We start from the raw sequence: 55,330 nt of genomic DNA on the forward strand, positions 1-55,330 counted from the left end.
TCCAGCCAGCTTTCGCAGTTCATGGACCAGAACAATCCGCTCTCCGAGATCACCCACAAGCGCCGTGTTTCTGCACTGGGCCCGGGCGGTCTGACCCGTGAGCGTGCTGGCTTTGAAGTCCGTGACGTACACCCGACGCATTACGGTCGTGTATGCCCGATCGAAACGCCGGAAGGTCCGAACATCGGTCTGATCAACTCCCTGGCTGCCTATGCGCGCACCAACCAGTACGGCTTCCTCGAAAGCCCATACCGTGTGGTGAAAGACGCCCTGGTCACCGACGAGATCGTATTCCTGTCCGCCATCGAAGAAGCTGATCACGTGATCGCTCAGGCTTCGGCCACGATGAACGACAAGAAAGTCCTGGTCGACGAGCTGGTAGCTGTTCGTCACTTGAACGAGTTCACCGTCAAGGCGCCGGAAGACGTCACCTTGATGGACGTTTCTCCGAAGCAGGTAGTTTCGGTTGCAGCGTCGCTGATCCCGTTCCTGGAACACGATGACGCCAACCGTGCGTTGATGGGGTCCAACATGCAGCGTCAAGCTGTACCGACCCTGCGTGCTGACAAGCCGCTGGTAGGTACCGGCATGGAGCGCAACGTAGCACGTGACTCCGGCGTTTGCGTCGTGGCTCGTCGTGGCGGCGTGATCGACTCCGTTGATGCCAGCCGTATCGTGGTTCGTGTTGCCGATGACGAAGTAGAAACTGGCGAAGCCGGTGTCGACATCTACAACCTGACCAAATACACCCGCTCGAACCAGAACACCTGCATCAACCAGCGTCCGCTGGTGAGCAAGGGTGATCGCGTTCAGCGTAGCGACATCATGGCCGACGGCCCGTCCACCGACATGGGTGAACTGGCTCTCGGCCAGAACATGCGCATCGCGTTCATGGCATGGAACGGCTTCAACTTCGAAGACTCCATCTGCCTGTCCGAGCGTGTGGTTCAAGAAGACCGCTTCACCACGATCCACATCCAGGAACTGACCTGTGTGGCGCGTGATACCAAGCTTGGGCCTGAGGAAATCACTGCAGACATCCCGAACGTGGGTGAAGCTGCACTGAACAAGCTGGACGAAGCCGGTATCGTTTATGTTGGTGCTGAAGTTGGCGCTGGCGACATCCTGGTCGGTAAGGTCACTCCGAAAGGCGAGACCCAACTGACGCCGGAAGAGAAGCTGCTGCGCGCCATCTTCGGTGAAAAAGCCAGCGACGTTAAAGACACCTCCCTGCGTGTACCTACCGGTACCAAGGGTACGGTCATCGACGTACAGGTCTTCACCCGTGACGGCGTTGAGCGTGATGCTCGTGCACTGTCCATCGAGAAGACTCAGCTCGACGAGATCCGCAAGGACCTGAACGAAGAGTTCCGTATCGTTGAAGGCGCGACCTTCGAACGTCTGCGTTCCGCTCTGGTAGGCCACAAGGCTGAAGGCGGCGCAGGCCTGAAGAAAGGTCAGGACATCACCGACGAAATCCTCGACGGTCTTGAGCACGGGCAGTGGTTCAAACTGCGCATGGCTGAAGATGCTCTGAACGAGCAGCTCGAGAAGGCCCAGGCCTATATCGTTGATCGCCGCCGTCTGCTGGACGACAAGTTCGAAGACAAGAAGCGCAAACTGCAGCAGGGCGATGACCTGGCTCCAGGCGTGCTGAAAATCGTCAAGGTTTACCTGGCAATCCGTCGCCGCATCCAACCGGGCGACAAGATGGCCGGTCGTCACGGTAACAAGGGTGTGGTCTCTGTGATCATGCCGGTTGAAGACATGCCGCACGATGCCAATGGCACCCCGGTCGACGTCGTCCTCAACCCGTTGGGCGTACCTTCGCGTATGAACGTTGGTCAGATCCTTGAAACCCACCTGGGCCTCGCGGCCAAAGGTCTGGGCGAGAAGATCAACCGCATGATCGAAGAGCAGCGCAAAGTCGCAGACCTGCGTAAGTTCCTGCACGAGATCTACAACGAGATCGGCGGTCGCAACGAAGAGCTGGACACCTTCTCCGACCAGGAAATCCTGGATCTGGCGAAGAACCTGCGCGGCGGCGTTCCAATGGCTACCCCGGTGTTCGACGGTGCCAAGGAAAGCGAAATCAAGGCCATGCTGAAACTGGCAGACCTGCCAGAAAGCGGCCAGATGCAGCTGTTCGACGGCCGTACCGGCAACAAGTTCGAGCGCCCGGTTACTGTTGGCTACATGTACATGCTGAAGCTGAACCACTTGGTAGACGACAAGATGCACGCTCGTTCTACCGGTTCGTACAGCCTGGTTACCCAGCAGCCGCTGGGTGGTAAGGCTCAGTTCGGTGGTCAGCGTTTCGGGGAGATGGAGGTCTGGGCACTGGAAGCATACGGTGCTGCATACACTCTGCAAGAAATGCTCACAGTGAAGTCGGACGATGTGAACGGTCGTACCAAGATGTACAAAAACATCGTGGACGGCGATCACCGTATGGAGCCGGGCATGCCCGAGTCCTTCAACGTGTTGATCAAAGAAATTCGTTCCCTCGGCATCGATATCGATCTGGAAACCGAATAACACGTGACGCGAATCGAGAGCGGGGCTGTTTAGCCCGCTCTCTGCTCCGCCAGGAGGAAAGGCCTTGAAAGACCTACTGAATTTGCTGAAAAACCAGGGTCAAGTCGAAGAGTTCGACGCCATCCGTATTGGATTGGCATCGCCTGAGATGATCCGTTCGTGGTCGTTCGGTGAAGTTAAAAAGCCGGAAACCATCAACTACCGTACGTTCAAACCTGAGCGTGACGGCCTGTTCTGCGCCAAGATCTTTGGCCCGGTAAAGGATTACGAGTGCCTGTGCGGTAAGTACAAGCGCTTGAAGCACCGGGGTGTGATCTGTGAGAAGTGTGGCGTTGAAGTCGCACTGGCCAAGGTTCGTCGTGAGCGCATGGCGCACATCGAACTGGCTTCGCCGGTTGCCCACATCTGGTTCCTGAAATCGCTGCCGTCCCGTATCGGCTTGCTGATGGACATGACCCTGCGTGATATCGAACGTGTTCTCTACTTCGAGAGCTATGTCGTTATCGACCCAGGCATGACCACCCTTGAAAAAGGTCAGCTGCTGAACGACGAGCAGTACTTCGAAGCGCTGGAAGAGTTCGGCGACGATTTCGATGCCCGCATGGGTGCCGAAGCTGTCCGCGAACTGCTGCACGCTATCGACCTGGAGCACGAGATTGGTCGTCTGCGCGAAGAGATTCCGCAAACCAACTCCGAAACCAAGATCAAGAAACTGTCCAAGCGTCTGAAGTTGATGGAAGCCTTCCAGGGTTCCGGCAACTTGCCAGAGTGGATGGTGCTGACCGTTCTGCCGGTTCTGCCGCCAGACCTGCGTCCGCTGGTACCGTTGGACGGTGGTCGTTTCGCGACGTCCGACCTCAACGACCTGTACCGCCGCGTGATCAACCGTAACAACCGCTTGAAGCGCCTGCTTGATCTGTCCGCTCCGGACATCATCGTGCGCAACGAAAAGCGTATGTTGCAAGAAGCGGTTGATGCCCTGCTCGACAACGGTCGTCGTGGCCGCGCTATCACCGGTTCGAACAAGCGTCCTCTGAAATCCTTGGCTGACATGATCAAGGGTAAGCAAGGCCGTTTCCGTCAGAACTTGCTCGGTAAGCGTGTTGACTACTCCGGTCGTTCGGTAATTACCGTAGGCCCGACCCTGCGTCTGCACCAGTGCGGTCTGCCTAAGAAGATGGCACTCGAGCTGTTCAAGCCGTTCATCTTCGGCAAGCTTGAAATGCGCGGTCTTGCGACCACCATCAAAGCGGCCAAGAAAATGGTCGAGCGCGAACTGCCAGAGGTTTGGGACGTTCTCGCTGAAGTGATCCGCGAACACCCGGTTCTCCTCAACCGTGCACCGACCCTTCACCGTCTGGGTATCCAGGCGTTTGAACCTGTACTGATCGAAGGTAAGGCTATCCAGCTGCACCCTCTGGTCTGTGCTGCGTACAACGCCGACTTCGACGGCGACCAAATGGCCGTGCACGTACCGCTGACACTGGAAGCCCAGTTGGAAGCGCGTGCGTTGATGATGTCGACCAACAACATCCTGTCGCCAGCCAACGGTGAGCCAATCATCGTTCCGTCGCAGGACGTTGTATTGGGTCTGTACTACATGACTCGTGAAGCGATCAACGCCAAAGGCGAAGGTCGTGTGTTCGCTGACCTGCAAGAAGTTGACCGTGTGTTCCGTGCTGGCGAAGCCGCACTGCACGCCAAGGTCAAGGTGCGGATCCACGAAACCGTCAACGACCGTGACGGCGGCAGCGTGAGCAACACCCGTATCGTCGACACTACTGTCGGCCGTGCGCTGTTGTATCAGGTTGTGCCAAAAGGCCTGTCGTACGACGTCGTCAACCTGCCGATGAAGAAAAAGGCGATCTCCAAGCTGATCAACCAGTGCTACCGCGTGGTTGGTTTGAAAGAGACCGTTATCTTCGCTGACCAGTTGATGTACACAGGTTTCGCTTACTCGACTATCTCCGGCGTTTCCATCGGTGTTAACGACTTCGTTATCCCGGATGAAAAAGCTCGCATCATCAGTGCTGCCACTGACGAAGTGAAAGAGATCGAGAGCCAGTACGCCTCCGGCCTGGTAACCCAGGGCGAGAAGTACAACAAAGTGATCGACCTTTGGTCCAAGGCCAACGACGAAGTGTCCAAGGCGATGATGGCCAACCTCTCGAAAGAGAAAGTCATCGACCGTCACGGCGACGAAGTTGACCAAGAGTCCTTCAACTCGATGTACATGATGGCCGACTCGGGCGCACGGGGTTCTGCTGCGCAGATACGTCAGCTCGCCGGTATGCGTGGCCTGATGGCCAAGCCGGACGGTTCCATCATCGAAACGCCGATCACTGCGAACTTCCGTGAAGGTTTGAGCGTACTTCAGTACTTCATCTCCACTCACGGTGCTCGTAAGGGTCTTGCGGATACCGCGTTGAAAACCGCTAACTCCGGTTACCTGACTCGTCGTCTGGTAGACGTTGCACAAGATCTGGTTGTAACCGAGATCGATTGCGGCACCGAGCACGGCCTGCTGATGACGCCGCACATTGAAGGCGGTGACGTTGTAGAGCCGCTGGGTGAGCGCGTATTGGGTCGTGTTATTGCCCGTGACGTATTCAAGCCAGGTACCGAGGAAGTTATCGTTCCTGCCGGCACCCTGGTTGACGAGAAGTGGGTCGAGTTCATCGAACTCAACAGCATCGACGAAGTGATCGTTCGCTCGCCGATCAGCTGCGAAACCCGCTACGGCATCTGCGCCAAGTGCTATGGCCGTGACTTGGCTCGTGGTCACCAGGTGAACATCGGTGAAGCGGTCGGCGTTATCGCTGCCCAGTCCATCGGTGAGCCGGGTACCCAGCTGACCATGCGTACGTTCCACATCGGTGGTGCGGCAAGCCGGACCTCCGCAGCCGACAGCGTTCAGGTGAAGAATGGCGGTACCGTCCGCCTGCATAACCTCAAGCACGTTGAGCGAGTGGATGGTCACCTGGTTGCTGTGTCCCGTTCCGGTGAGCTGGCCATCGCTGATGACTACGGTCGTGAGCGTGAGCGTTACAAGCTGCCGTACGGTGCTGTGATTTCGGTTAAAGAAGGTGACAAGGTCGACGCTGGCGCAATCGTGGCCAAGTGGGATCCGCACACTCACCCAATCGTTACCGAAATGAAAGGTACCGTGACCTACGTGGGCATGGAAGAAGGCATCACGATCAAGCGTCAGACTGACGAATTGACCGGTATGACCAACATTGAAGTACTCGACGCCAAAGATCGTCCAGCTGCTGGTAAGGACATCCGTCCTGCCGTGAAGATGGTCGATGACAACGGCAAGGATCTGTTGCTGCCAGGCACTGACGTAATCGCTCAGTACTTCCTGCCAGCCAACGCCCTGGTCGGTGTAGCGGATGGTGCGAAGATCGCGATCGGTGATGTTATCGCGCGTATCCCGCAAGAAACTTCGAAGACCCGTGACATCACCGGTGGTCTGCCGCGTGTTGCCGACTTGTTCGAAGCTCGTCGTCCGAAAGAAGCGTCGATTCTGGCTGAAGTCAGCGGCACCATCGCGTTCGGTAAAGAAACCAAAGGCAAGCGCCGTCTGGTTATTACCCCGAACGACGGTAGCGATCCGTATGAAGAGCTGATTCCGAAGTGGCGTCACCTGAACGTGTTCGAAGGCGAACAGGTAAACCGCGGCGAAGTTATCTCCGACGGTCCGAGCGATCCACACGACATCCTGCGTCTGCTGGGTGTGAGTGCGCTGGCCAAGTACATCGTTAACGAGATCCAGGACGTTTACCGTCTGCAAGGCGTGAAGATCAACGACAAGCACATCGAGACCATCCTGCGTCAGATGCTGCGTAAAGTTGAAATCGCTGAATCCGGCGATTCCAGTTTCATCAAGGGCGACCAGATGGAACTGACTCACGTACTGGTAGAAAACGAGCGCCTGGCGAACGAAGAGAAGTTTGTCTCCAAGTTCACTCGCGTGCTGCTGGGTATCACCAAGGCGTCGTTGTCCACTGAGTCGTTCATCTCGGCGGCCTCCTTCCAAGAGACCACTCGCGTACTGACCGAAGCAGCGGTAACCGGCAAGCGCGATTACCTGCGCGGCCTGAAAGAAAACGTAGTCGTGGGTCGTCTGATCCCGGCAGGTACCGGTTTGGCTTACCACAGCGAGCGTAAGCGTCGCCGTGATGCTGACAAGCCGCTGCGCGTAAGCGCCAGTGAAGTGGAAGCTGCACTGACCGAAGCGCTGAACTCAAGCGGTAACTGAGTTCTGCGATAGATGAGTCTGGGCCCTGGCACTCCCGTTCGTCGGATCGAGGCATTTTTGCCCCGGTTCGACGCGAGGGGAGGTCGGGGCCTTGCCTTGACTGGGGACAAGATCCTCTTTAGACTCTTGTACCCCTAAATTTGGCGGGAATTCGTTCCTGCCATTTTGCTTTTCTTGCAAGACAATAGCGTCGCAAGACAACAGTGGAGCTAGTAGATGGCAACTATCAACCAGCTGGTACGTCAGCCGCGTAAGCGTATCGTCGAGAAATCCGACGTACCTGCGCTGCAGAACTGCCCGCAACGTCGTGGCGTATGCACCCGTGTGTATACCACCACGCCGAAAAAACCTAACTCGGCACTGCGTAAAGTATGCCGTGTGCGTCTGACCAACGGTTTCGAGGTTTCCTCGTACATCGGCGGTGAAGGCCACAACCTGCAAGAGCACAGCGTGGTACTGATCCGCGGCGGTCGTGTAAAAGACTTGCCAGGTGTTCGTTATCACACCGTACGCGGTTCCTTGGATACTTCCGGCGTTAAAGGTCGTAACCAGGGTCGTTCGAAGTACGGTACCAAGAAGCCTAAGTAGTAGCGGCTTTTTGTAAACCTGAATCATCTTATTTTCTGAGTCGATAAGAGTAAGGTCGGAGGCGTCCCGAAAGGGCACCGATTCCGAGCGAACCTGAAGACCGTTTGAGGGCTTATCCATGCCAAGAAGACGCGTAGCAGCCAAGCGCGAAGTGCTTGACGATCCAAAATACGGAAGCCAAATCCTGGCCAAGTTCATGAACCACGTGATGGAAAGCGGCAAGAAAGCCGTTGCCGAGCGTATCGTTTATGGCGCGCTGGAAAAGGTTAAAGAACGCAAGAACAGCGACCCCCTGGAAATCTTCGAGAAAGCTCTCGACGCCATCGCTCCGCTGGTCGAAGTGAAGTCGCGCCGTGTAGGCGGTGCTACTTACCAGGTTCCGGTTGAAGTTCGCCCGTCCCGTCGTAACGCTCTGGCAATGCGCTGGTTGGTAGACTTCGCCCGTAAGCGCGGCGAGAAGTCTATGGCTCTGCGTTTGGCCGGCGAACTGTTGGACGCTGCTGAAGGTAAAGGTGCTGCTGTTAAGAAGCGTGAAGACGTGCACCGTATGGCTGAAGCCAACAAAGCTTTCTCGCACTACCGCTTCTAATTTTAGCTTCACTAATTTTGCGAGGGCTTTATGGCTCGTACTACTCCGATTAGCCGCTACCGTAACATCGGTATCGTCGCTCACGTGGATGCTGGTAAAACCACCACCACCGAGCGCGTACTGTTTTACACCGGCAAAAGTCACAAAATGGGCGAGGTGCATGACGGCGCCGCGACCACAGACTGGATGGTTCAGGAGCAGGAGCGTGGTATTACCATTACTTCTGCTGCTATTACCGCCTTCTGGAAAGGTTCCGAGAAGCAGTACAAAGACGAGCATCGCTTCAACGTAATCGATACCCCGGGCCACGTAGACTTCACCATTGAAGTTGAACGTTCCCTGCGCGTACTCGACGGCGCTGTCGTTGTGTTCTGCGGCACCTCGGGTGTTGAGCCTCAGTCGGAAACCGTATGGCGTCAAGCCAACAAGTACGGTGTTCCACGTCTTGTTTATGTAAACAAGATGGACCGTGCTGGTGCCAACTTCCTGCGCGTGATCGGTCAGATCAAGCAGCGTCTGGGTCACACTCCGGTGCCTATCCAGTTGGCTATCGGTTCCGAAGACAACTTCCAGGGTCAGATCGATCTGATCAACATGGAAGCTGTTTACTGGAATGATTCCGACAAGGGTATGGTTCCTGTTCGTAAGCCTATCCCTGAAGAACTTCAGGAACTGGCTGACGAGTGGCGCAACAATATGGTTGAGGCTGCTGCCGAAGCCAGCGAAGAGCTGATGAACAAATACCTCGAAGGTGAAGAGCTCACCAACGTGGAAATCAAGGCCGCTCTGCGTCAGCGTACTATCGCTGGTGAGATCGTCTTGGCTGTTTGCGGTTCCTCGTTCAAGAACAAGGGTGTTCCCCTGGTTCTCGACGCCGTTATCGACTACCTGCCTGCTCCAACCGACATTCCTGCTATCAAGGGTTCCAACCCTGATAACGAGGAAGAAGAAATGGAGCGTCACGCCGATGACAACGAGCCGTTCTCGGCTCTGGCGTTCAAGATCGCTACCGACCCATTCGTGGGTACTTTGACCTTCGTTCGCGTTTACTCGGGCGTGTTGGCCTCCGGCGACGGCGTGATCAACTCGGTTAAAGGCAAGAAAGAGCGCGTGGGTCGTATGGTGCAAATGCACGCAAACGCCCGTGAAGAGATCAAGGAAGTACGCGCTGGTGACATCGCGGCCCTGATCGGCATGAAGGACGTCACCACTGGTGAGACTTTGTGCGACGCTGCCAAGCCAATCATCCTGGTTCGCATGGACTTCCCGGAGCCGGTTATTTCGGTTGCCGTAGAGCCTAAGACCAAGGATGACCAGGAAAAAATGGGTATCGCTCTGGGCAAGCTTGCTCAGGAAGATCCATCTTTCCGCGTCAAGACTGATGAAGAGACTGGTCAAACGATCATCTCCGGCATGGGCGAGCTGCACTTGGACATCCTGGTTGACCGGATGCGCCGTGAGTTCAACGTCGAAGCCAACATCGGTAAGCCTCAGGTTTCCTATCGTGAGCGCATCACGAAGAACTGTGAAATCGAAGGCAAGTTCGTTCGTCAATCCGGCGGTCGTGGTCAGTTCGGTCACTGCTGGATCCGTTTTGCTCCTGCTGACGAAGGTCAGGAAGGTCTGCAATTCGTGAACGAAGTAGTAGGTGGTGTTGTTCCTAAGGAATACATCCCTGCTATCCAGAAGGGTATCGAAGAGCAGATGAAGAACGGTGTTGTTGCCGGCTATCCGCTGATCGGCCTGAAAGCAACCGTTTTTGACGGTTCTTACCACGACGTCGACTCCAACGAGATGGCGTTTAAGGTGGCTGCTTCCATGGCAACCAAGCAACTGGCCCAGAAGGGCGGTGGTGAGTTGCTTGAGCCAATCATGGCGGTAGAAGTTGTTACACCTGAAGACTATATGGGTGATGTCATGGGCGACCTTAACCGTCGTCGCGGCATGATCTTGGGTATGGAAGACACGGTTTCCGGCAAAGTGATTCGCGCCGAGGTTCCGTTGGGTGAGATGTTCGGTTATGCGACCGACGTTCGCTCCATGTCCCAGGGTCGCGCAAGCTACTCTATGGAATTCAAAAAATACAACACAGCTCCGGCGCACATCGCTGAAACTGTATCCAAAAAACAAGGCTGATTCAGTCCTTTAGGCAAGGAGTTAATTGTCGTGGCTAAAGAAAAATTTGATCGTTCCCTACCGCACGTAAACGTTGGCACCATCGGCCACGTTGACCACGGTAAAACCACTCTGACCGCTGCTCTGACTCGCGTCTGCTCCGAAGTTTTCGGTTCGGCTCGTGTTGACTTCGACAAGATCGACAGCGCACCAGAAGAAAAAGCTCGTGGTATCACCATCAACACCGCGCACGTTGAGTACAACTCGACTATTCGTCACTACGCTCACGTTGACTGCCCAGGTCACGCTGACTACGTGAAGAACATGATCACTGGTGCTGCCCAGATGGACGGCGCTATCCTGGTTTGCTCGGCCGCTGATGGTCCGATGCCACAAACCCGTGAGCACATCCTGCTGTCCCGCCAGGTTGGCGTTCCGTACATCGTGGTTTTCCTGAACAAGGCTGACCTGGTAGACGACGCTGAGCTGCTGGAACTGGTTGAGATGGAAGTGCGCGATCTGCTGAGCACTTACGACTTCCCGGGCGACGACACTCCGATCATCATCGGTTCTGCTCGTATGGCTCTGGAAGGCAACGACGAAAACGAAATGGGCACCACTGCCGTTCGTAAACTGGTTGAAACTCTGGACAGCTACATCCCAGAACCAGTTCGTCTGACCGACAAGCCGTTCCTGATGCCAATCGAAGACGTATTCTCGATCTCCGGTCGCGGTACTGTTGTGACTGGTCGTATCGAGCGCGGTATCGTTCGCGTTCAGGATCCACTGGAAATCGTTGGTCTGCGTGACACTACTGTCACCACCTGCACCGGTGTTGAAATGTTCCGCAAACTGCTCGACGAAGGTCGTGCTGGCGAGAACTGCGGCGTTCTGCTGCGTGGTACCAAGCGTGACGACGTTGAGCGTGGCCAGGTTCTGGTTAAGCCGGGTTCGGTCAAGCCGCACACCAAGTTCACCGCAGAAGTTTATGTTCTGAGCAAAGAAGAAGGCGGCCGTCATACTCCGTTCTTCAAAGGCTACCGTCCACAGTTCTACTTCCGTACTACTGACGTGACCGGTAACTGCGAATTGCCAGAAGGCGTTGAAATGGTAATGCCAGGCGATAACATTCAAATGACTGTTACCCTGATCAAAACCATCGCAATGGAAGACGGTCTGCGCTTCGCTATCCGTGAAGGCGGCCGTACCGTTGGTGCTGGCGTTGTAGCTAAAATCATCGAGTAATCTCTCTTTTGAGTGAGCTCTGATGTTTTGAAAAGGCCCCCGCTTAGCGGGGGCCTTTTTTATTGGGTTGACACCTATCTAGGGCGTCTATAGAATTGCGCCTCCTTTTAACGGGCGTATTGCGCCCGGTGGGAATAGCAGCCGGAGTCTGAAATCCAATGCAAAATCAGCAAATCCGTATCAGGTTGAAGGCTTTTGACCATCGCCTGATCGACCAATCCACCCAGGAAATCGTGGAAACCGCGAAACGTACTGGTGCTCAAGTGCGTGGTCCAATTCCACTGCCTACCCGTAAAGAGCGGTTCACCGTTCTGGTCTCCCCGCACGTCAACAAAGACGCGCGTGACCAGTACGAGATCCGTACTCATAAGCGCGTACTGGACATCGTCCAGCCAACGGATAAAACCGTTGATGCACTTATGAAGCTCGATCTGGCGGCCGGTGTGGAAGTACAGATCAGCCTCGGCTAAGACTTGGGTCTTAGTCGTGTAACGCTCTGAAATGGGCGGCCATAGCGGGTGAAAGCCCCGTACACTCATGAGGTTTACAACATGACTATTGGTGTAGTCGGTCGTAAATGCGGTATGACCCGTATTTTCACCGAAGAAGGTGTCTCCATTCCGGTCACGGTCATTGAGATCGAACCGAATCGCGTCACCCAGTTCAAAACTGAAGAAACCGATGGCTATCGTGCAGTGCAAGTCACTGTCGGCGAGCGTCGTGCTTCGCGCGTGACTGCTGCTCAAGCAGGTCACTTCGCTAAAGCAAACGTTGCAGCTGGTCGTACTGTCATGGAGTTCCGTCTTGAAGACGGCGACTACCAGGCTGGCGATCTGATCAACGCTGAAATCTTCGCCGCTGGTCAACTGGTTGATGTAACCGGTCAGTCCAAGGGTAAAGGCTTCCAGGGTACGATCAAGCGTTGGAATTTCCGTGGTCAAGACAACACTCACGGTAACTCCGTTTCCCACCGCGTCCCGGGCTCTATTGGCCAGTGCCAGACTCCTGGTCGTGTATTCAAGGGCAAAAAAATGTCCGGTCATATGGGCGCTGAGCGCGTGACCGTGCAGTCCCTCGAAGTAGTGCGCGTCGACGCTGAACGCAATCTGTTGTTGGTCAAGGGTGCTGTTCCTGGCGCTACTGGCGGCAACCTGGTTGTACGTCCAGCGGCCAAGGCTCGCGGTTAAGGGGAAGCTGACATGCAATTAAATGTAAATGACGCTCAAGCGATCGAAGTTTCCGAACTGACATTTGGCGGCGAATTCAACGAGACGCTCGTTCACCAAGCAGTCGTGGCCTACATGGCCGGCGGCCGTCAAGGTAGCAAGCAGCAAAAGACCCGTTCCGACGTACGTGGTGGCGGTAAGCGCCCTTGGCGTCAGAAAGGCACTGGCCGTGCTCGTGCCGGTACTATCCGTAGCCCAATCTGGCGTGGCGGCGGTACCACTTTCGCAGCTCGTCCACAGGATCACTCTCAGAAGCTCAACAAGAAGATGTACCGCGCAGCACTGCGCTCCATCCTTGCTGAACTCGTGCGTACTGATCGTCTGGTCGTGGTTCAGGACTTCGCTGTTGAAAGTCCAAAAACCAAAGATCTGCTGGGCAAACTGAACAACATGAGCCTGACCGACGTTTTGATCGTGTCCGAAGCTGTTGATCAGAACCTGTACCTGGCTGCTCGCAACCTGCCACACGTTGATGTACGTGACGTGCAAGGTTCCGATCCAGTTAGTCTGATCGCATACGACAAGGTGTTGATCACCGTGTCGGCCGTGAAGAAATTCGAGGAGCTGCTGGGATGAACCAGGAACGCGTATTTAAAGTTCTGCTTGGCCCGCACGTTTCCGAAAAGGCTACGGTTCTGGCTGACAAGAAAGGCCAGTTCGTTTTCAAGGTTGCAACTGACGCAACCAAGCTGGAAATCAAGAAGGCCGTCGAAAGCCTGTTCAGCGTGAAAGTAGAGCGTGTTACTACCCTGAATGTTCTGGGTAAGAGCAAGCGCACTGCTCGCGGTCTGGGCAAGCGTAATGACTGGAAGAAGGCGGTTATCTCCCTTCAGCCAGGCCAAGATCTCGATTTCAGCAGCAGTGCTGAGTAAGGAAGGGGTGCATCATGGCAATCGTTAAATGCAAACCGACTTCCCCTGGCCGCCGTTTTGTGGTCAAGGTGGTCAACCAGGAGCTGCATAAAGGCGCTCCTCACGCACCGCTGCTCGAGAAAAAATCGAAGTCTGGTGGTCGTAACAACAATGGTCGTATTACCACTCGTCACATCGGTGGTGGCCATAAGCAGCATTATCGTCTGGTCGACTTCCGTCGCAACGACAAAGATGGCATCGCTGCCACTGTCGAGCGTATCGAATACGATCCAAACCGTACTGCTCACATCGCTCTGCTGCTGTACGCAGATGGCGAGCGTCGCTACATCATCGCCCCTAAAGGCGTGAGTGCTGGCGACCAGCTGATCGCAGGTGCTCTGGCACCGATCAAGCCGGGCAACGCTCTGCAACTGCGTAACATTCCAGTTGGTAGCACCGTACACGGCATCGAATTGAAGCCAGGTAAAGGCGCACAGATCGCTCGTTCCGCTGGTGCTTCGGCTCAGTTGATCGCTCGTGAAGGTGTCTACGTGACCCTGCGTCTGCGTTCTGGTGAGATGCGTAAAGTACTGGCTGAATGCCGTGCGACCCTGGGCGAAGTCTCGAACTCCGAGCACAGCCTGCGTTCGTTGGGTAAAGCTGGTGCCAAACGCTGGCGTGGCGTTCGCCCAACCGTTCGTGGTGTTGCCATGAACCCGGTTGACCACCCACACGGTGGTGGTGAAGGTCGTACCTCTGGTGGTCGTCATCCGGTATCGCCATGGGGCTTCCCGACTAAGGGCGCGAAGACTCGTGGTAATAAGCGTACCGACAAAATGATCGTCCGTCGTCGCAAGTAAATAGAGGGATACGACAGTGCCACGTTCTCTGAAAAAAGGTCCTTTTATTGATCTTCACCTACTGAAGAAGATCGAAGTGGCGGCGGAAAAGAACGATCGCAAACCAGTTAAGACCTGGTCGCGTCGTTCGATGATCCTGCCACAAATGGTCGGTCTGACCATCGCAGTACACAACGGTCGTCAACACGTCCCAGTTCTCGTTAACGAAGACATGGTCGGCCACAAACTGGGCGAGTTTGCCGGTACCCGCACTTATCGTGGGCACGTGGCAGACAAGAAAGCCAAGCGTTAAGGGGTTAGGAAATGGAAGTAGCCGCTAAGTTGTCGGGCGCTCGAATCTCCGCCCAGAAAGCCCGCTTGGTCGCCGACCAGATCCGCGGGAAGAAGGTGGGCGAAGCGCTCAACCTGTTGGCTTTCAGCAGTAAGAAAGCCGCCGAGATCATGAAGAAAGTGCTGGAGTCGGCCGTAGCCAACGCCGAGCATAACGAAGGCGCAGACGTTGATGACCTGAAGGTCAGCACCGTTTTCGTCAACGAAGGGCGTTCGCTGAAGCGCATCATGCCACGTGCCAAAGGCCGTGCTGATCGCATCGTCAAGCGGTCTTGCCATATCACTGTCAAGGTTGCTGACAAGTAACGGAGTCGAAGAGATGGGTCAGAAAGTACATCCCATTGGCATTCGCCTGGGAATCGTCAAGGAGCACACCTCCGTCTGGTACGCAGACGGTCGGACTTATGCGGACTATTTGTTCGCTGATCTGAAGGTGCGTGAGTATCTCCAAGACAAACTAAAAAGCGCGTCCGTAAGCCGTATCGATATCCATCGTCCGGCGCAAACTGCACGTATCACCATCCACACCGCTCGTCCAGGTATCGTTATCGGGAAGAAAGGTGAAGATGTTGAGAAACTGCGTCAGGACCTGACCAAGCAAATGGGTGTGCCTGTGCACATCAATATCGAAGAGATCCGCAAGCCGGAGCTCGACGGTATGCTGGTTGCGCAGAGCGTAGCTCAGCAGCTGGAGCGTCGCGTAATGTTCCGTCGCGCTATGAAGCGCGCCGTACAGAACGCCATGCGCATTGGTGCCAAAGGCATCAAAATCCAAGTGAGCGGTCGTCTCGGCGGTGCTGAAATCGCACGTACTGAATGGTATCGCGAAGGTCGTGTGCCACTGCACACCCTGCGTGCCGACATCGACTATGCCAACTACGAAGCTCACACCACTTACGGTGTGATCGGTGTAAAGGTTTGGATCTTCAAAGGCGAAGTAATTGGTGGTCGCCAAGAAGAACTGAAACCACAAGCACCAGCGCCTCGTAAAAAAGCTGCTAAGTAAGGGGTACGCCAAATGTTGCAACCTAAGCGTACGAAGTTCCGCAAGCAGATGACAGGCCACAACCGTGGTCTGGCTCAGCGCGGTAGCAAAGTCAGCTTCGGCGAGTTCGCGCTGAAGTCTGTAGCTCGTGGTCGTCTCACCGCTCGTCAGATCGAGTCAGCGCGTCGTGCTCTGACCCGTCACGTAAAACGTGGCGGCAAGATCTGGATCCGTGTATTCCCGGACAAGCCGATCTCCAAAAAACCTCTCGAGGTTCGGATGGGTAAAGGTAAGGGTAACGTGGAGTACTGGGTAGCCCAGATTCAGCCAGGCAAAGTCCTGTATGAAATCGAGGGTGTTTCTGAAGAGCTGGCGCGTGAGGCTTTCGCCCTGGCTGCTGCAAAGCTGCCGCTCGCCACCTCCTTTGTTAAACGGACGGTGATGTGATGAAAGCGAATGAACTTCGTGAAAAATCCGCACAGCAGCTGAACGAGCAACTGCTCGGCCTGCTGCGCGACCAGTTCAATCTGCGTATGCAGAAAGCAACTGGCCAGTTGGGGCAGTCTCATCTGCTCTCGCAAGTTAAGCGTGACATCGCTCGCGTGAAGACTGTGCTCAACCAGCAGGCAGGTAAGTGATCATGGCTGAAGCCGAAAAGACTGTCCGTACGCTGACTGGCCGTGTTGTCAGCGACAAGATGGACAAAACCATCACCGTTTTGATCGAGCGTCGCGTTAAGCACCCGATCTACGGTAAATATGTTAAGCGTTCGACTAAGCTGCACGCGCACGACGAAACCAATCAGTGCCACATCGGCGACAAAGTCACTATTCGTGAAACTCGTCCGATGGCCAAGACCAAGTCTTGGGCACTGGTTGATGTTCTCGAACGCGCTGTGGAAGTCTAAGGACTAGGGGTCGGAGAAATTATATGATTCAGACTCAATCCATGCTCGATGTGGCCGATAACAGCGGCGCTCGCCGTGTTATGTGCATCAAGGTGCTGGGTGGCTCCCATCGTCGTTACGCTGGTATCGGTGACATCATCAAGGTTACCGTGAAGGAAGCAATTCCTCGCGGTAAGGTGAAAAAAGGCCAAGTGATGACTGCTGTTGTAGTCCGCACTCGTCACGGCGTACGTCGTGCTGATGGCTCCATTATCCGCTTTGATGGCAACGCTGCTGTTCTTCTGAACAACAAGCAAGAGCCGATCGGCACCCGTATCTTTGGGCCAGTGACCCGTGAACTTCGTACTGAGAAGTTCATGAAGATCGTCTCGCTCGCCCCAGAAGTGCTGTAAGGAGATCCGACATGCAAAAGATTCGTCGTGACGACGAGATCATCGTGATCGCCGGCAAAGACAAAGGTAAGCGCGGTAAGGTGCTTAAGGTTCTCGCCAATAACCGTCTGGTTATCGGTGGTCTGAACCTGGTCAAGCGTCATACCAAGCCTAACCCGATGTCGGGCGTGCAGGGCGGTATCGTCGAGAAAGAAGCTCCGCTGGACGCTTCTAACGTCGCCATCTTCAACGGCGAAACCAACAAGGCTGACCGCGTTGGTTTCAAAGTAGAAGACGGTAAGAAAATTCGTGTCTTCAAGTCGACCCAAAAAGCGGTTGATGCTTGAACACTGCTAGGTAGATTAGACCATGGCACGACTACAAGAGATTTACCGGAAGGAAATCGCCCCTAAGCTTAAGGAAGAACTTAAGCTCGGGAATGTGATGGAAGTTCCGCGCGTCACCAAAATCACCCTGAACATGGGGCTGGGCGAAGCGATCGGCGACAAAAAAGTCATCGAGCACGCTGTTGCTGACCTGGAAAAGATCACCGGTCAAAAAGTCGTTGTGACTTACGCTCGGAAATCCATCGCTGGCTTTAAAGTCCGTGAAGGTTGGCCGATCGGCGTCAAAGTGACTCTGCGCCGTGAGCGTATGTACGAATTCCTGGATCGTCTGCTGTCGATCTCCCTGCCTCGGGTCCGCGACTTCCGCGGCCTGAATGCCAAGTCCTTCGATGGTCGTGGTAACTACAGCATGGGCGTTAAAGAGCAGATCATCTTCCCGGAAATCGACTACGACAAGATCGATGCTCTCCGCGGTCTGGACATCACCCTGACCACCACTGCCAAGAACGATGATGAAGGCCGCGCTCTGCTGCGTGCGTTCAAATTCCCGTTCCGCAACTGATTGGAGTAGGACCATGGCCAAGATGAGCATGAAAAACCGCGAGCTGAAGCGTCAGCTCACGGTTGCCAAGTACGCCAAGAAGCGTGCAGCACTGAAAGCAATCATCGTTGATCTGAACGCAAGTCCAGAAGCGCGTTGGGAAGCTACAGTTGCTCTGCAGAAGCAGCCACGTGACGCAAGCGCTTCGCGCATGCGTAACCGCTGCCGCCTGACCGGTCGTCCACACGGCGTTTACCGCAAGTTCGGCCTCGGCCGTAACAAACTGCGTGAAGCGGCAATGCGTGGTGACGTACCAGGTCTGGTTAAAGCCAGCTGGTAAGTACTTTCAACGTCCAGGTGGTCGGAATCGCAAGATACTGACCGCCGGTGACCTTGAATCTGGATCAAGCCCCTTTTGGGGCTTGTTTCATTTCTGGAGTATGTCTAAAATACGCGGCTCGCCTGAGCCCGTGTTTTTTGTGCTCGGAGATTCTCGGCGACATATGTAGCCGCAAGGCTAATTTTTTTGTATTAGGAGCGTCTAGCCCATGAGTATGCAGGACCCGTTAGCGGACATGCTAACTCGTATCCGTAATGCCCAGATGGCTGAAAAGTCCGTCGTAAGCATGCCATCTTCCAAGTTGAAGGTAGCTGTTGCCAAAGTCCTGAAAGACGAAGGCTACATTGCGGGTTATCAGATCAGCAGCGAAATCAAACCACTGCTGTCCATCGAGCTGAAGTACTTCGAAGGCCGTTCGGTCATCGAGGAAGTGAAGCGCGTTAGCCGTCCAGGCCTGCGTCAGTACAAGTCCGCTGAAGATCTGCCGAAAGTTCGTGGCGGTCTGGGCGTGTCTATCGTCTCCACCAACAAAGGTGTGATGACGGATCGTGCTGCGCGCGCTGCCGGTGTCGGCGGCGAAGTTCTTTGCACTGTGTTCTAAGGGGGGATAAGCATGTCTCGCGTCGCTAAGAACCCCGTTAAGCTGCCAGCCGGTGTCGAAGTCAAATTCGCAGGCCAACAGCTTTCGGTGAAGGGTGCCAAGGGTACTCTTGAACTGAACATCCATTCGTCCGTTGAGATCGTTGAAGAAGCTGGTGAGCTGCGTTTCGCTGCTCGCAATGGCGATCAACAAACTCGCGCAATGGCCGGTACCACGCGTGCGTTGGTAAACAACATGGTCCAAGGCGTAAGCCAAGGCTTCGAGCGCAAGCTCCAGCTGGTCGGTGTTGGTTACAAAGCGCAAGCAAAAGGCACGGTTTTGAACCTTGCCCTTGGCTTCTCGCACCCAGTGGATTACGAACTGCCAGCGGGCATCACTGCTGAGACTCCTAGCCAGACCGATATCCTGATCAAGGGCATCGACAAGCAGCTGGTAGGTCAAGTGGCCGCTGAGATCCGCGACTTCCGTCCACCAGAGCCGTACAAAGGCAAAGGTGTGCGCTACGCGGACGAAGTCGTCCGTCGTAAAGAAGCCAAGAAGAAGTAGGGCATAGCAAATGACCGACAAAAAAGTTACTCGACTGCGTCGCGCTCGCAAAGCACGCCTGAAAATGCACGAACTCGAAGTCGTGCGTCTCTGCGTGTTCCGCTCGTCGCAGCACATCTACGCCCAGGTCATCTCGGCCGACGGCAACAAAGTCCTGGCAAGCGCCTCGACTTTGGATAAAGAACTGCGTGATGGTGCCACTGGCAACATCGACGCGGCCACAAAGGTTGGCCAGCTGGTCGCTACGCGTGCTAAGGCCGCTGGCGTCTCGCAAGTGGCTTTCGACCGCTCTGGCTTCAAGTACCACGGCCGCGTGAAAGCGCTGGCTGATGCTGCTCGTGAAGCTGGGCTGGAGTTCTAAGTTATGTCAAATAACGACCAAAAGCGCGACGAAGGCTACATTGAGAAGCTGGTTCAAGTTAACCGCGTAGCCAAAACCGTTAAAGGCGGCCGTATCTTCACTTTCACCGCGTTGACCGTGGTGGGTGATGGTAAAGGGCGTGTTGGCTTCGGCCGTGGCAAGTCACGTGAAGTGCCTGCCGCGATCCAGAAGGCAATGGAAGCTGCTCGCCGCAACATGATCCAAGTTGATCTGAACGGCACCACTCTGCAGTACGCAATGAAGTCCGCTCACGGCGCTTCGAAGGTGTACATGCAGCCTGCTTCTGAAGGTACCGGTATCATCGCTGGCGGCGCTATGCGTGCTGTCCTCGAAGTTGCTGGCGTTCAGAACGTTCTGGCCAAGTGCTACGGCTCGACTAACCCGGTAAACGTGGTTCACGCCACTTTCAAGGGTCTGAAGGCTATGCAATCTCCTGAGTCCATCGCTGCCAAGCGTGGTCTGACTGTCAAGGAGATCTTCTGATCATGGCTACCGTTAAAGTAACGCTGATCAAAAGCATGACCGGCCGCATCCCTAACCACAAATTGTGCGTTAAAGGTTTGGGTCTGCGTCGCATCGGTCACACTGTAGAAGTCCAGGATACTCCCGAGAATCGCGGGATGATCAACAAGGCTTACTACATGCTGCGTGTAGAGGGTTAATCGATGAAACTCAATGATCTGAGTCCAGCGCCGGGTTCCCGTCGCGAAAAGCATCGTCCGGGCCGTGGTATCGGTAGCGGTTTGGGTAAGACTGGTGGCCGTGGCCACAAAGGTCAAACCTCCCGTTCCGGTGGCACCATCGCTCCAGGCTTTGAAGGCGGTCAACAGCCGCTGCATCGTCGCCTGCCTAAGTTCGGTTTCGTATCCCTGAAAGCCATGGACCGCGCAGAAGTGCGTCTGTCCGAGCTGGCTAAAGTGGAAGGCGACATCGTTACTGTGCAGACCCTGAAAGATGCCAACGTGATCAACGTCAACGTACAGCGTGTGAAAATCATGCTGTCCGGTGAAGTGACTCGCGCTGTCACTATCGGCAAGGGAATCGGCGCCACCAAAGGTGCGCGTTCGGCTATCGAAGCAGCTGGCGGCAAGTTCGAGGAATAAATGGCTAAGCAAGGTGCTCTCTCAGCGCTCGGCAAAGGCGGTATGTCTGAACTTTGGGCTCGTCTGCGTTTTCTGTTCCTGGCGATTATCGTCTACCGAATAGGCGCACACATCCCGGTTCCAGGTATCAACCCGGACCGACTCGCAGACCTGTTTCGACAGAATGAGGGGACCATTCTTAGCTTGTTCAACATGTTTTCCGGCGGCGCGCTGGAGCGGATGAGCATCTTTGCACTGGGGATCATGCCGTATATCTCGGCATCGATCATCATGCAGCTGATGACAGCCGTCAGCCCGCAGCTGGAGCAGTTGAAGAAGGAAGGTGAAGCTGGCCGTCGCAAGATTAGCCAGTACACCCGCTACGGCACTGTCGTCCTCGCCCTGGTTCAAGCTATCGGCATGTCCGTTGGCCTGGCAGGGCAGGGCGTTGCGTTCACTGGTGACTTTGGCTTCCATTTCGTCGCGGTATCCACGTTTGTGGCTGGTGCGATGTTCATGATGTGGCTGGGTGAGCAGATTACTGAGCGTGGTGTTGGTAACGGTATCTCGATGTTGATTTTCGCAGGTATCGTCGCCGGTCTTCCGAGAGCAATCGGGCAGTCTTTCGAGTCTGCGCGTCAGGGTGATATCAATATCTTCGCCTTGGTTGCCATCGGTTTGCTGGCAGTAGCGATTATCGGTTTTGTGGTGTTCATTGAGCGTGGCCAGCGTCGTATTGCTGTTCACTACGCCAAGCGTCAGCAGGGCCGTAAGGTCTTTGCTGCGCAGACCAGCCACTTGCCGCTGAAAGTGAATATGGCCGGTGTTATTCCGGCAATTTTCGCGAGCAGCATCTTGCTGTTTCCGGCTTCGTTGGGTACCTGGTTTGGTCAGTCTGAAAATATGGGCTGGCTGCAGGACCTCTCTCAGTCGATCGCTCCTGGTCAGCCGTTGAATATTCTGCTGTTTAGTGCAGGGATTATTTTCTTCTGCTTCTTCTATACGGCGTTGATGTTCAATCCGAAAGACGTAGCGGAAAACCTGAAGAAGTCCGGTGCCTTTATTCCGGGTATCCGTCCAGGTGAGCAGTCGGCACGCTACATTGATGGCGTTCTGACCCGTTTGACCCTGTTCGGTGCTCTATATATGACGGCCGTGTGCTTGTTGCCCCAGTTCCTGGTGGTTGCAGCAAACGTTCCGTTCTACCTTGGCGGGACCTCGTTGCTGATCGTGGTCGTGGTTGTGATGGACTTCATGTCCCAAGTACAATCGCACCTCGTTTCGCACCAGTACGAATCCCTGATGAAGAAAGCCAACCTGAAGGGCTACGGCAGCGGCATGTTGCGCTGAGTACCCCATAAGGTTCGAGGAGTTGGTGATGAAAGTTCGTGCATCGGTGAAAAAGCTGTGCCGTAACTGCAAGATTATTCGCCGCGAAGGTGTTGTTCGAGTAATTTGCAGCGCGGAACCGCGTCACAAACAGCGCCAAGGCTGAGTGTGATCCGCTTGAAGCCCGGCAGCTAGTGCGCTGCCGGGTTGATTATTTGTTATTACAGCGATATTATCTCGCGCCCTATTTCTTGGCTTCCGGGGCGTAGGTAGCTGTCAATTGGAGTCCCACTGAATGGCCCGTATTGCAGGCGTTAACATTCCAGATAACAAGCACACTGTTATCTCGCTGACCTACATCTATGGTGTTGGTCGCACTACTGCGCAGAAAATTTGCGCAGTTGCTGGGGTAAACCCAGCCGCTAAGATCAAGGATCTGAGCGACGAGCAGATTGAACAGCTGCGTGGCGAAGTGGCGAAGTTCACCACTGAAGGTGACCTGCGTCGCGAAATCAACATGAAAATCAAGCGTTTGATGGACCTCGGTTGCTATCGCGGTCTGCGTCATCGTCGTGGTCTTCCAGTACGCGGTCAGCGTACCAAGACTAACGCGCGTACCCGTAAAGGTCCGCGTAAGCCGATCCGCAAGTAATCGCCCCAGCGAATCGACAGGAAAATTATCATGGCAAAACCTGCTGCTCGTCCTCGTAAAAAAGTTAAAAAGACAGTGGTTGATGGCATCGCCCACATCCATGCATCTTTTAACAACACCATCGTGACCATCACCGACCGTCAAGGTAACGCGCTTTCTTGGGCTACCTCCGGTGGTTCGGGTTTCCGCGGTTCCCGCAAGTCCACCCCGTTTGCTGCTCAAGTAGCTGCTGAACGTGCTGGTCAAGCTGCGCTGGAATATGGCCTGAAAAACCTCGACGTTAACGTCAAAGGTCCAGGTCCAGGTCGTGAGTCTGCTGTCCGTGCTTTGAACGGCTGTGGCTATAAGATCGCCAGCATCACCGACGTGACGCCAATCCCGCACAACGGGTGCCGTCCGCCGAAGAAGCGCCGCGTGTAATCCAGGAGATTGTAAAGAATGGCTCGTTACATTGGTCCAAAATGCAAACTCGCTCGTCGCGAAGGCACCGATCTCTTCCTGAAGAGCGGCGTGCGCGCGATCGAATCGAAGTGCAACATTGAAGCAGCACCTGGTATCCACGGCCAACGCCGCGGTCGCCAGTCCGACTATGGCACCCAACTGCGTGAAAAGCAGAAGGTCCGTCGTATCTACGGCGTTCTCGAGCGTCAGTTCAGCGGCTACTACAAAGAAGCTGCTGGCAAGAAAGGTGCAACCGGTGAAAACCTGCTGCAACTGCTCGAATGCCGTTTGGACAACGTTGTATACCGTATGGGCTTTGGTTCGACTCGTGCCGAATCCCGTCAGCTGGTATCGCACAAGTCGATCAGCGTTAACGGTCAGACCGTAAACGTTCCGTCCTACCAGGTTCGTGCTGGTGACGTGGTCGCAGTTCGCGAGAAAGCAAAAAACCAACTTCGCATTGTCCAAGCTCTCGATCTGTGTGCCCAACGTGGCCGCGTAGAATGGGTAGAAGTAGACACTGAGAAGAAGTCGGGCGTTTTCAAGAACGTTCCTGCTCGCAGTGATCTGTCCGCCGACATCAACGAAAGCCTGATTGTCGAGCTCTACTCCAAGTAAGGGCTAGAAAATAGGTGCATCCATGCAGATTTCGGTAAATGAGTTCCTGACACCCCGCCACATTGATGTGCAGGTTGTCAGTCCAACCCGCGCCAAAATTACTCTCGAGCCTCTCGAGCGTGGTTTTGGCCACACCCTGGGCAACGCGCTGCGCCGCATCCTGTTGTCCTCAATGCCCGGCTGTGCAGTAGTCGAGGCCGAGATTGACGGTGTGCTCCACGAGTACAGCGCCATCGAAGGTGTACAGGAAGACGTAATTGAAATCCTGTTGAACCTTAAAGGTCTGGCTATCAAGCTGCACGGCCGTGACGAAGTTACGCTGACCTTGTCGAAGAAGGGTTCGGGGGTGGTTACCGCTGCCGATATTCAGCTGGATCATGATGTCGAGATCGTTAACCCCGATCACGTAATCGCTAACCTGGCGTCTAACGGCGCCCTGAACATGAAGCTCACTGTAGCTCGTGGTCGTGGTTATGAACCGGCCGACTCGCGTCAGAGCGATGAAGACGAAAGCCGCAGCATTGGTCGCTTGCAGCTTGACTCTTCGTTCAGCCCGGTTCGCCGTATCGCATACGTGGTGGAAAACGCCCGTGTCGAGCAGCGTACTAACCTGGACAAGCTGGTTATTGATCTGGAAACCAACGGTACCCTGGATCCTGAAGAGGCTATCCGCCGCGCTGCAACCATTCTGCAACAGCAGTTGGCTGCGTTCGTCGACCTCAAAGGTGACAGCGAACCAGTGGTAATCGAGCAGGAAGACGAGATCGATCCGATCCTGCTTCGCCCGGTTGACGATCTGGAACTGACTGTACGTTCGGCTAACTGCCTTAAGGCGGAAAACATTTACTACATCGGTGACCTGATCCAGCGCACCGAAGTAGAACTGTTGAAGACTCCGAACCTGGGCAAGAAATCCTTGACTGAAATCAAGGACGTTCTGGCCTCCCGCGGTCTGTCCCTCGGCATGCGCCTCGACAACTGGCCGCCTGCAAGTCTTAAGAAGGACGACAAGGCGACTGCCTGATCGTCGTAATCACCGAACGTGAGTTTGGTAAGGAATGAACCATGCGTCATCGTAAAAGTGGTCGTCACCTGAGCCGTACCAGCTCGCACCGCAAGGCCATGTTCCAAAACATGGCGGTGTCGCTGTTCGAGCACGAGCTGATCAAAACTACACTGCCGAAAGCTAAAGAACTGCGTCGCGTTGCTGAGCCGCTGATCACATTGGCCAAGACAGACAGCCTGGCTAACCGCCGTCTGGCTTTCGACCGTACTCGTTCGAAAGCTATCGTTGGTAAGCTCTTCAACGACCTGGGCAAGCGTTACGCTACCCGTGAGGGCGGCTACCTGCGCATCCTCAAGTGCGGTTTCCGCGCTGGCGACAACGCGCCTATGGCGTACGTCGAGTTGGTTGATCGTGCTACTGCCGGCGAAGCTGTAAGCGCCGAGTAATACGACAAGCTGCAACGAAGAACCGGGCCTAGTGCCCGGTTTTTTGTGCGCGTAACACAAGCGCGTTACGTACAAGAATCTTCAGGCGGCACGCTTCACTATGAGCGTCGGGCATGTTGGTAGTTATTTTCTATTGAAGCCTACAATTTAATGAATTTGTAGGTGTCATGTGGATGGTCAATACTCCCTCCAAGCCGATTAGCCGGCAGTTTCAAGCCCGACCTGAGGAAGATGCGCATGAGCCAGAATAAAGTCCTTACCACCGCCAGCGGCGCGCCCGTTGCGGACAATCAGAACTCACGTTCCGCCGGCCCTCGTGGCCCCTTGCTGCTCGACGATTTTCACCTGATCGAGAAGCTCGCTCACTTCAACCGTGAAAATATCCCTGAGCGTCGCGTGCACGCCAAAGGTTCGGGTGCCTTCGGGACCTTCACGGTGACAAAAGACATTACCCAATACACCAGCGCCAAATTGTTCGAGTCCGTTGGAAAGCAGACCCCTACGTTCCTGCGTTTCTCCACGGTAGGTGGAGAGCGCGGTTCGGCCGACACAGAGCGCGATCCACGTGGCTTCGCCTTGAAGTTCTACACCGAGGAAGGCAACTGGGACATCGTCGGTAACAACACCCCTGTGTTCTTTATCCGTGATCCGCTGAAGTTCCCGGATTTTATCCACACCCAGAAACGCCTGCCGCAGAGCAACCTGAAAAGCGCGCAGATGATGTGGGACTTCTGGTCGCACTCACCAGAGGCGCTGCATCAGGTCACCATTCTGTTTTCGGACCGTGGCATCCCGGACGGCTATCGCCACATGCATGGTTTCGGCAGCCACACTTACAGTCTGATCAATGCCCAGGGCGAGCGTCATTGGGTGAAGTGGCACTACAAGACCAAGCAAGGCATCAAGAACCTGGCGCCGGCCGAGGCTGCCCGCTTGGCGGGTACCGATCCTGACTACGCCCAGCGCGATCTGTTTGGTGCAATCGAGCGCGGTGACTTCCCCAAGTGGCGCGTGTGCATCCAGATCATGACCGAGGCACAGGCGAATGCCCATTACGAGAACCCGTTTGATGTGACCAAGACCTGGTCGCAAAAAGAGTTCCCGTTGATTGAAGTGGGTGAGCTGGAGCTCAACCGTAATCCGCAGAACTACTTCGCAGAAGTTGAGCAGGCTGCATTTGGCCCAAGCAACATGGTCCCAGGCGTTGGCCTGTCCCCAGACCGTATGCTCCAAGGTAGGGTGTTCGCCTACGCAGATGCTCACCGCTACCGTGTCGGCACTAACCACCAGCAACTGCCGGTGAACGCGCCACGTAGCCCGGTTAACAGCTACCAGCGTGACGGTTCCATGGCTTTCGGCAGCAATGGTGGGGCGGCTCCGAACTACGAGCCAAACAGCTATGCCGACGCACCAAAACAAGCCCCGCAATATGCAGAGCCAGCACTGGCCCTGAGCGGTGCCGCCGATCGTTACGATCACCGCGAAGATACGGACTACTACAGCCACGCCGGTGCGCTGTTCCGTCTGATGAATGATGAGCAAAAAGCGTTGCTCACCAATAACATCGCGGGCGCAATGGCTGGGGTTTCCAGCGATGTGGTCCAGCGTCAACTGCAGCACTTCTATAAGGCCGACCCGGCTTATGGAGAAGCAATTGCAAAGGCATTGGGTGTATCGCTTAACTGACTCTAAACGATAAGCAGAACCGCCCTCATTTGGGCGGTTTTTGCGTTATTTCAGCTACTTTTCTCCGGAAATCTTCACTTTTCTGCCGTTTGTCCCGTGACCTTCAAGTCAGCATGGTTCAAACTACAGTCTTTCAAGCAGGGAGATGTAGGGCGATGCAAGGTCACCCCGACGTAATCGATTACCTCAACACGTTGCTGACGGGCGAACTGGCAGCTCGTGACCAATATTTCATCCATTCGCGTATGTACGAAGACTGGGGCTTTACCGAGCTCTATGAGCGTATCAACCACGAAATGGAAGAAGAGGCACAGCACGCTGACGCCCTGATGCGCCGCATTCTGATGCTCGAAGGCACGCCGCGTATGCGTCCTGATGATCTAGACGTGGGTACCACAGTGCCTGACATGCTCGCTGCCGATCTTCGCCTTGAGTACAAGGTCCGTGCCGCACTCTGCAAGGGCATTGAGCTTTGCGAACAGCACAACGACTATGTCACCCGGGAAATATTGCGGGTGCAGTTGAATGACACCGAAGAAGATCACACCTACTGGCTGGAAAAGCAGTTGGGCCTGATCAAGTTGATCGGCCTGGAAAATTACCTGCAATCGCAGTTCTGATTCCGGTTACAAAAAAAGCCCCTGTCACCGCAAAGTGGCGGGGGCTTTTTATTGGGCGATGAAAAAATCAGGCCCTGTCGCGTTCCAGCAACGGTTTCAAGTAGTAACCGGTGTGCGATTGAGGCATTTCGGAAACCTGCTCCGGAGTGCCCACTGCGATGATCTGGCCACCCTTAGAACCACCTTCTGGCCCCAGGTCTACCAGCCAGTCGGCAGTCTTGATCACATCAAGGTTGTGCTCGATCACCACCACGGTATTGCCGTGGTCCCGCAAGCGGTGCAGTACGTCCAGCAACTGCTGGATATCCGCGAAGTGCAGGCCAGTGGTCGGCTCATCGAGGATGTACAAGGTTTTGCCGGTATCACGCTTGGACAGCTCGCGAGACAGCTTGACCCGCTGCGCCTCGCCACCCGACAGCGTGGTCGCTGACTGCCCCAGCTTGATGTACGACAGGCCCACATCCATCAGCGTCTGCAGCTTGCGCGCCAGCGCCGGCACTGCGTCGAAGAACTCGCGAGCTTCCTCGATCGTCATTTCCAGGGTCTCGTGGATGCTCTTGCCCTTGTACTTGATCTCCAGGGTCTCGCGGTTGTAGCGCTTGCTCTTGCACACATCGCACGGCACGTAGATGTCCGGCAGGAAGTGCATTTCCACCTTGATCAGGCCATCACCCTGGCACGCTTCACAGCGGCCACCCTTGACGTTGAACGAGAAACGGCCCGGCCCATAACCCCGTGAGCGCGACTCTGGCACGCCAGCGAACAACTCACGGATAGGGGTAAACAGCCCGGTGTAGGTAGCTGGGTTGGAGCGAGGCGTACGCCCAATCGGGCTCTGGTCGATGTCGACCACCTTGTCCAGATGCTCCAGGCCCTTGATGCTGTCGTGAGCCGCCGCTTCCAGGGTGGTCGCGCCATTCAGGGCGGTGGCACTCAGTGGGAACAGGGTGTTGTTGATCAGCGTCGACTTGCCCGAACCGGAAACACCGGTCACGCAGGTCAGCAGGCCCAGCGGAATCTCCAGGTCGACATTGCGCAGGTTGTTCCCGCGCGCGCCCTTGAGATGCAGCGCCATCTTCTTGTTACGCGGCGTTCGCTTGGCGGGTACTTCAATCTTCACACGGCCAGACAAGTATTTGCCGGTCAGTGAATCAGGATGTGCCATCACCTCGGCAGGCGTGCCTTCAGCAACGATATGGCCACCATGCACGCCCGCGCCGGGGCCGATATCGACCACGTAGTCCGCCAGGCGGATAGCGTCTTCATCATGCTCGACCACGATCACGGTATTGCCGATATCGCGCAGGTGTTTCAGCGTGCCCAGCAGGCGGTCGTTATCCCGTTGGTGCAAGCCAATCGAGGGTTCGTCGAGGATATACAGCACGCCCACGAGGCCGGCGCCGATCTGGCTGGCTAGGCGAATGCGCTGTGCCTCACCGCCAGACAGGGTATCGGCACTGCGGTCCAGCGACAGATAGTCCAGGCCCACGTTGACCAGGAACTGCAATCGCTCGCGAATCTCCTTGAGGATCTTGTCGGCAATCTCTCCACGACGACCGGTCAGCTTCAGCACGCCAAAGTATTCACAGGCATCGCCGATCGGCAGGTTGGTTACTGCCGGCAGGGTCTTCTCGCCCACCCATACATGCCGGGCTTCACGGCGCAGGCGCGTGCCACGGCAATCCGGGCATGGCTGTGTGCTGAGGAACTTCGCCAGCTCCTCGCGCACGCTCGCCGATTCGGTTTCGCGGTAACGGCGTTCCAGGTTCGGCACGATGCCTTCGAACGGGTGCGAGCGCTTGACGATATCGCCGCGATCGTTCAGGTATTTGAAGTCGACATTCTGCGAACCGCTGCCATTTAGAATGACCTTCTGCTGGTCTGCCGGGAGTTGGTTGAACGGTACTTCCAGGCTGAACTTGTAGTGGGAGGCCAACGACCCAAGCATCTGGAAGTAGTAGACGTTACGTCTGTCCCATCCGCGTATCGCACCCTCGGCCAAGGTCAGCTCGCCATTGACCAGGCGCTTGATGTCGAAAAACTGCTTCACACCCAGGCCGTCGCAAGTCGGGCAGGCGCCGGCCGGGTTGTTGAAGGAAAACAGCTTGGGTTCGAGCTCGCTGATGGCATGGCCACAGATCGGGCAGGCGAAGCGTGCGGAGAAGATGATCTCTTCGCCCGGCTCGTTATCCATCGGCGCTACCAGGGCAATGCCATCGGCCAGCTTCAGCGCGGTTTCGAACGATTCCGCCAAACGCTGCTGCAAGTCGGCGCGCACCTTGAATCGGTCGACCACCACATCAATGGAGTGCTTTTTCTGCTTGTCCAGCTTCGGCGCTTCGTCCAGCTCATAGAGCTTGCCGTTGATGCGCGCACGTACAAAACCCTGGGCACGCAGCTCTTCGAAGACCGACAGGTGTTCGCCCTTGCGCTCGCGAATGACAGGCGCCAGCAGCATCAGCTTGGCGCCTTCGGGCTGGGCCAGCACCAGGTCGACCATCTGGCTGACGGTCTGGGCTTCCAGGGGAATATCGTGGTCCGGGCAGCGGGGGATACCCACGCGTGCGTAGAGCAGGCGCAGGTAGTCGTAGATCTCGGTAATGGTACCCACGGTGGAGCGCGGGTTGTGGGACGTGGATTTCTGCTCGATGGAAATAGCCGGCGACAGGCCTTCAATGGTGTCGACATCGGGCTTTTCCATCATCGACAGGAACTGCCTGGCGTAGGCCGACAGCGATTCCACATAGCGACGCTGACCTTCGGCATACAGCGTGTCGAACGCCAGGGACGATTTGCCGGAGCCGGACAAGCCGGTGATGACGATCAGTTTGTCCCGGGGCAGGGTCAGGTCGATGTTCTTCAGGTTGTGGGTTCTAGCCCCACGAATCAGGATCTTGTCCAAGATGGCCTCGCACGGCGGGCGTAAATGATGCCGGAGTATACGGCTAAAGACTGGATGAATATACACTGTCAAAACGCCGCTTGCAGCCTTACATGAAAGCTGCGCGGCAAAGCGCCGCATATACCCTCTCAATCGATGGGACTGGTAGAATCGCCGCCGGTTCACACGAGGTTTTTCCATGCACGATCCCCACAGCGAACGCATGAGTAGCGGCGAGACCCGAGCGGCAAGCGGGCTGGCCCTGGTGTTCGCCTTCCGTATGCTGGGCATGTTTATGGTGTTGCCAGTGCTGGCCACCTATGGGATGGATCTCGCAGGTGCGACCCCCGCCTTGATCGGCCTGGCGATTGGTGCCTATGGCCTGACCCAGGCAATTTTCCAGATCCCGTTCGGGATTATTTCCGACCGCATTGGCCGTCGCCCGGTGATCTATCTCGGGCTGATCGTATTCGCCCTTGGCAGTGTGCTAGCGGCCCAATCCGATTCGATCTGGGGCGTGATCGCCGGCCGCATCCTGCAGGGCGCCGGTGCGATTTCCGCCGCCGTGATGGCGCTGCTGTCGGACCTGACCCGCGAACAACACCGCACCAAGGCCATGGCGATGATCGGCATGACCATCGGCCTGTCGTTTGCCGTGGCCATGGTGGTCGGGCCCTTGCTCACGCGCGCGTTCGGCTTGCATGGGCTGTTCCTGGCCACGGGCGGCATGGCGTTGTTTGGCATCCTGATAGTTGCCTTTATGGTGCCGCGCTCCACCGGTACCCTGCAGCATCGTGAATCGGGCGTCGCACGCAAGGCGTTGCTTCCCACGCTCAAGCACCCGGACTTGCTGCGCCTGGATTTAGGTATCTTCGTATTACACGCCATGCTGATGTGCAGCTTCGTCGCCTTGCCCCTGGCCCTGGTGGAAAAAGCCGGCCTGCCCAAGGAACAGCACTGGTGGGTCTACCTCACTGCGCTGTTGATTTCGTTCTTCGCCATGATCCCGTTCATCATCTATGGCGAGAAGAAACGCAAAATGAAACGAGTTTTACTCGGCGCCGTCGCGACATTGATGCTCACTGAACTATTCTTCTGGCAGTTCGGCGACAGCCTGCGAGCATTGGTGATCGGTACGGTGGTGTTTTTCACCGCCTTCAACCTGCTCGAAGCGTCGTTGCCGTCACTGATCAGTAAAGTTTCACCGGCAGGCGGCAAGGGCACGGCCATGGGGGTGTATTCCACCAGCCAGTTCCTGGGTTCCGCGTTGGGCGGCATCATGGGCGGCTGGATGTTCCAGCATGGCGGTTTGTCGGTTGTGTTCCTCGGATGCGCCGGGCTGGCTGCACTTTGGCTGGTCTTTGCTGTTACCATGCGCGAACCTCCCTACGTCACCAGTCTGCGTTTGCCGCTATCGCCCGAGGCGATCCGCGAAGCCGGCCTGGTAGAGCGCCTGAAGGCTGTCGTAGGGGTAACGGATGCAGTCGTGGTCGCTGAAGAGGCGGCCATTTACATCAAATTGGACACCGAATTATTGGATCGCGCGACGCTCGAGCAACTGGTCAACCCAGTGCCGACAGCGCGCCCAGCCTAGGAGAACGTTATGGCCCGTGGGGTTAACAAAGTCATATTGGTCGGTACTTGCGGCCAGGATCCCGAAGTTCGCTACTTGCCTAACGGTAACGCCGTGACCAACCTGAGCCTGGCGACCAGCGAACAGTGGACCGACAAGCAGACCGGCCAGAAGGTCGAGAAGACCGAATGGCACCGCGTGTCGATGTTCGGCAAGGTTGCGGAGATCGCCGGTGAATACCTGCGCAAAGGTTCGCAGGTGTACATCGAAGGCAAACTGCAAACCCGCGAGTGGGAAAAAGACGGCATCAAGCGTTACACCACCGAAATCGTGGTCGACATGCAAGGCACCATGCAACTGCTGGGCGGCCGTCCACAGGGCGACCAACAGGGCCAGGGCGGCATGTCCAACTCGGCACCGCGCCCACAGCAGTCGCGTCCGCAGCCAAGCCAGCAGCCACAGCGGGAGTCGCGCCCAGCACCACAACAGGCTGCTCCGCAACCGGCTCCGGATTTCGACAGCTTTGATGACGATATCCCGTTCTAAGGTCCAAGACCGACCCTGAACAAACAAAACCCCCGATAGCGAAAGCATCGGGGGTTTTTTATGGTCGACGTGCAGGCGTCGCGCGCGGGGTGCCTTTGTACAGGCAGCACACCAACCCCAGCATTTGTTCTCATGGCTCACAAGATTTAGGCTGGCGCCACCTCTAACAAAGAAGGAAGGCTGTGATGACCTGGTCCGCCAAGCAGTACACGATGTTCGAACAGCAGCGCACTCGCCCCGTCCGTGACCTGGTTGCGGCAATTCCCAACACCGACGTGGGCACCGCAGTCGACCTGGGGTGCGGGCCGGGAAACTCCACTGAAGTGCTGGCCGAGCGTTTCCCCCAAGCGCACGTCACTGGCATGGACAGCTCCGATGACATGTTGGCAAATGCCCGCAAGCGCCTGCCCAGGTTGAACTTCGAGCTGGCGGACATCGGCGCCTGGCATCCTGCGCAACGCTTGGATGTGATTCTGGCCAATGCCTCGCTGCAATGGCTGCCCGACCACGCCACGCTCTACCCGCATTTGGTCCACCAACTGAATCCAGGCGGTACGCTGGCGGTGCAAACCCCGGACAACCTTGACGAGCCCGCTCATCGCCTGGCCCGAGAAGTCGCGGCCGATGGCCCATGGTCGGCAAAGATAGGGGCGGTCAAACACAATGAACGGCACACCGCCAGTCACTACTACGAACTGCTGAGCAAGCATTGCAGTACCGTGGACGTGTGGCGCACCACCTATCAACACCCCTTGGCGGACCACGCGGCGGTGGTGGAGTGGTTCAAGGCTTCGGCATTGCGGCCTTTTCTTGCGCCGTTGACGGACGATGAAAAAGCCGCCTTCCTGCAGCAATACCAGGCGCGAATTACCCAGGCTTATCCAGCCCTGGCCGATGGCACGGTGTTGTTGCCCTTTCCGCGGCTGTTCATCATTGCCACACGCTAAAGCGATCAGCCCAGGTGGCGGTCACGCAGCCGCTGCTTGGGCTTTCAGATATTCCTCTGCCGACACTACACCCGCATAGCCAAATGCCAGGGAGGCCATGTACGCCCCGTGCACCTGTGCCGCCGGAATCACCTGGCCGTTGAATTCCTGGTCGCGGGTCGCGCAGGCGTCATGGATCACCGTAACCTTGTAGCCCAGGTCCGCTGCCGCCCGCACCACGGCGTCAACGCACATATGGCTCATGCTACCCACCACCACCACCTCGGTGATGCTGCGCTGTTCCAGCAATTCGCGCAGGTTGGTTTGGCGAAACGCATTCACGAAGTGTTTGAGCACCACCGGTTCATCGCCCTCGTTGAGCACCTTGGCATGCAAATGCGCGCCTTCGGAGCCCGGTGTGAAGAACGGTGCGTCGTCGCCAGCGAACTCATGCCGTACATGAATCACCGCATCGCCTGCCTGCCGAAACGCCTGGAGCACCTGCGCCGCCTTGTCCGCTGCGGCTTCCACGCCGTCGAGCGGCCACTTGCCCTGGGGGAAGTAGTCGTTCTGGATATCGATTAGGATGAGCGCCTGCTTGGCCATGTGTGTTGCCTCGTGATGGGTTGATGGGCCTAGTATCTTAGCTGGCGATCACACCGAGAATTGGCTGCACCGACAATAACAGGGGGAAAACTGACAATGGCCGCGCAACGCAGCACTGTCGAGCTGGGTGTGTTGATCTACCAGGGTGCGCAACTCGCCGCAGTCCACGGGCTGACCGACCTGTTCGGGGTCGCTAACCGCATCGCCGCCGAGCATGAATCTGCGCAATTACCGCTGCTGCGGGTCAGCCACTGGCAGGTAGATGCCCACGGCACGCCCGCGCGCACGTTCGACAGCCACCCAGGCCCCGAGCAACCGATGATGGCCGTGTTGGTGCCGCCCTCGATTGCAGAGTTCACCGAAGACCAGGCGCCGCCTGCGCTGCTGGAATGGCTGCGCCTGCAACATGCGGGCGGCACCGTGCTGGGCGGCGTGTGCATCGGCTCGATCATGCTGGCGCGCAGCGGCCTGTTGGATGGCCGCAGTGCCACCACCCACTGGTCCTCCGCGAAGTCTTTTGCGGCCTGTTACCCGGCGGTGCGACTGGAAGCGGATAAACCTATTGTCGATGACGGCGACCTGATCACCTCCGCTGGGCTGATGGCCTGGTCGGAATTGGGCCTGCGCCTGGTCGATCGGCTTATGGGGCCGAGCATTGCAGCTGACACTGCGCGCTTTCTGGTGATCGAGCACAGCGCCAGTGCCAGCCAGTGCGGTAGCAACTTTGCGCCGATTCTCAGGCATGGTGATGGTGCGGTCCTCAAGGTCCAGCATTGGCTGCAGGCCAGTGGCGCGGTGGATGTGTCCGTGGCGGCGATGGCGCAGGAGGCGAACCTCGAGGAGCGCACGTTCTTGCGCCGCTTTCGCAACGCCACCGGGCTGAAACCCACCGAGTACTGTCAGCATCTGCGAGTCGGCAAGGCGCGGCAGATGCTGGAGTTCACCAACGGCACGATCGATCACATTGCCTGGACCGTGGGCTATCAGGACCCCAGCGCCTTTCGCGCCATCTTCAAGAAAATCACCGGCCTGTCCCCCAGTGATTACCGCAACCGCTTTGGGGTTTGAATCGTGCAGAACGCCGCAGGCTTCGCCCCGGGTCGTGCAGAATAAAACAGGCTAACGGCCATCACTTTTTGCGCAACTGATTGATTTAACAGCTCTTCCCTCAATCCCAGCGTTGGCCTGATCCATGCAACCCCACTGCTACACAAAGGTTGATAGAAAAGGGGACCGCATGACCCCCATAAGTCGCAAGAAGTTGGTGGTCGCCCACTCCATGCGAGAGGGGGCGCCCCTGCATGAAATCGAAACCAACCGCGCCCTCGCACGCTGGCTCGCGCAGATCCTGGGTCTCAAGTTCGGTGGCAGTTACGACCCGGCCCTGCATGCGGGTCGGGAATTGTATCTGCTGCCCACGCAAACCCTGGTCGGGCCAGCCCAAGCGCGCCAGCTCAATATCAAGGGGCCACAAGATCTGTGGGGCGGCTATGTCGATCACGCGTTCATCTGCACCAAAGCCATCAGTCACGGGCTGCTGAGTCCCGAGGCCAAGGCGCCCGAAGGCTGGTCGCCGTCATTCTGCGAGCGTGTGCGTGACGTGGTGTTGGACGGTGTGAGTGTGTTCGCCCTTGAGGATGCACGGCCTGCCGCGACCCGCTTGCTCTACAGCGGCCCGATTCGTCTGAAACCCGTAAATGCCTGTGCAGGGCGGGGGCAGGAAGTTATCCACAGCCTGGATGAGTTCGACGCGATAGTGGCGCGCCCGGAAGCGGCCCGAATGTTCAATGAAGGTGTGGTGCTGGAACAAGACCTGCGCGCGGTGGTCACCCACAGTGTAGGCCAGAGCTTTATCGGCGCTCACCTCTTCAGCTACTGCGGCGAGCAGCACCTGACGCAAGACGGGCAGGGGGAAGAGGTCTACGGCGGTTCCGATCTGCTGGTCGTCCCCGGTGATTACGCTGCCCTGCTCAAACTGGATCTGCCTGAAGACGTGCGTGAGGCCATCGAACAGGCGCTGGTTTTCGACCGTGCTGCGAATGAGGCCTACCCAGGCTTCTTCGCCTCGCGCCGCAACTACGACATCGCCCAAGGCCTGGACAGCACAGGCCAGCGCCGCAGTGGTGTGCTCGAACAATCCTGGCGCATGGGCGGGGCCAGCAGCGCGGAAGTCGCGGCGTTGCAGAGTTTTATCAACCATCCGGGCCTTAAGGCCATCCGTGTGTCCTCGGTAGAAACCTATGTAGACCAGGCGCTGCCGGCGGATGCCATCGAGGTATACCGAGGCCCGGCCGAAAACAGCGACTTTCTACTCAAGTATGTGACGGTCAAGACTTATGACGGCTAGAAGCGAGAGCATCACCATCGATATAGACGACGAACAGATGAGCGGGACATTCCTCAGTCCCAAGTCCAAAGTGCCCGGCGTGTTGTTCGTGCACGGCTGGGGCGGCAGCCAGGAGCGCGACCTGGAGCGGGCCAAAGGCATCGCAGGCCTTGGATGTGTATGCCTGACCTTCGACCTGCGTGGCCATGCTGGCACCGGCATCCCCTTGTCCCGCGTCACCCGCGAAGACAATCTGCGCGACCTGTTGGCCGCTTACGATCGCCTGCTGTCCCACCCGGCTATCGACACCTCGGCGGTGGCAGTGGTGGGCACCAGTTATGGCGGGTACCTCGCGGCGATCCTCACCTCATTGCGCCCGGTACGTTGGCTGGCGCTGCGAGTGCCGGCGCTGTACCGCGACCAGGAATGGCTCAAGCCCAAGCGCGACTTGGATAAAGCCGACCTGATGGATTACCGTGGCACCCTCGTGCACGCCGAAACCAACCGTGCACTGCATGCCTGCGCGCAATTTACCGGCGATGTGCTGATTGTCGAATCGGAAACCGACGACCATGTGCCCCACGCCACCATCATGAGTTACCGCGCAGCGTGCCAGCAGACCCATTCGCTGACCCACCGCATCATCGACGGCGCCGACCATTCCCTGAGCGACCCGGTGTCGCAGCAGGCGTACACCTCGATCCTGGTGGACTGGATTACCGAGATGGTGGTGGGGGAGCGGTTGAGCATCATTCAGGCCCGATAGTCGTTGCCCTTGTGATCGCTATCGCGGGCAAGCCTGGCACCACCTTGGAATGCATTCCCCTGTGGGAGCCGGGCTTGCCCGCGATAGCGATTCAACAATCACCACCGTCTCATCAGGCTGTTTTCTTAACCCGCAACGCCTTGGCCTTGGCCTCCACCCCCAAATACATCACCAGTGCAATCAACAACGGGCAGATAAAGTAAATCGCCCGATACGCGATCAGCCCCGCCAGCAAACTCCCCCGCGACGCCTCATGTTGCAACAGCGCAATGAACACCGCCTCCAACACCCCCAACCCGGCGGGGATGTGGGTGACCACTCCGGCAATCGCGCTGATCAACAGCACGCCTAGCACCAGTGGGTAATCCAGTTTGGCCGGCAGCAAGGTAAAGATCACCGCGGCCATCAATGACCAGTTCAACGCACCCAGGGCCAACTGCAAACAGGCCATGCGCAACGACGGCAAGTTGATCTCGATACCGCGAATCGACCACGCACGCTTTTTCGAAAACCGGCACGCCGCCAGGTAGCCCAGGCTCGCGATCACCAATAACACCCCGACACCTTGCAAGGCGCCGGTGCTGAGCTTCCAGCCTGGCGGCAGGGTCACCAACCCGCTGCTGAACACCACCCCGGCCAACACCATATAGCCGAACCAATTGGTGGCCAGGCTCAGGCCGAGGATCTTGGCGATATTGCTGGTGCTCACGCCCAGGCGTGAATACAGCCGATACCGCATGGCGATGCCGCCGACCCAGGCGCTGAGGTTGAGGTTGAACGCGTAGCTGATGATGCCCACCGGTAATATCTGCTTCCAACGCAACGGCTGGCGAATGTAGGTGCGGCCGATCAAATCGAAGCAGGCATAGACGATAAAACTGCACAGCGTCAGCGCGCCGGCGATGAACAATGTGCGTAGCTTGAACTCGCTCAGGGTCTGGAACACTTCGCTCCAGTCGATGCGCCGGGCGAGCAGGGTAAACAACACGATCAGCAGCACGAAGAACGCAATCGTCAGCGGTTTCTTCCAGCGCTTGAACCCCGAGGCTTGCGTTTGGGGGCGGGCTTCAGACGTCATGGGGCGTGGCCTCAAAAGGTTTCAAGCGCGGTTTGTGGGCCGGCAACCAACTGGCCAGTACCGGGAAATGGCGCATCACATGAAACACCAGGAAACCCACGGTCAAGCGCCAGAGCCACAGGCGTGGCTTGCGCTTTTCCGGCATGGTCTGGCAATGATTGTGGGCGAGGGCTTCCAGGCGTTCGTAGAGCTGCTGATTGAAAGCCCGGTCGCGAATCAGCACATTGGCCTCCAGGTTCAATGCCAGGCTGAGTGGGTCCAGGTTGCTCGAACCGACGGTGCTCCATTCGTCATCCACCAGCGCCACCTTGCCGTGCAGTGGGCGTTGGCAGTATTCGTGAATCACCACGCCATCCTTGAGCAGATAGTCATAGAGCATGCGCGCGGCAAGTTTTGCCAACAGCACGTCGGGCTGGCCCTGCATGATCAATTGCACCTGCACGCCACGGCGCGCCGCGTTACGGATCTCGCGAAGCAGGCGATAGCCGGGGAAGAAGTACGCGTTGGCGATCACCACCCGCTGCCGGGCCTGGCTCAAGGCGTGGATATACGCGTCTTCGATGTCGTCACGATGCTGGATATTGTCGCGGTAGATCAGGCGTACCAGGCCGTCGCCTGGCTCGTTCGTCCAGGGTGAAGGCCGCTGCTGGCGCCGCCGCCAACCGCGACGGCTGCGCACCTGGCGGCCACTTTGGGCAAGGGCGAAATGGTGCAGGTCGGCCACGGCCGGGCCGATCACCTGCACGGCGTAATCCTGCTTGGCTTCGGGGCCGAAATCCGCCAAGTGGTCAGCAGAAAAATTGATCCCGCCGATAAACGCCACGCGGGCATCCACCACCACAATCTTGCGGTGCAGGCGGCGAAACCAGTTAGTGCGTATGCCGAAGGTCTTGGGCGCCGGGTCGAACATTTGCACCATCACCCCGGCTTCGGCCAACTCCCGCAGGAAGCCCGGGCTCAGCTCGCCGCAACCAAAACCGTCGAGGCTGACCACCACCTTCACCCCGCGCTGGGCCGCCTCGATGAGGATGCTGTGCAGCTCAAAGCCGACCTTGTCTTCAAAAAGGATGAAGGTCTCCAGCAGGATCTCGCGCTCGGCGCTGCGCAATGCCTCGAACACGGCAGGAAAGTACGCCTCGCCGTTCTCCAGCAACACCACCTGATTGCCGCTCTGCCAGCCGTAATCCAGATCTCGCGCCTTGCTGTCATCTGGCGGTTGGTCTGTGGCGATATGGTCTACCGCAACGTTCATAGCTCAACCTCCACCGACAGCGGCACATGGTCTGATAAATGGGACCAGGGACGAGTGGTGAGCACGCGAGGGTTGTGCACCGTCAGGTTGCGCACATAAATGCGGTCCAGCGGCAGCAACGGCAGGCGTGCCGGGAAGGTGCGCGCCGGTTTGCCGAGGGTGTGCATGAACACTTCCTGCAGGCCGCTTTGGCTCAGGTCGGCTTTTTGCCGCCAGTCGTTGAAATCGCCAGCGACCACCAACGGCGCATCGGCGGGAATCTCGCTGATACGTTGTTCCAGCAAGCGCAATTGTTGTTGGCGATGCACCTCGCGCAAGCCCAGGTGGATGCAGATCGCGTGCACCTGCTGGCCGCTGCCCGGCAGGCGCAACACGCAATGCAGCAGGCCGCGGTTTTCATGGCCGCTTTGCGAAATATCGAGGTTGTCGTAGCGGATGATCTGGAATTTCGACAGCAGTGCATTGCCATGATCGCCATGGGGGTACACCGCATTGCGCCCATAGGCAAACTGCGGCCAGATGCTGTCGGCGAGGAATTCATACTGCGGCATTTTTGGCCAGTCGCTGTAGCGCTGGGGATGGCGTTCGTGAGTGCCATGGATCTCCTGCAAGAACACCATGTCTGCGCCCACGCTGCGCACCGCTTCACGCAGCTCGGGCAAGATGAAACGGCGATTCAGTGCGGTGAAACCCTTGTGGATATTAACCGTCAGCACCGTGAAACGGGTGATGGCGGTGGTCGGCGGGGTGGGGATCAGCTCTGGATGCGTCATGGCAATACTCCTGGTTCCGGCAGCCGGCCAGGTTCGGTGAGCAGGTGTTGGTCCAGCCCGAAACGTTGCAGCAATTGGCGTGCATCGAAGGGGGCGCGAACTTTGATGTCGTTGTCGAAAAAGCAGAACACGTCACGGTGTTTACGCCTGCGGGGTGTGTGGTGCGGGTCGACGAGGTGTGCATCGGCAGGCTGCTTGCCCTGGGCCCAGCGCTCGATGCGGTCGCCCCAGCGCTGGAGCGCTTCGGCGCTATAACCGCTGGCGTATAACTGCTTGTCGCCGTGCAAGCGCAGGTACATGAAGTTGGCGGTCACGTCTTCCACGTACGGCCACTTGCCGGCGGTGTCCGCGACCACCAGCGCCACACCGTGCTTATCCAGCAGTTGGATGAACTCCGGCACGGCAAAAGTCTTGTTGCGAATCTCCACGGCATGGCGCAAAGGCTTCTTGGCATAGGCCTTCATGCTCGCCTTGCCGTTCAGGCGTGGCTCATGCTGGCGGGCGAGGGCGGCTGCCTGCTGGGTATCGGTAGGTAATTCAGCCAAAAAGGTTTCGAACAGCGTGGCGTCGAATTTGAAGCTGGGCGGAAACTGCCAGAGGATGGGGCCGAGTTTTTCTTTGAGTTCCAGCACGCCGGAAGCGAAGAAATTCGCCATCGGCTTGTGCACGTCCCGCAGGCGCAGGATATGCGTGATGAAACGGGGCGCCTTGACACTGAACAGGAAACCTTCGGGCGTATCGGCATACCACTCGGCGTAGCGCTTGGGGGTTTGCAGCGCGTAGAACGAGCCGTTGATTTCGATACTGTTGACGGCGCGTGACGCAAACTGCAACTCGCGTTTCTGGGTCAGCCCTTCGGGGTAAAAGTCTCCGCGCCAGGGCGTGTAGCGCCAGCCGGAAATGCCGATGTGAATCGCCGCCATGTTTACTCCCGTGGATGGTGGGTGAGGTGACCTCCGTTATGGGATGACTGCGCTATTTGGCTGAAAGTTTCCACATTCCTACAGGCGGTAATAGGGGTGAAATGCGGGAGGGGCATTGCAAATGCAGGGAACGATAAAGGCCCCAGCTCGTCAGTTCCTTACAGACCCTGCTGAAGGAGCTTGCTGTTTTGCTGAATTTAAAGACTGCATTACTGCTCGGCGCGCTGCTGCTCTGCGGCAATGGCGCATTGCTGGCGGCGGCCTCTGCGCCTGCTGCCGACACACCCGCCAAGCCGGAACTGCTGGTAGAAGGCGGGTTGCTCGGGGCCATCAGCTCCAGCATCGACGACGTGCAGAACAAGCTCGACCTCGACCAGAACCTCATCGACGCCTGGCGCCTGCGTGCTGATCGCGCCGCAGACGAAGTAGGGCGCCTGGTAGACCAGACAGCCGCACGCTCGCCCTGGAGCGTGGCCGGCGATTTCCTGCTGTTGTCCGGCGTGTGGGCCGGTGCCTTTGCCCTGTTGACGATGCTTGGGCGTCTGGTTGTGCAACGATCGAGCCGCCGCCCGTTCCTTGCGCGGCGTCAACGGCTGCAAGGCTTGCTGAGCTATGTGGTGCCCTACACGATTCCAGCGCTGATCTGCCTGCCGCTGACCCTTTATGTCAGTCACTTTTTACCTGCGTCTGTCGGCCGAGCCCTGGCACTGTGTTTTGCCTACGCCACCAGCAGTGGCATCTTTTCCACCTCGCTGTTGCTGTGCGTCATTGTCATGTTCAACGTCGGGCACAAGCGGCCTGCCGTGCAGATCATTCGTGACTATTGCCCCAAGCCGCTGTTCCTGATCGGCTTTCTCGCGGCCCTCAGCGATGCGCTGACCAGCCCGCAAATCGCTCGTCAGTTGGGCGGCAATATCACCAGCAGCATCGCCGTGTTTACCGGCCTGTTTGCCGCGGTCATCTTTGGCGTGCTGGTGGTACGCCTGCGGCGGCCGGTGGCCCATTTGATCCGCAATCGGCCGTTGGCCCAGCGTCTCAAACATCCAGCATTGCAACAGTCGCTGCGGGTGTTTTCCGGGCTCTGGTACTGGCCGATTCTGTTGATGGTGCTGGTGTCGGCGGTCAACCTGATTGGTGCCGGTGACGACAACCAAGAGGCCCTGCGCTGCGCGTTGCTCACCACCTTGTTACTGATCGGCACGGTGTTTCTCAGCACCGTGCTGCAACACCTGTTCAAGTCCCGCAGCCAGGTATCGATCCAACGCAGCAGTGCCTACAAGGAACGCTTCCTGAGTTTGCTGCACGCAATTTTGCGTATCGTCATGGCCATCGCGTTTATCGAGATACTCGGGCGTATCTGGGGCGTTTCGCTGTTCGAATTCGCCCAGCGCAACTCGGTGGGCCGGGCCATCAGTGATTCCCTCAGCAGTATCGGCCTGATCCTGTTGGTGACCTGGCTGTTCTGGGTGGTGCTCGACACCGCGATCCAGGAAGCCCTCAAACCACCGGTGAATAAGCGCTCCAGTCGCCAGCCCAGTACCCGGGTGAAAACCATCCTGCCGCTGCTGCGCAATGCGGTGAAGATCATCCTGGTGGTGATCTGCGCGATCACCACCATGGCCAATCTGGGCATCAATGTCGCGCCGTTGCTGGCGGGCGCCGGGGTGGTGGGACTGGCGATCGGTTTCGGTTCCCAGCAACTGGTGCAGGACGTGATTACTGGCCTGTTCATCATTATCGAAGACACCCTGTCCATCGGCGATTGGGTGGTGCTCGACTCTGGTCACGCTGGCACCGTGGAGGGCCTGACCATCCGCACCCTGCGCCTGCGTGACGGCAAGGGGTTTGTGCATTCGGTGCCGTTCGGGCAGATCAAGGCGGTCACCAACCAGTCCCGTCAATTTGCCTATGCCTTCTTCTCGGTGCAGTTCACCTACGACACTGACGTGGACAGGGCCGTGGAGCTAATCCGCGAGGCCGGCCAATCGATCCGCGACGATGTGTTCCTCAAGTACAACCTGCAAGGGCCGTTGGAAGTGTTCGGGGTGGACAAGATGGACCTCAATGGCGTGGTGCTCACGGCGCAGTTCCGCACGGTTTCGGGTGGCCAATACGCAGTCAGCCGTGCGTTTAATCAGCGTTTGAAAAAGCTTGTGGATAACTGTGATGAGGTGCATTTTGCGCAAACTTATCCACAGCAGGTGTTGTTGCCTAAGCGTGTGGCGCAGGAGCATGAGCAGGATGCGGTGGTGTTGACGGAGCAGCCCAGGTCTCAATGATGAAGGTGGCTGTCCTGGCCCCATCGGGAGCAAGCCCCTCCCACATTGAGATTTGTGAACACGTTTCAAGTGTGGGAGGGGGCTTGCTCCCGATGAGGCCCTCAAGGTCAGCGCCTGATCAACTTCTCCTGCACCGCTTGCTGATCCACCTCCAACAAAACTTGCTGCTTGCCCCCTACCATCACCGCCGCCGGCACCCCATCACGGTACACAACCCGATTACCGCTTACCGCTGGCACCTTGGCTCCCGGTAACAGCGTGCCGACAAGATTCAACGGATCCGCCCCACACACCGCAATTAAACTCCCATCATGGGGCCGCCGCCGCACCTCGCGCAGCAACGGTATCGCCTCCGGCAATGCAAACTGCTCTCCCGCCATCCCACTGACAAACCGCCCGCCACGGATCTCGCCTCGCGCCTCCAACCGATGGAAGGTGCGCAGCAACTCGCGCCAACTCGGTAACCAATCCGCCTCGCGCTCCAGCAGCCGCCAGAACACCACGCCATAGCGGCGCAGCAGGGTCATCGCCACATGCTCCAGGGTCTCGGCCGTATGCGCGCCGGCGGCGGTCGCCGAGCGGCGAACCAAGGCCCAACGCCCGGCGTCGTCCATACCGCCGACAAACGCCCCGCGCCCACGTCGACTGCTGCGCGCCTGGCGTTTGCTCGCGGGGGTGGTCAAGGCGCGCAGGCCGGCGAAGCTGTCAGCATTCACCAAGCCGGCGCCTACCAATTCCTGCAAGGCTGTCTCCAACTCGCTGGGCAGCAAATGGGCCTCGTGTACCAGTTCATCGAAAAACAGCGCGCCATGCTCGCGCAGGGCCAGGTGGACCTTCTGCGTCTTGGGCGACAACGTGGTGCTGTCGGTAGGCTCGGTCAGTCCGCTCCACAACGCTACCTGGCTACGGGGGAGCAAAACCACGGGGGTGCTGCGCAATGCCATGGCGCCGGCCTTGTTGCTCAGGCGCGTCCAGACCAGCTTGCCGCTGCGGCACAGGTCATCGAGCCAGGTCGATGAGTAATCCTTGATGCGGGCGCTGAGCAGGTCTGTGTCCCAGGCTGACGTGGCGGCGGCATAGCCTTCGAACTGGCCGACGATTTGCGGCAACACGGCGCTGCCCTGGCCGCGGGTGCTGTCGGACAGGTGTTGCCAATCGAACAGAAAGCGCATGAAATCCTGCAATGCCACCGGCTCGATTTCCCGGCGCAGGCGCTTGACCGTGTAGCGATGAATGCGCGCCAGCAAATGACGTTCGCACCATTGTTCTTCACCCACGCCGGGGCTGAAGTGACCTCGCAGCACATAGCCTTCTTGTTCCAGGCGTGCCAGGGCCTGGGTAAGCGCCACCACCGGTAATGCCAGGGGCGCTGCGATCTCGACCAGGGTCAGTGGGCCAAAACCACTCAGGCGCGCACGTAGCACTTCCACCAGCGCTTCATCAAAGGACCAGGGCTCATCGAACCCCGGCAGCAACGGCAGATCGTTGGGATACAGCGCCTGCAAACAATTCAAGCGCTCTACGGCGACCCACATTCCGTTGGGCAACTGATAGGCCCGCCCGGCCTTGCGCAAGGCCTGCAACCATTGGGCCCATTGCGGCGCAACTTCGCCCGCTGCGATGCACGCCAGGCTCATCAACGCTTCATGCATTTCATCCAGGCCATTGGGCGCCGGCCAGGCTTCTTCGCGTACACCGGCGATGGCGTCGGCATCCAGGGCGCCCAAGTCGTCGGTGCTCTGCGGGTCGCTCCAGCGTCGGTTGAGCACGGCCTGGGTGCGGCGCTCTTCCAGGGGGGCGTCGTCGAGGAAGGTATAGGGTTTAGCGCTGAGGATTTCTGCGGCCATGGGCGAGGGCGCGGGCAGGTCGCGGCTGATCAACCGCACGTCGCCGCGTTCCATGCGCCGCAGCAGCGCCAGCCAGGCGTCGCTGTCCATGGCCTCGTGCAGGCAGTCGTCGAGGGTTTGCTCCACCAGCGGGTGGTTGGGGATTTCGCGTTCGCCGGAGAGGTTTTCCAGGCAGGCGATCTGGTCGGGAAATACGCTGGCGATCAGGTCTTCGCTCTTCATGCGCTGGATCTGCGGCGCCACCTTGCGCCCGCCGGTATAACGCGGCAGCGCCAGGGCCACGCCGGCATTCCAGCGCCAGCGCACACCGAACAGTGGCGCATCCAGCACGGCCTGGATCAGGATGTGCTCGGCACTGTTGCTGTTGAGGTAACGCCACACCTCATCCAGCGCGAAGCTGTGACTGGTGGACAACGACAGCACGATGGCATTTTCACTGGCCGCCGCTTGCAACTCGAAATTGAAGGTACGGCAAAAGCGCTTGCGCAAGGCCAGGCCCCAGGCGCGGTTGATGCGGCTGCCAAACGGCGTGTGGATGATCAGTTGGGTGCCGCCGGACGCATCGAAAAACCGTTCCATGATCAATGTGTCCTGGGACGGCAAGGCGCTCAAGGCCTGGCGCGACCGGGCGAGGTAATCCAACAGTTGGTCGGCGCTGGCGACATTGAGACCCAGGGTGCCGGTAAGCCAGTCGAGGGCCGGTTGCAGGTCGCCGGGCGTGGCGCCGAGCAAGCTGTCCAATTGCCCTTGCAAGCGGGCCACGGCCACCGATAACTCGTTGCTGCGCCCGGGCGCTTCACCCAACCAGAACGGAATGGTCGGGGGTTGGCCCTGGGCGTCTTCGACCCGCACCTTGCCGGCTTCGACACGCAGGATGCGATAGGAGGTATTGCCGAGCTGGAAGATATCCCCGGCGATGCTTTCCACCGCAAAGTCTTCGTTGACGCTGCCGATATTCAGGCTTTGCGGCTCCAGCAACACGCTGTAGTCGGCGTTGTCGGGGATCGTGCCGCCGCTGGTTACCGCCGTGAGCCTGGCGCCACGGCGGCCGCGCAGGGTGTGGGCCACGGCGTCGCGGTGCAGGTAGGCGCTGCGCATGCCCTGGCGGCCGTTGTAGCCCTCGCTGAGCATCTGCAAAAGGGCCTGGTAGTGGCGTTCATCCAGTTCGGCGTAAGGCGCGGCGCGGTGGATAAGCGCCAGCAGCGCCTGTTCCGGCCATTCCTGGGCGCTGACCTCGGCGATGATCTGCTGGGCCAGTACATCGAGCGGTGCCACCGGAATATGCAAGGTATCCAGCTCGCCACGGCGCACGCAGTCGAGCAGCGCGGCGCACTCGATCAGGTCGTCGCGGGTGGTGGCAAACAGGCGCCCCTTGGGCGTGCCACCGACCTGGTGCCCGGAACGGCCGACCCGTTGCAGGAAGCCGTTGATGGAACCGGGTGAGCCGATCTGGCACACCAGGTCCACTTCGCCGATATCAATCCCCAGCTCCAGGGACGCCGTGGCGATCAACACTTGCAGTTCGCCGGCCTTGAGGCGCTGTTCGGCATCCAGGCGCATCTCCTTGGCCAGACTGCCGTGGTGAGCGGCCACGGCGGTCTTGCCCAGGCGCTCGCTCAAGTGCCGGGCCAGGCGTTCGGCCAGGCGTCGGGTGTTGACGAATACCAGGGTGGTGCGGTGTTCACGTGCCAATTGCGCGAGGCGATCGTAGACCAACTCCCACACGTCGTTGGCCATCACCGCCGAGAGCGGCACCGGCGGCACTTCGATCGCCAGGTCACGGGGGCGGGCGTGGCCGATATCCACAATGGCGCAATCACGTTCGGTGCCAACTAAAAAGCGTGCGACGGCTTCGATGGGTTTTTGCGTGGCCGACAAGCCGATACGGGTCAATGGCTCGGCACACAGCCCTTGCAGGCGCTCCAGGCTCAAGGCCAAGTGGCTGCCGCGCTTGCCAGCGGCGATGGCGTGGATCTCATCGACGATCACCGTACGTGTGCTGGCGAGCATGTGCCGGCCGGAATCCGAGCCAAGCAGCACGTAGAGCGATTCAGGAGTGGTTACCAGGATATGCGGTGCGCGTTTGCGCATCTGGGCGCGGTCTTTTTGCGGGGTGTCGCCGGTGCGCACAGCGGTGCGGATTACCAGCGGCGGCAGCCCCCGCTTCTCTAGATGTTCGGTAATGCCGGCCAGCGGGTTTTGCAGGTTGATCTGGATATCGTTGGATAGCGCCTTGAGCGGCGACACATACACCACCAGGGTTTGGTCCGGCAGTTCGCCGCCGTTGGCCAGGCCTTGGTGCACCAGGTCGTCCAGCACCGCCAGGAAGGCCGTCAGCGTCTTGCCGGAGCCGGTGGGCGCGGCGATCAGCGTCGAGCGGCGCTGGCGGATCAACGGCCACGCCTGGGCCTGGGCATTGGTCACCGAAGGAAAGGTACTACGGAACCAAGTGCTGACGGCGGGGTGAAAGCCGTGCAAACCCTTGTCCGTTGATTCGGGAAGGTTCATTCACCCTATATGCAACCGGCGGGGCCAAGTTGCAACCCCGCACTTTATCCGTGACGGTTGCGCTACAAACCCGCAAAATGCAACGATTCTGGCAACTACCTACGGCAAGGCGCACATGCCTGTCGATAATAACCATCGTTCCAAACAGACCGGGCCTGCTCAATCTATGCGAATGCGCCTTATGTTACTGGGCGGCGGGAATGCCCTCGGGCAGGCGCTGATTCGCCTCGGTGCGGAGGAAGACATCGGTTTCCTCGCCCCCAAACCGCCCCAAGACGGCTGGGATGCCGCAAGCCTCACCCAATTGCTCGACGACACCCGTCCCGATGCCTTGATCAACCTCGCCTACTATTTCGACTGGTTCCAGGCCGAAGCCGTGAGCGAAACCCGCTTGGCCGCCCAGGAGTTCGCCATCGAACGCCTGGCCGAGCTGTGCCAGCATCACAGCATCACCCTGCTGCAACCGTCCAGCTACCGCGTATTCGATGGCTCCCGCGCCACGGCCTACAGCGAGAAAGACGAGCCGGTGCCCCTGGGCCTGCGCGGCCAGGCGTTGTGGCGTATCGAACAAAGCGTGCGCGCTACGTGCCCGCAGCATGTGCTGCTGCGGTTTGGCTGGTTGCTCGATGACAGCGTCGACGGCACGCTCGGGCGCTTCCTGGCCCGGGCCGAGAACGCCGACGAGCTACTGATGGCCGACGACCGCCGGGGCAACCCGACGCCGGTGGACGATGCGGCGCGGGTGATCATCTCGGTGCTCAAGCAACTCGATTGCGCTGCGCCGCTATGGGGCACCTACCACTACGCCGGCCACGAGGCGACTACCCCGTTGGCGCTGGGGCAGGCGATTCTGACTGAAGCGCGCAACTTCCATCCGCTGGCCATCGAGTCCCCCACCGCCCAGGCTCACGCAGCGCGGCCGGATGCGGCGGATGAACCGCAGCATGCGGTGTTGGCCTGCAAGAAAATCCTCCACACCTTCGGCATCAAGCCCAGGGCATGGCGGGCAGGCTTGCCGGCGCTTCTGGATCGCTTCTACCGCCATAGCTGACACCCTCAAAACCAAAATGTGGGAGGGGACTTATGTGGGAGCTGGCTTGCCTGCGATAGCATCACCTGGGTATCACTGATACACCGTGGTGTCTGCATCGCGGGCAAGCCCGGCTCCCACATAAGCCCCCTCCCACATGGGTTATGCGGTGTGGCTTAAACCGAACTCAGAACTTGTAGCCGATACCCACCATGTAAACCATCGGGTCTACATCCACATTGACCTTGGCCCGAGTGCCCTGGCCCAGCGCGTTGTTATCCACAGTCGCTTTGGTGCTGATGTCGATGTAGCGCGCCTGGGCGTTGATCATCCACTTGTCGTTGATCATGTAGTCGGCGCCGATCTGTGCAGCCCAGCCCCAGGAGTTCTCGGCCTTGAAGTTGCTGAAACCAGCCTGTTCGGCGCGGCTGCCCACGTGCTCGTCGTAGATCCAGGTGTAGTTGATACCGGCGCCCACATACGGTTGGAACGCGGATTTGTGATCCAGCGGGTAGTACACGACGCTCAAGGTCGGCGGCAGGTGCTTCAGCGTGCCGAGCTTGCCATTGGCGGCGCCCAGGGCGGTGTTCTTGATCTTCACGTCATGCTCGAACGGCGTGGCCGCGAGCAATTCGATGCCGACGTGGTCGGTGATCATGTAGGCGAAGTTCAAGCCCAGTTGGGTGTCGCTGCTCATGGTCGCCTTGCCGCCCAGATTGGTGCCGGCCAATGGGCCCTGGTCAACCTTGACGCTGCTGCTGTCGGCCTTCGGGTTCACGGTAATTGCACCGGCGCGAACCAGAATATCGCCCGCCTGGTGAGCGTGAGCGACGGGGGCGACGAGGGCGAGCGCGAAGAGGGACGCGCCGAGCAGAGACTTGTTCATGGGAGCTCCAAAGGACGTTTAAAAGTTGTACGTCCAATGGTAAAGATCGTTCCGTACGGTCTTTTGACTCAGCTCAATGAAAGGGTGATCAGTCACTTGCGCCACTGATCTAAACCTGTGGGAGCTTCGGTGTGTGGGGTTATTCCTCGAGCTCGTACATGTAAATCTTCTGAGCGTCCATCTGGTAACCAGCGTCCGCCAATTCGCTGGACGATGGCTTGACCTGCATCGCGCCCTCGATCCAATACGGCTGATACAGCTCATCGAGCTTCACCCCCACCTCGCTTTTCACATGCACGATCTGGTTCGACGGCGGTGGCGGCACATGGATACAGGCGCCGAAATACGGCACCAGCAGAAACTCCGTGGTGCGGCCTTCTTCGCTGACTTCCAGGGGCACGATATACCCCGGCAGGCGAATGTGCTGGCCATCCAGGCTCTGTACCACTGGCGCGTTAGGCATGTCCTGCTTGGCCGCCGGCGCGGCTTCGACGGACAAGGCATCGGCCATGTTCGACAGGTCGTGCAGCGGCTTCATATTGGGCACTTCAGGTGGCGCATCCGGCGGGATCATCTCCTGCCAGGACAGATCCTTGGGCTGTTCCTGCGCCCAGGCAGGCACGGCTATCAACAACAACAGGGCAAACAGGGCACGACGCATCGAAGCCTTCCTCATAAACGGATGGACAGGCCATCGGCCAAAGATTGGCGGTAGGCGCGCCACGCGGGCACGCTGCCCATCAACAGGGCGGCTGCCAGGATACCGGCGAGCAACGTCCATTCATATTCGCTCGGCCACGACATCGGCAGGTCCAGACCGTAGTTGGCCTGCAAATAACCCCGCGAGGCGGCGATGCACAGGTACAGCAACCCCAGGCCCGCCACCACGCCAGACAAGGCCAAGGCGAAGGCTTCGAAGATCAGCAGCGTTGCGATGTGCCAAGGCCGCGCGCCCACCGACCGCAGGATCGCCATCTCGCGGCGACGCTCGTTAAGGCTGGTGAGGATCGCCGTGAGCATGCCGATCAAACCGGTCAGTACTACGAACAGCGAGATCACAAACAAGGCTTTTTCGGCAGTGCCCATCATGCTCCAGAGTTCTTGCAGCGCGACACCGGGTAGGATCGCCAGCATTGGCTCGCCACGGAATTCATTGATCTCCCGTTGCAAGGCGAAGGTGGAAATCTTGTTGTTCAGGCCGAGCATGAACGCGGTAATGGCCTGCGGCGTCAGGTCCATATTGCGCGCCTGGTCAGCACTGATGCGGCCTTTGCCCTGAGCCGGCACACCGTTGTGCCAGTCGATATGGATCGCTTCCATGCCGCCGAGGCTGATATGCAGCGTGCGGTCCACCGGCGTGCCGGTGCGCTTGAGAATACCGACCACCGTGAACGGCTTGTCGTCATGCTTGACCAGGCTGACCACCGCCACGCCGTGGGCCAGCACTAGCTTGTCGCCGAGTTTGTAATGCAGCGCGTCGGCCACTTCGGCGCCGAGCACCACCTCGAACGGGTCGGTGGCGAAGGCGCGGCCGCTGGCCAGCTCGAGGTTTTGCTTGCGCCCGTACTGGTAGTGCTCGAAGTAGGATTCGTTGGTGCCCATCACCCGGTAGCCGCGGTGGGAGTCGCCGAGGGAGATCGGGATCGCCCATTTCACTTGAGGGCTGGCGGCGAAGTGCTCGTAGCTGTCCCAACGGATGTTGTTGGTGGCGTTGCCAATGCGGAACACCGAATACAGCAGCAGGTTGACCGAGCCGGAACGGGCACCGACGATCAGGTCGGTGCCGCTGATGGTGCTGGCGAAACTGTTGCGCGCCTCGACGCGCACACGCTCCACCGCGAGCAGCAAGCAGACGGAAAGCGCGATGGCAAACGCGGTGAGGATCGCGGTAAAGCGGCGGTTAGCCAGGCTGGCCATGGCTAGACGGAACAGATACATCTCAAACCTCTGCGGGCATGGCGGCGCGATTGAGTTCGGCCAGCGACAGGTTGCGGTCGAACAGCGACGCCAGGCTTTGGTCATGGCTGACAAACAACAGGCTGGCGCCCGCTTCGCGGCATTCTGCGAACAGCAACTGCAGGAAGGCTTCGCGGGCGTCGTAGTCCAGGGCCGAGGTGGGTTCGTCGGCAATCACCAGTTCCGGTTGTCCGATCAGCGCTCGGGCAGCGGCCACCCGTTGTTGCTGGCCGATGGACAGCGAATCGGCACGGCGTTCCAGCAGGCTCTGGTCCTTCAAACCCAAATGTGCGAGCAAGGTCGCCGCGGCCTGGTCGACACTGCCGTGGCGCTGTTTGGCCCGTTGCGCGCGCAGCTTGGAAAAGTGGCATGGCAGCTCGACGTTCTCGCGCACCGACAGAAACGGCAGCAGGTTGAACTGCTGGAAGATATAGCCGGTGTGGTCCACACGGAAACGGTCACGAGCACCGGCCGAGAGTTCGGTCAACTCCTGGCCGAGCAGGCAGATGCTGCCCTGGCTGGGCTTCTGCACGCCTCCCAACAGCCCGAGCAGAGTGGTCTTGCCACTGCCGCTCGGGCCCTTGAGGAACAGGGTTTCCCCGGGTTCCAGGCGGAACGCGGGAATGTCCAGCAACTGCGGGTGACCGGGCCAGTGGAAGCCCAGGTCGGACAGTTCGATTAACGCTTGAGTCATGGGAAGTCAGTGTCGCCTGGTAGTCGAAAATGGCGCCGATCCACTGTGGGAGCTGGCTTGCCTGCGATGGCATCGCTACGGTGTGCCTGCTGCACCGCATCGCCTGTATCGCAGGCAAGCCAGCTCCCACAGGGACTGTGCTTTCAAGTCAGAACTTCAGGGTGGCGGCGGTGGCCGTCGCTTCAACACCTTGCTGACCGCTAGGGCCGATCAGTTGTACCTGAATTTTCTGCGTGGCGGGGAAGGTCTTGAACACTTGGCTCAAGTCCAGGTTGCCCAGGGCCGCCGGCGTGGCGCAGGTGAACTGGTAATGGGCGTGGATTTCACTGTGGTCGTGATCATGCTTGTGGGCGGCTGCGCCCTTGCCGTCGGTGGCGTGGTCATCGTCGTCATGCTCAGCTTCTGGTTTGTCACCGAACAACGGGCTGTTGAGTTCCTGGCTGCTGACCACGCAACCTGCGGCCTTGGGCAGGTTGAACAGTGCCGATGGATTTTCCAGCTGCTTGCGTACGGCGGCGACCTTGGCTTTGTCGGCGGCGCTGGTGGCGGCATGTTCGAAACCCACCAGGTTCATGGCCGGGCTGTCCAGTTCCAGCTCCAGGGCCTGGCCGTCCAGTACTGCATTCAGGCGCCCGACGCCATGTTCATGGGCGCCGAGGCTGCCGTGCTCGTGGTCGTGGTCTTCGTGAGCATGAGCGACAGCCAGTGGCAGCAGGGCAAATGGCAAAGCAAGCAGCAAACGGCGCATGAGAGGGCTCCAGGATGAAAGTTTTGTTATGTGATCTTATAACAATTGATCCAAGAGTTTGACCGCCCGCTTGGTGTTGCGCAAGCTGCATGGGAGCATGCCCGTCAGAAAAATGCAGGAGTAAGGACGATGTTGCGAATTCGTGGAACCATCGGCGACCTGCCGGTGGACTTGACCCTGGAGCTGGACGACGGCGATTGGGCGCGATTAGGCGCCCAACTGCAGGCCGCTCCAACGCCCAGCGCACCGGCTGCGGCGCCGGTCAAACAGAACGAAGACCTGTGGCAGAACGCCCAGGATTTGCTACGCACGGCCGGGCAACTCAATGGCCTGGAATTGCTCGATCAACTCGAAGGCTTGGCTGGCGATGCCGGGGCGGGCAAGCGCCTGCTGGTGCGCCTGCGCCACAGCGCCAAGGTGAAGGTGAGCAGCGGCGGGGATACGCCGCTGTACAGTTGGATCGGTGATTAATACAACGCGGCAAACAACTTGCGGCGGTACACCGTGACCAGCGGGTGATCATTGCCCAGCAATTCGAACACCTGCAGCAAGGTCTTGTGGGGCAGGCCTTCGCTGTAGCTGCGGTTGCGGATAAACAACTTGAGCAAACCTTCCAGTGCCGCGTCGTATTGCTGGCGCGCCAGTTGCTGGATCGCCAACTGATAGGCCGCTTCGTCATCCTGCGGGTTTTGCGCCAGGCGGCTTTTCAGCTCGGCAGCGTCCGGCAAATCCGCAGCCTGGCGAAGGAAGGTGATTTGCGCCTTGGCCCCGGCCAGGGCGGCCTTGTGGTCGTCGCTCTTGACCGCGTCGAGCACGGCCTGGGCTTCACCCAATTCACCGCGTTCGGCCAGGCAGCGTGCATACAGGATCAGAGCGGCGGCGTTGGTATTGTCCTCGCCCAACAATTGCACCAGCAACGCTTCGGCCTCGCTGATACGCCCTTCGCTGAACAGCGCCTGAGCCTGCTCCAACGGATCCGCCGCAGCCGGCGGTGGCATTTGCACATGGGGCTCCAGCATCGCCCGCACTGCCGACTCCGGCTGTGCACCGGCAAAACCGTCCACCGGTTGGCCATCCTTGAACAGCACCACCGTCGGCAGGCTTTGAATGCCAAAACGCGCCACGATGTCCTGTTCGGCTTCGCAGTCGATCTTGGCCAGCAGCAACTCACCCTGATAACTCTCGGCAATCTTCGCCAGCATTGGCATCAATGCTTTGCAGGGGGCGCACCACTCGGCCCAGAAATCGACCAATACGGGCTTTTCAAAGGAGTTCTGGATAACGGCCTGGTCGAAGTTGGCGGTGGTGACGTCGAAGATGTACGGCGTGGGCTCACTCATGGGGCGTCTCGAATAAAGCGGGAATGGGGCAACTATAAGGGCTGGCGAGGTTGGCTGAAAGCATCCTGGATTCAAGACCGCTATCGCAGGCAAACCAGCTCTCACCTTTGAAATGCATACCCCTGTGGGAGCGGGCTTGTCCCGTCGCAGTCAGTTAAGCGGCCATCGCCTACTGTAGGAGCGAGCTTGCTCGCGAAAATCGTCAACGATAACGCGTGCTTGCTGAATGAACGCGGCGCCTGTGAGTTTTTCGCGAGCAAGCTCGCTCCTACAAAAAAACCTTAACTGACTGGCATTGGGGCTTGCCCGCGATGGCCTCAAGCGCGCCGCGAATGGTACAGGCTCACCTTGCGAAACTCCCAAGGCTCGGCCAGGTCCGGCAGGGTCAAAGCCTCGAGGATCTCCAACCGCTGATAATCCGGATGCTGGAAGTCCCGTACCCGTGAATCCGCCACCAGCGCTTCGCGGCCGCGGGTGAGGAACTGATCCAGCAACGGCAGGTTGGCGCGGTCGTAGAGCACGTCGGCCACCAGGATCAGGTCGAAGCGGTCGGCTTCGGCAAAAAAGTCTGCCGAATAACTCAGCGACACCTGGTTGAGCTCGGCATTCGCACGGCAAGCGGCCAAGGCCAGTGAGTCCAGGTCGCAGGCCACCACCTCCAGGGCCCCAGCCTTGACGGCGGCGATCCCGGCTACTCCCGAACCTGCGCCGAAATCCAGCACGCGTTTGCCGGCGACCCACTCGGGATGCGCCGCCAGGTAGCGGGCCAACGCCAGGCCGCTGGCCCAGCAAAAGCTCCAGTAGGGCGGCTCATGCAGGATGCGCCGGGTTTCTTCCTGGCTGAAGGCGCGGTCCATGTTGTCGGCGTCGAGCAGCCACAGCGACA

General features: G+C 58.4%; 59 protein-coding genes (2 of these 59 running past the window's edge). 45 read left to right on the forward strand and 14 right to left on the reverse strand.

The window, feature by feature from the left end:
• The 36 genes from rpoB to bfr form a co-directional block, all read left to right on the forward strand.
• Positions 1–2,538 carry the 3' portion of a DNA-directed RNA polymerase subunit beta gene (gene rpoB / locus HU730_RS24520; RefSeq protein ID WP_010206926.1) on the forward strand. Its footprint begins 1,536 nt before the window's first position, so only the last 2,538 of its 4,074 coding nucleotides appear in the window; its start codon lies beyond the left edge, outside the window; it ends in the stop codon at positions 2,536–2,538.
• A 64-nt stretch (positions 2,539–2,602) separates the two neighbouring features.
• Entirely contained in the window at positions 2,603–6,802 is a 4,200-nt protein-coding gene (gene rpoC, locus HU730_RS24525) for a DNA-directed RNA polymerase subunit beta' (protein WP_003194653.1), read from the forward strand.
• Positions 6,803–7,018: 216 nt separating this feature from the next.
• Entirely contained in the window at positions 7,019–7,390 is a 372-nt protein-coding gene (gene rpsL, locus HU730_RS24530; protein WP_002555494.1) for a 30S ribosomal protein S12, read from the forward strand.
• Positions 7,391–7,508: 118 nt separating this feature from the next.
• Positions 7,509–7,979 (forward strand): 30S ribosomal protein S7, encoded by a 471-nt coding sequence (rpsG, locus tag HU730_RS24535; RefSeq protein WP_002555493.1) that lies wholly within the window; start codon positions 7,509–7,511, stop codon positions 7,977–7,979.
• Positions 7,980–8,009: 30 nt separating this feature from the next.
• Positions 8,010–10,115: an elongation factor G gene (fusA, locus tag HU730_RS24540; protein WP_003194651.1), complete on the forward strand. Its 2,106-nt coding sequence runs from the start codon at positions 8,010–8,012 to the stop codon at positions 10,113–10,115.
• 30 nt (positions 10,116–10,145) lie between these two features.
• Positions 10,146–11,339, forward strand: coding sequence for an elongation factor Tu (tuf, locus tag HU730_RS24545; RefSeq protein ID WP_005791980.1), 1,194 nt, complete (start codon positions 10,146–10,148; stop codon positions 11,337–11,339).
• Positions 11,340–11,497: 158 nt separating this feature from the next.
• The gene (gene rpsJ / locus HU730_RS24550) at positions 11,498–11,809 is read left to right on the forward strand and encodes a 30S ribosomal protein S10 (RefSeq protein WP_003186070.1); all 312 of its coding nucleotides are present in this window, start codon (positions 11,498–11,500) and stop codon (positions 11,807–11,809) included.
• An 81-nt stretch (positions 11,810–11,890) separates the two neighbouring features.
• Positions 11,891–12,526 carry a 50S ribosomal protein L3 gene (rplC, locus tag HU730_RS24555; RefSeq protein WP_003194649.1) on the forward strand — a complete coding sequence of 212 codons (636 nt, stop codon included), beginning with the start codon at positions 11,891–11,893 and terminating at the stop codon, positions 12,524–12,526.
• Between the two features lie 12 nt (positions 12,527–12,538).
• A complete protein-coding gene (rplD, locus tag HU730_RS24560; RefSeq protein WP_003176424.1) occupies positions 12,539–13,141 on the forward strand; it encodes a 50S ribosomal protein L4 in 603 nt (200 codons plus the stop codon).
• A complete protein-coding gene (gene rplW / locus HU730_RS24565) occupies positions 13,138–13,437 on the forward strand; it encodes a 50S ribosomal protein L23 (protein ID WP_002555488.1) in 300 nt (99 codons plus the stop codon). Before rplD ends, rplW begins: the two co-directional genes overlap by 4 nt.
• Positions 13,438–13,451: 14 nt before the next feature.
• A complete protein-coding gene (gene rplB, locus HU730_RS24570; protein ID WP_003186055.1) occupies positions 13,452–14,276 on the forward strand; it encodes a 50S ribosomal protein L2 in 825 nt (274 codons plus the stop codon).
• Between the two features lie 16 nt (positions 14,277–14,292).
• Positions 14,293–14,568, forward strand: a complete 276-nt coding sequence (rpsS, locus tag HU730_RS24575; protein WP_002555486.1) for a 30S ribosomal protein S19 — start codon at positions 14,293–14,295, stop codon at positions 14,566–14,568.
• A gap of 11 nt (positions 14,569–14,579) precedes the next feature.
• Positions 14,580–14,912 (forward strand): 50S ribosomal protein L22, encoded by a 333-nt coding sequence (gene rplV / locus HU730_RS24580; RefSeq protein ID WP_003103908.1) that lies wholly within the window; start codon positions 14,580–14,582, stop codon positions 14,910–14,912.
• A 13-nt stretch (positions 14,913–14,925) separates the two neighbouring features.
• On the forward strand, positions 14,926–15,612 hold the full coding sequence (rpsC, locus tag HU730_RS24585; RefSeq protein WP_003176422.1) for a 30S ribosomal protein S3: 687 nt from the start codon (positions 14,926–14,928) through the stop codon (positions 15,610–15,612).
• Between the two features lie 12 nt (positions 15,613–15,624).
• On the forward strand, positions 15,625–16,038 hold the full coding sequence (gene rplP / locus HU730_RS24590) for a 50S ribosomal protein L16 (protein WP_003176421.1): 414 nt from the start codon (positions 15,625–15,627) through the stop codon (positions 16,036–16,038).
• Positions 16,038–16,229, forward strand: coding sequence for a 50S ribosomal protein L29 (gene rpmC, locus HU730_RS24595; RefSeq protein ID WP_002555481.1), 192 nt, complete (start codon positions 16,038–16,040; stop codon positions 16,227–16,229). The genes rplP and rpmC overlap by 1 nt, the downstream gene beginning before the upstream one ends.
• Positions 16,230–16,231: 2 nt before the next feature.
• On the forward strand, positions 16,232–16,498 hold the full coding sequence (gene rpsQ / locus HU730_RS24600) for a 30S ribosomal protein S17 (RefSeq protein WP_003194644.1): 267 nt from the start codon (positions 16,232–16,234) through the stop codon (positions 16,496–16,498).
• Between the two features lie 23 nt (positions 16,499–16,521).
• The gene (gene rplN, locus HU730_RS24605; RefSeq protein WP_002555479.1) at positions 16,522–16,890 is read left to right on the forward strand and encodes a 50S ribosomal protein L14; all 369 of its coding nucleotides are present in this window, start codon (positions 16,522–16,524) and stop codon (positions 16,888–16,890) included.
• Between the two features lie 11 nt (positions 16,891–16,901).
• Positions 16,902–17,216 (forward strand): 50S ribosomal protein L24, encoded by a 315-nt coding sequence (gene rplX / locus HU730_RS24610; RefSeq protein ID WP_003176416.1) that lies wholly within the window; start codon positions 16,902–16,904, stop codon positions 17,214–17,216.
• A gap of 22 nt (positions 17,217–17,238) precedes the next feature.
• Positions 17,239–17,778 (forward strand): 50S ribosomal protein L5, encoded by a 540-nt coding sequence (gene rplE / locus HU730_RS24615; RefSeq protein WP_003194642.1) that lies wholly within the window; start codon positions 17,239–17,241, stop codon positions 17,776–17,778.
• A 13-nt stretch (positions 17,779–17,791) separates the two neighbouring features.
• Positions 17,792–18,097, forward strand: coding sequence for a 30S ribosomal protein S14 (rpsN, locus tag HU730_RS24620; protein ID WP_003176414.1), 306 nt, complete (start codon positions 17,792–17,794; stop codon positions 18,095–18,097).
• A gap of 208 nt (positions 18,098–18,305) precedes the next feature.
• Entirely contained in the window at positions 18,306–18,698 is a 393-nt protein-coding gene (gene rpsH / locus HU730_RS24625) for a 30S ribosomal protein S8 (protein WP_003176413.1), read from the forward strand.
• Positions 18,699–18,710: 12 nt separating this feature from the next.
• The gene (rplF, locus tag HU730_RS24630) at positions 18,711–19,244 is read left to right on the forward strand and encodes a 50S ribosomal protein L6 (protein ID WP_003194640.1); all 534 of its coding nucleotides are present in this window, start codon (positions 18,711–18,713) and stop codon (positions 19,242–19,244) included.
• Positions 19,245–19,254: 10 nt separating this feature from the next.
• Positions 19,255–19,605, forward strand: coding sequence for a 50S ribosomal protein L18 (rplR, locus tag HU730_RS24635; protein WP_003186037.1), 351 nt, complete (start codon positions 19,255–19,257; stop codon positions 19,603–19,605).
• Positions 19,606–19,608: 3 nt separating this feature from the next.
• Positions 19,609–20,109, forward strand: coding sequence for a 30S ribosomal protein S5 (gene rpsE / locus HU730_RS24640; RefSeq protein ID WP_003176409.1), 501 nt, complete (start codon positions 19,609–19,611; stop codon positions 20,107–20,109).
• Positions 20,110–20,111: 2 nt separating this feature from the next.
• Positions 20,112–20,288, forward strand: a complete 177-nt coding sequence (rpmD, locus tag HU730_RS24645; protein ID WP_003176408.1) for a 50S ribosomal protein L30 — start codon at positions 20,112–20,114, stop codon at positions 20,286–20,288.
• Between the two features lie 3 nt (positions 20,289–20,291).
• Complete coding sequence (gene rplO, locus HU730_RS24650) at positions 20,292–20,729, forward strand: 50S ribosomal protein L15 (RefSeq protein WP_003176407.1); 438 nt, start codon at positions 20,292–20,294, stop codon at positions 20,727–20,729.
• On the forward strand, positions 20,730–22,058 hold the full coding sequence (gene secY / locus HU730_RS24655; protein ID WP_003194637.1) for a preprotein translocase subunit SecY: 1,329 nt from the start codon (positions 20,730–20,732) through the stop codon (positions 22,056–22,058). It begins immediately after the preceding gene.
• Positions 22,059–22,086: 28 nt separating this feature from the next.
• Positions 22,087–22,203 (forward strand): 50S ribosomal protein L36, encoded by a 117-nt coding sequence (gene rpmJ / locus HU730_RS24660; RefSeq protein WP_002555468.1) that lies wholly within the window; start codon positions 22,087–22,089, stop codon positions 22,201–22,203.
• A 129-nt stretch (positions 22,204–22,332) separates the two neighbouring features.
• Positions 22,333–22,689, forward strand: a complete 357-nt coding sequence (gene rpsM, locus HU730_RS24665; protein ID WP_003194635.1) for a 30S ribosomal protein S13 — start codon at positions 22,333–22,335, stop codon at positions 22,687–22,689.
• A 30-nt stretch (positions 22,690–22,719) separates the two neighbouring features.
• Entirely contained in the window at positions 22,720–23,109 is a 390-nt protein-coding gene (gene rpsK / locus HU730_RS24670) for a 30S ribosomal protein S11 (protein WP_002555466.1), read from the forward strand.
• Between the two features lie 18 nt (positions 23,110–23,127).
• Entirely contained in the window at positions 23,128–23,748 is a 621-nt protein-coding gene (gene rpsD / locus HU730_RS24675; RefSeq protein WP_003176404.1) for a 30S ribosomal protein S4, read from the forward strand.
• A gap of 22 nt (positions 23,749–23,770) precedes the next feature.
• A complete protein-coding gene (gene rpoA / locus HU730_RS24680) occupies positions 23,771–24,772 on the forward strand; it encodes a DNA-directed RNA polymerase subunit alpha (protein ID WP_003176403.1) in 1,002 nt (333 codons plus the stop codon).
• 41 nt (positions 24,773–24,813) lie between these two features.
• A complete protein-coding gene (gene rplQ, locus HU730_RS24685; protein WP_003176402.1) occupies positions 24,814–25,200 on the forward strand; it encodes a 50S ribosomal protein L17 in 387 nt (128 codons plus the stop codon).
• A 237-nt stretch (positions 25,201–25,437) separates the two neighbouring features.
• Positions 25,438–26,886 (forward strand): catalase, encoded by a 1,449-nt coding sequence (locus tag HU730_RS24690; protein ID WP_044269390.1) that lies wholly within the window; start codon positions 25,438–25,440, stop codon positions 26,884–26,886.
• A 155-nt stretch (positions 26,887–27,041) separates the two neighbouring features.
• Positions 27,042–27,506, forward strand: a complete 465-nt coding sequence (gene bfr, locus HU730_RS24695; protein ID WP_003176400.1) for a bacterioferritin — start codon at positions 27,042–27,044, stop codon at positions 27,504–27,506.
• A 67-nt stretch (positions 27,507–27,573) separates the two neighbouring features.
• On the opposite strand, the gene uvrA is transcribed toward bfr, so the two are convergent.
• A complete protein-coding gene (gene uvrA / locus HU730_RS24700) occupies positions 27,574–30,408 on the reverse strand; it encodes an excinuclease ABC subunit UvrA (protein ID WP_181125288.1) in 2,835 nt (944 codons plus the stop codon).
• 178 nt (positions 30,409–30,586) lie between these two features.
• Between uvrA and HU730_RS24705 the strand changes: the two genes are divergently transcribed.
• The 3 genes from HU730_RS24705 to tam all read left to right on the forward strand — a co-directional run bounded on the left by HU730_RS24705 (position 30,587) and on the right by tam (position 33,453).
• Positions 30,587–31,981: an MFS transporter gene (locus tag HU730_RS24705; RefSeq protein WP_014720149.1), complete on the forward strand. Its 1,395-nt coding sequence runs from the start codon at positions 30,587–30,589 to the stop codon at positions 31,979–31,981.
• A gap of 9 nt (positions 31,982–31,990) precedes the next feature.
• Positions 31,991–32,506 carry a single-stranded DNA-binding protein gene (locus HU730_RS24710; RefSeq protein ID WP_003232445.1) on the forward strand — a complete coding sequence of 172 codons (516 nt, stop codon included), beginning with the start codon at positions 31,991–31,993 and terminating at the stop codon, positions 32,504–32,506.
• A gap of 185 nt (positions 32,507–32,691) precedes the next feature.
• Positions 32,692–33,453, forward strand: a complete 762-nt coding sequence (gene tam / locus HU730_RS24715) for a trans-aconitate 2-methyltransferase (RefSeq protein WP_186527196.1) — start codon at positions 32,692–32,694, stop codon at positions 33,451–33,453.
• A 21-nt stretch (positions 33,454–33,474) separates the two neighbouring features.
• Here the strand turns inward: tam and HU730_RS24720 are convergent, their stop codons facing one another.
• Complete coding sequence (locus tag HU730_RS24720; RefSeq protein WP_057975594.1) at positions 33,475–34,038, reverse strand: cysteine hydrolase family protein; 564 nt, start codon at positions 34,036–34,038, stop codon at positions 33,475–33,477.
• 96 nt (positions 34,039–34,134) lie between these two features.
• On the opposite strand from HU730_RS24720, the gene HU730_RS24725 reads away from it, so the two are divergent.
• From HU730_RS24725 to HU730_RS24735, 3 genes are all read left to right on the forward strand, one after another.
• Complete coding sequence (locus tag HU730_RS24725) at positions 34,135–35,106, forward strand: GlxA family transcriptional regulator (protein WP_054918190.1); 972 nt, start codon at positions 34,135–34,137, stop codon at positions 35,104–35,106.
• A 169-nt stretch (positions 35,107–35,275) separates the two neighbouring features.
• Positions 35,276–36,385 (forward strand): DUF3182 family protein, encoded by a 1,110-nt coding sequence (locus HU730_RS24730; RefSeq protein ID WP_186527197.1) that lies wholly within the window; start codon positions 35,276–35,278, stop codon positions 36,383–36,385.
• On the forward strand, positions 36,375–37,130 hold the full coding sequence (locus HU730_RS24735) for an alpha/beta fold hydrolase (protein ID WP_019818878.1): 756 nt from the start codon (positions 36,375–36,377) through the stop codon (positions 37,128–37,130). Before HU730_RS24730 ends, HU730_RS24735 begins: the two co-directional genes overlap by 11 nt.
• 112 nt (positions 37,131–37,242) lie before the next feature.
• Here the strand turns inward: HU730_RS24735 and HU730_RS24740 are convergent, their stop codons facing one another.
• Genes HU730_RS24740 through HU730_RS24755 form a run of 4 tightly spaced genes read right to left on the reverse strand, consistent with a single transcriptional unit; the run spans position 37,243 to position 41,156 of the window.
• The gene (locus HU730_RS24740; protein WP_089042534.1) at positions 37,243–38,208 is read right to left on the reverse strand and encodes a lysylphosphatidylglycerol synthase domain-containing protein; all 966 of its coding nucleotides are present in this window, start codon (positions 38,206–38,208) and stop codon (positions 37,243–37,245) included.
• On the reverse strand, positions 38,198–39,460 hold the full coding sequence (gene clsB, locus HU730_RS24745) for a cardiolipin synthase ClsB (RefSeq protein WP_034125924.1): 1,263 nt from the start codon (positions 39,458–39,460) through the stop codon (positions 38,198–38,200). The genes HU730_RS24740 and clsB overlap by 11 nt, the downstream gene beginning before the upstream one ends.
• The gene (locus HU730_RS24750) at positions 39,457–40,233 is read right to left on the reverse strand and encodes an endonuclease/exonuclease/phosphatase family protein (protein ID WP_032895083.1); all 777 of its coding nucleotides are present in this window, start codon (positions 40,231–40,233) and stop codon (positions 39,457–39,459) included. Before HU730_RS24750 ends, clsB begins: the two co-directional genes overlap by 4 nt.
• Positions 40,230–41,156 carry a DUF72 domain-containing protein gene (locus tag HU730_RS24755; protein WP_054896945.1) on the reverse strand — a complete coding sequence of 309 codons (927 nt, stop codon included), beginning with the start codon at positions 41,154–41,156 and terminating at the stop codon, positions 40,230–40,232. The genes HU730_RS24750 and HU730_RS24755 overlap by 4 nt, the downstream gene beginning before the upstream one ends.
• Positions 41,157–41,344: 188 nt before the next feature.
• On the opposite strand from HU730_RS24755, the gene HU730_RS24760 reads away from it, so the two are divergent.
• Positions 41,345–43,435, forward strand: a complete 2,091-nt coding sequence (locus HU730_RS24760; protein ID WP_186527198.1) for a mechanosensitive ion channel domain-containing protein — start codon at positions 41,345–41,347, stop codon at positions 43,433–43,435.
• 107 nt (positions 43,436–43,542) lie between these two features.
• On the opposite strand, the gene HU730_RS24765 is transcribed toward HU730_RS24760, so the two are convergent.
• A complete protein-coding gene (locus HU730_RS24765) occupies positions 43,543–47,790 on the reverse strand; it encodes a DEAD/DEAH box helicase (RefSeq protein ID WP_186527199.1) in 4,248 nt (1,415 codons plus the stop codon).
• Between the two features lie 166 nt (positions 47,791–47,956).
• Here HU730_RS24765 and HU730_RS24770 point away from each other — a divergent pair, with 166 nt between their 5' ends.
• On the forward strand, positions 47,957–48,841 hold the full coding sequence (locus HU730_RS24770; protein WP_054896955.1) for a sugar nucleotide-binding protein: 885 nt from the start codon (positions 47,957–47,959) through the stop codon (positions 48,839–48,841).
• A gap of 166 nt (positions 48,842–49,007) precedes the next feature.
• Here the strand turns inward: HU730_RS24770 and HU730_RS24775 are convergent, their stop codons facing one another.
• The 5 genes from HU730_RS24775 to HU730_RS24795 form a co-directional block, all read right to left on the reverse strand.
• Positions 49,008–49,706 carry an OmpW family outer membrane protein gene (locus HU730_RS24775; RefSeq protein ID WP_014720136.1) on the reverse strand — a complete coding sequence of 233 codons (699 nt, stop codon included), beginning with the start codon at positions 49,704–49,706 and terminating at the stop codon, positions 49,008–49,010.
• Between the two features lie 139 nt (positions 49,707–49,845).
• On the reverse strand, positions 49,846–50,367 hold the full coding sequence (locus HU730_RS24780) for a DUF3299 domain-containing protein (protein WP_054896942.1): 522 nt from the start codon (positions 50,365–50,367) through the stop codon (positions 49,846–49,848).
• A gap of 11 nt (positions 50,368–50,378) precedes the next feature.
• Positions 50,379–51,644, reverse strand: a complete 1,266-nt coding sequence (locus HU730_RS24785; protein ID WP_186527200.1) for an ABC transporter permease — start codon at positions 51,642–51,644, stop codon at positions 50,379–50,381.
• Position 51,645: 1 nt separating this feature from the next.
• Positions 51,646–52,356 carry an ABC transporter ATP-binding protein gene (locus HU730_RS24790; protein ID WP_186527201.1) on the reverse strand — a complete coding sequence of 237 codons (711 nt, stop codon included), beginning with the start codon at positions 52,354–52,356 and terminating at the stop codon, positions 51,646–51,648.
• A gap of 148 nt (positions 52,357–52,504) precedes the next feature.
• On the reverse strand, positions 52,505–53,104 hold the full coding sequence (locus tag HU730_RS24795; protein ID WP_054896939.1) for a DUF2796 domain-containing protein: 600 nt from the start codon (positions 53,102–53,104) through the stop codon (positions 52,505–52,507).
• A 129-nt stretch (positions 53,105–53,233) separates the two neighbouring features.
• On the opposite strand from HU730_RS24795, the gene HU730_RS24800 reads away from it, so the two are divergent.
• Positions 53,234–53,575: a hypothetical protein gene (locus tag HU730_RS24800; protein WP_186527202.1), complete on the forward strand. Its 342-nt coding sequence runs from the start codon at positions 53,234–53,236 to the stop codon at positions 53,573–53,575.
• On the opposite strand, the gene trxA is transcribed toward HU730_RS24800, so the two are convergent.
• Positions 53,572–54,444, reverse strand: coding sequence for a thioredoxin (trxA, locus tag HU730_RS24805; protein WP_019818859.1), 873 nt, complete (start codon positions 54,442–54,444; stop codon positions 53,572–53,574). The two genes, HU730_RS24800 and trxA, sit on opposite strands and share 4 nt — an antisense overlap.
• 317 nt (positions 54,445–54,761) lie before the next feature.
• A protein-coding gene (locus HU730_RS24810; protein WP_186527203.1) for a 50S ribosomal protein L11 methyltransferase crosses the window boundary here: on the reverse strand, positions 54,762–55,330 show its 3' portion. 88 nt of this gene lie beyond the right edge of the window; the window shows 569 of its 657 coding nt (coding positions 89–657); its start codon lies off the right edge, out of view; its stop codon occupies positions 54,762–54,764.

The sequence above is a fragment of the Pseudomonas sp. SWRI22 genome, from assembly GCF_014268395.2.
GTDB classification, from domain to species: Bacteria; Pseudomonadota; Gammaproteobacteria; order Pseudomonadales; family Pseudomonadaceae; genus Aquipseudomonas; species Aquipseudomonas paracarnis.

What these genes read in the sequence shown, in the direction of transcription:
- rpsL (WP_002555494.1), top strand. Translation starts at nt 7,019, where the DNA reads ATGGCAACTATCAACCAGCTGGTACGTCAGCCGCGTAAGCGTATCGTC.
- rpsG (WP_002555493.1), top strand. Translation starts at nt 7,509, where the DNA reads ATGCCAAGAAGACGCGTAGCAGCCAAGCGCGAAGTGCTTGACGATCCA.
- fusA (WP_003194651.1), top strand. Translation starts at nt 8,010, where the DNA reads ATGGCTCGTACTACTCCGATTAGCCGCTACCGTAACATCGGTATCGTC.
- rpsJ (WP_003186070.1), top strand. Translation starts at nt 11,498, where the DNA reads ATGCAAAATCAGCAAATCCGTATCAGGTTGAAGGCTTTTGACCATCGC.
- rplC (WP_003194649.1), top strand. Translation starts at nt 11,891, where the DNA reads ATGACTATTGGTGTAGTCGGTCGTAAATGCGGTATGACCCGTATTTTC.
- rplD (WP_003176424.1), top strand. Translation starts at nt 12,539, where the DNA reads ATGCAATTAAATGTAAATGACGCTCAAGCGATCGAAGTTTCCGAACTG.
- rplW (WP_002555488.1), top strand. Translation starts at nt 13,138, where the DNA reads ATGAACCAGGAACGCGTATTTAAAGTTCTGCTTGGCCCGCACGTTTCC.
- rplB (WP_003186055.1), top strand. Translation starts at nt 13,452, where the DNA reads ATGGCAATCGTTAAATGCAAACCGACTTCCCCTGGCCGCCGTTTTGTG.
- rplV (WP_003103908.1), top strand. Translation starts at nt 14,580, where the DNA reads ATGGAAGTAGCCGCTAAGTTGTCGGGCGCTCGAATCTCCGCCCAGAAA.
- rpsC (WP_003176422.1), top strand. Translation starts at nt 14,926, where the DNA reads ATGGGTCAGAAAGTACATCCCATTGGCATTCGCCTGGGAATCGTCAAG.
- rplP (WP_003176421.1), top strand. Translation starts at nt 15,625, where the DNA reads ATGTTGCAACCTAAGCGTACGAAGTTCCGCAAGCAGATGACAGGCCAC.
- rpmC (WP_002555481.1), top strand. Translation starts at nt 16,038, where the DNA reads ATGAAAGCGAATGAACTTCGTGAAAAATCCGCACAGCAGCTGAACGAG.
- rpsQ (WP_003194644.1), top strand. Translation starts at nt 16,232, where the DNA reads ATGGCTGAAGCCGAAAAGACTGTCCGTACGCTGACTGGCCGTGTTGTC.
- rplN (WP_002555479.1), top strand. Translation starts at nt 16,522, where the DNA reads ATGATTCAGACTCAATCCATGCTCGATGTGGCCGATAACAGCGGCGCT.
- rplX (WP_003176416.1), top strand. Translation starts at nt 16,902, where the DNA reads ATGCAAAAGATTCGTCGTGACGACGAGATCATCGTGATCGCCGGCAAA.
- rplE (WP_003194642.1), top strand. Translation starts at nt 17,239, where the DNA reads ATGGCACGACTACAAGAGATTTACCGGAAGGAAATCGCCCCTAAGCTT.
- rpsN (WP_003176414.1), top strand. Translation starts at nt 17,792, where the DNA reads ATGGCCAAGATGAGCATGAAAAACCGCGAGCTGAAGCGTCAGCTCACG.
- rpsH (WP_003176413.1), top strand. Translation starts at nt 18,306, where the DNA reads ATGAGTATGCAGGACCCGTTAGCGGACATGCTAACTCGTATCCGTAAT.
- rplF (WP_003194640.1), top strand. Translation starts at nt 18,711, where the DNA reads ATGTCTCGCGTCGCTAAGAACCCCGTTAAGCTGCCAGCCGGTGTCGAA.
- rplR (WP_003186037.1), top strand. Translation starts at nt 19,255, where the DNA reads ATGACCGACAAAAAAGTTACTCGACTGCGTCGCGCTCGCAAAGCACGC.
- rpsE (WP_003176409.1), top strand. Translation starts at nt 19,609, where the DNA reads ATGTCAAATAACGACCAAAAGCGCGACGAAGGCTACATTGAGAAGCTG.
- rpmD (WP_003176408.1), top strand. Translation starts at nt 20,112, where the DNA reads ATGGCTACCGTTAAAGTAACGCTGATCAAAAGCATGACCGGCCGCATC.
- rplO (WP_003176407.1), top strand. Translation starts at nt 20,292, where the DNA reads ATGAAACTCAATGATCTGAGTCCAGCGCCGGGTTCCCGTCGCGAAAAG.
- secY (WP_003194637.1), top strand. Translation starts at nt 20,730, where the DNA reads ATGGCTAAGCAAGGTGCTCTCTCAGCGCTCGGCAAAGGCGGTATGTCT.
- rpmJ (WP_002555468.1), top strand. Translation starts at nt 22,087, where the DNA reads ATGAAAGTTCGTGCATCGGTGAAAAAGCTGTGCCGTAACTGCAAGATT.
- rpsM (WP_003194635.1), top strand. Translation starts at nt 22,333, where the DNA reads ATGGCCCGTATTGCAGGCGTTAACATTCCAGATAACAAGCACACTGTT.
- rpsK (WP_002555466.1), top strand. Translation starts at nt 22,720, where the DNA reads ATGGCAAAACCTGCTGCTCGTCCTCGTAAAAAAGTTAAAAAGACAGTG.
- rpsD (WP_003176404.1), top strand. Translation starts at nt 23,128, where the DNA reads ATGGCTCGTTACATTGGTCCAAAATGCAAACTCGCTCGTCGCGAAGGC.
- rpoA (WP_003176403.1), top strand. Translation starts at nt 23,771, where the DNA reads ATGCAGATTTCGGTAAATGAGTTCCTGACACCCCGCCACATTGATGTG.
- rplQ (WP_003176402.1), top strand. Translation starts at nt 24,814, where the DNA reads ATGCGTCATCGTAAAAGTGGTCGTCACCTGAGCCGTACCAGCTCGCAC.
- HU730_RS24690 (WP_044269390.1), top strand. Translation starts at nt 25,438, where the DNA reads ATGAGCCAGAATAAAGTCCTTACCACCGCCAGCGGCGCGCCCGTTGCG.
- bfr (WP_003176400.1), top strand. Translation starts at nt 27,042, where the DNA reads ATGCAAGGTCACCCCGACGTAATCGATTACCTCAACACGTTGCTGACG.
- HU730_RS24705 (WP_014720149.1), top strand. Translation starts at nt 30,587, where the DNA reads ATGCACGATCCCCACAGCGAACGCATGAGTAGCGGCGAGACCCGAGCG.
- HU730_RS24710 (WP_003232445.1), top strand. Translation starts at nt 31,991, where the DNA reads ATGGCCCGTGGGGTTAACAAAGTCATATTGGTCGGTACTTGCGGCCAG.
- tam (WP_186527196.1), top strand. Translation starts at nt 32,692, where the DNA reads ATGACCTGGTCCGCCAAGCAGTACACGATGTTCGAACAGCAGCGCACT.
- HU730_RS24720 (WP_057975594.1), bottom strand. Translation starts at nt 34,038, where the DNA reads ATGGCCAAGCAGGCGCTCATCCTAATCGATATCCAGAACGACTACTTC.
- HU730_RS24725 (WP_054918190.1), top strand. Translation starts at nt 34,135, where the DNA reads ATGGCCGCGCAACGCAGCACTGTCGAGCTGGGTGTGTTGATCTACCAG.
- HU730_RS24730 (WP_186527197.1), top strand. Translation starts at nt 35,276, where the DNA reads ATGACCCCCATAAGTCGCAAGAAGTTGGTGGTCGCCCACTCCATGCGA.
- HU730_RS24735 (WP_019818878.1), top strand. Translation starts at nt 36,375, where the DNA reads ATGACGGCTAGAAGCGAGAGCATCACCATCGATATAGACGACGAACAG.
- HU730_RS24740 (WP_089042534.1), bottom strand. Translation starts at nt 38,208, where the DNA reads ATGACGTCTGAAGCCCGCCCCCAAACGCAAGCCTCGGGGTTCAAGCGC.
- clsB (WP_034125924.1), bottom strand. Translation starts at nt 39,460, where the DNA reads ATGAACGTTGCGGTAGACCATATCGCCACAGACCAACCGCCAGATGAC.
- HU730_RS24750 (WP_032895083.1), bottom strand. Translation starts at nt 40,233, where the DNA reads ATGACGCATCCAGAGCTGATCCCCACCCCGCCGACCACCGCCATCACC.
- HU730_RS24755 (WP_054896945.1), bottom strand. Translation starts at nt 41,156, where the DNA reads ATGGCGGCGATTCACATCGGCATTTCCGGCTGGCGCTACACGCCCTGG.
- HU730_RS24765 (WP_186527199.1), bottom strand. Translation starts at nt 47,790, where the DNA reads ATGAACCTTCCCGAATCAACGGACAAGGGTTTGCACGGCTTTCACCCC.
- HU730_RS24770 (WP_054896955.1), top strand. Translation starts at nt 47,957, where the DNA reads ATGCGAATGCGCCTTATGTTACTGGGCGGCGGGAATGCCCTCGGGCAG.
- HU730_RS24775 (WP_014720136.1), bottom strand. Translation starts at nt 49,706, where the DNA reads ATGAACAAGTCTCTGCTCGGCGCGTCCCTCTTCGCGCTCGCCCTCGTC.
- HU730_RS24780 (WP_054896942.1), bottom strand. Translation starts at nt 50,367, where the DNA reads ATGCGTCGTGCCCTGTTTGCCCTGTTGTTGTTGATAGCCGTGCCTGCC.
- HU730_RS24785 (WP_186527200.1), bottom strand. Translation starts at nt 51,644, where the DNA reads ATGTATCTGTTCCGTCTAGCCATGGCCAGCCTGGCTAACCGCCGCTTT.
- HU730_RS24790 (WP_186527201.1), bottom strand. Translation starts at nt 52,356, where the DNA reads ATGACTCAAGCGTTAATCGAACTGTCCGACCTGGGCTTCCACTGGCCC.
- HU730_RS24795 (WP_054896939.1), bottom strand. Translation starts at nt 53,104, where the DNA reads ATGCGCCGTTTGCTGCTTGCTTTGCCATTTGCCCTGCTGCCACTGGCT.
- HU730_RS24800 (WP_186527202.1), top strand. Translation starts at nt 53,234, where the DNA reads ATGTTGCGAATTCGTGGAACCATCGGCGACCTGCCGGTGGACTTGACC.
- trxA (WP_019818859.1), bottom strand. Translation starts at nt 54,444, where the DNA reads ATGAGTGAGCCCACGCCGTACATCTTCGACGTCACCACCGCCAACTTC.